Annotated in this window: 70 protein-coding genes and 1 other annotated feature (1 of these 71 only partly in view); of the genes, 65 read left to right on the top strand and 5 right to left on the bottom strand. The window is 31.6% G+C overall.

The window, feature by feature from the left end:
• The 13 genes from CLOST_RS13585 to CLOST_RS07740 all read left to right on the top strand — a co-directional run.
• On the top strand, nucleotides 1-1856 hold the 3' portion of the coding sequence (locus CLOST_RS13585; RefSeq protein WP_013361743.1) for a hypothetical protein. Its footprint begins 244 nt before the window's first position; 1856 of the gene's 2100 nt are visible here — the last part of the coding sequence; its start codon lies beyond the left edge, outside the window; the stop codon is at nucleotides 1854-1856.
• A gap of 11 nt (nucleotides 1857-1867) precedes the next feature.
• Nucleotides 1868-3049, top strand: a complete 1182-nt coding sequence (locus CLOST_RS13580) for a hypothetical protein (protein WP_013361742.1) — start codon at nucleotides 1868-1870, stop codon at nucleotides 3047-3049.
• Between the two features lie 16 nt (nucleotides 3050-3065).
• Nucleotides 3066-3416 (top strand): hypothetical protein, encoded by a 351-nt coding sequence (locus tag CLOST_RS07790; protein WP_013361741.1) that lies wholly within the window; start codon nucleotides 3066-3068, stop codon nucleotides 3414-3416.
• Between the two features lie 13 nt (nucleotides 3417-3429).
• The gene (locus tag CLOST_RS07785) at nucleotides 3430-4473 is read left to right on the top strand and encodes a phage major capsid protein (RefSeq protein WP_013361740.1); all 1044 of its coding nucleotides are present in this window, start codon (nucleotides 3430-3432) and stop codon (nucleotides 4471-4473) included.
• Between the two features lie 32 nt (nucleotides 4474-4505).
• Nucleotides 4506-4793 carry an SAP domain-containing protein gene (locus CLOST_RS07780; protein WP_013361739.1) on the top strand — a complete coding sequence of 96 codons (288 nt, stop codon included), beginning with the start codon at nucleotides 4506-4508 and terminating at the stop codon, nucleotides 4791-4793.
• Nucleotides 4794-5183 carry a hypothetical protein gene (locus CLOST_RS07775; RefSeq protein ID WP_013361738.1) on the top strand — a complete coding sequence of 130 codons (390 nt, stop codon included), beginning with the start codon at nucleotides 4794-4796 and terminating at the stop codon, nucleotides 5181-5183.
• Nucleotides 5184-5187: 4 nt separating this feature from the next.
• Nucleotides 5188-5649 carry a hypothetical protein gene (locus CLOST_RS07770; RefSeq protein ID WP_013361737.1) on the top strand — a complete coding sequence of 154 codons (462 nt, stop codon included), beginning with the start codon at nucleotides 5188-5190 and terminating at the stop codon, nucleotides 5647-5649.
• Nucleotides 5642-6181, top strand: coding sequence for an HK97-gp10 family putative phage morphogenesis protein (locus CLOST_RS07765; protein WP_013361736.1), 540 nt, complete (start codon nucleotides 5642-5644; stop codon nucleotides 6179-6181). The genes CLOST_RS07770 and CLOST_RS07765 overlap by 8 nt, the downstream gene beginning before the upstream one ends.
• The gene (locus CLOST_RS07760) at nucleotides 6181-6699 is read left to right on the top strand and encodes a hypothetical protein (protein ID WP_013361735.1); all 519 of its coding nucleotides are present in this window, start codon (nucleotides 6181-6183) and stop codon (nucleotides 6697-6699) included. Before CLOST_RS07765 ends, CLOST_RS07760 begins: the two co-directional genes overlap by 1 nt.
• A complete protein-coding gene (locus tag CLOST_RS07755) occupies nucleotides 6699-7805 on the top strand; it encodes a hypothetical protein (RefSeq protein ID WP_013361734.1) in 1107 nt (368 codons plus the stop codon). The genes CLOST_RS07760 and CLOST_RS07755 overlap by 1 nt, the downstream gene beginning before the upstream one ends.
• A gap of 12 nt (nucleotides 7806-7817) precedes the next feature.
• Complete coding sequence (locus tag CLOST_RS07750; RefSeq protein ID WP_049779773.1) at nucleotides 7818-8243, top strand: hypothetical protein; 426 nt, start codon at nucleotides 7818-7820, stop codon at nucleotides 8241-8243.
• Nucleotides 8244-8282: 39 nt separating this feature from the next.
• The gene (locus tag CLOST_RS07745; RefSeq protein ID WP_013361732.1) at nucleotides 8283-8759 is read left to right on the top strand and encodes a hypothetical protein; all 477 of its coding nucleotides are present in this window, start codon (nucleotides 8283-8285) and stop codon (nucleotides 8757-8759) included.
• A gap of 190 nt (nucleotides 8760-8949) precedes the next feature.
• Nucleotides 8950-11121, top strand: coding sequence for a phage tail tape measure protein (locus CLOST_RS07740; protein WP_013361731.1), 2172 nt, complete (start codon nucleotides 8950-8952; stop codon nucleotides 11119-11121).
• A 20-nt stretch (nucleotides 11122-11141) separates the two neighbouring features.
• Here CLOST_RS07740 and CLOST_RS07735 read toward each other — a convergent pair whose 3' ends face one another.
• Entirely contained in the window at nucleotides 11142-12041 is a 900-nt protein-coding gene (locus CLOST_RS07735; protein ID WP_013361730.1) for a hypothetical protein, read from the bottom strand.
• A gap of 53 nt (nucleotides 12042-12094) precedes the next feature.
• On the opposite strand from CLOST_RS07735, the gene CLOST_RS07730 reads away from it, so the two are divergent.
• The 15 genes from CLOST_RS07730 to CLOST_RS07665 all read left to right on the top strand — a co-directional run bounded on the left by CLOST_RS07730 (nucleotide 12095) and on the right by CLOST_RS07665 (nucleotide 20928).
• Nucleotides 12095-12748, top strand: coding sequence for a LysM peptidoglycan-binding domain-containing protein (locus CLOST_RS07730; protein WP_013361729.1), 654 nt, complete (start codon nucleotides 12095-12097; stop codon nucleotides 12746-12748).
• A gap of 4 nt (nucleotides 12749-12752) precedes the next feature.
• Nucleotides 12753-13778 (top strand): hypothetical protein, encoded by a 1026-nt coding sequence (locus tag CLOST_RS07725; RefSeq protein WP_013361728.1) that lies wholly within the window; start codon nucleotides 12753-12755, stop codon nucleotides 13776-13778.
• Nucleotides 13778-14209, top strand: a complete 432-nt coding sequence (locus CLOST_RS07720; protein ID WP_013361727.1) for a hypothetical protein — start codon at nucleotides 13778-13780, stop codon at nucleotides 14207-14209. The genes CLOST_RS07725 and CLOST_RS07720 overlap by 1 nt, the downstream gene beginning before the upstream one ends.
• Nucleotides 14206-14565 (top strand): hypothetical protein, encoded by a 360-nt coding sequence (locus CLOST_RS07715; RefSeq protein ID WP_013361726.1) that lies wholly within the window; start codon nucleotides 14206-14208, stop codon nucleotides 14563-14565. Before CLOST_RS07720 ends, CLOST_RS07715 begins: the two co-directional genes overlap by 4 nt.
• A complete protein-coding gene (locus CLOST_RS07710) occupies nucleotides 14566-15648 on the top strand; it encodes a baseplate J/gp47 family protein (protein WP_013361725.1) in 1083 nt (360 codons plus the stop codon).
• A complete protein-coding gene (locus tag CLOST_RS07705; RefSeq protein ID WP_013361724.1) occupies nucleotides 15632-16201 on the top strand; it encodes a putative phage tail protein in 570 nt (189 codons plus the stop codon). Before CLOST_RS07710 ends, CLOST_RS07705 begins: the two co-directional genes overlap by 17 nt.
• 12 nt (nucleotides 16202-16213) lie before the next feature.
• A complete protein-coding gene (locus tag CLOST_RS07700) occupies nucleotides 16214-16972 on the top strand; it encodes a pyocin knob domain-containing protein (RefSeq protein ID WP_013361723.1) in 759 nt (252 codons plus the stop codon).
• A 9-nt stretch (nucleotides 16973-16981) separates the two neighbouring features.
• The gene (locus CLOST_RS07695; RefSeq protein ID WP_013361722.1) at nucleotides 16982-17239 is read left to right on the top strand and encodes a hypothetical protein; all 258 of its coding nucleotides are present in this window, start codon (nucleotides 16982-16984) and stop codon (nucleotides 17237-17239) included.
• A 2-nt stretch (nucleotides 17240-17241) separates the two neighbouring features.
• On the top strand, nucleotides 17242-17415 hold the full coding sequence (locus CLOST_RS13880; RefSeq protein WP_013361721.1) for a hypothetical protein: 174 nt from the start codon (nucleotides 17242-17244) through the stop codon (nucleotides 17413-17415).
• Between the two features lie 101 nt (nucleotides 17416-17516).
• Nucleotides 17517-18200, top strand: coding sequence for a hypothetical protein (locus tag CLOST_RS07690; protein WP_013361720.1), 684 nt, complete (start codon nucleotides 17517-17519; stop codon nucleotides 18198-18200).
• 48 nt (nucleotides 18201-18248) lie between these two features.
• Nucleotides 18249-18596, top strand: a complete 348-nt coding sequence (locus CLOST_RS07685) for a hypothetical protein (RefSeq protein ID WP_013361719.1) — start codon at nucleotides 18249-18251, stop codon at nucleotides 18594-18596.
• Nucleotides 18596-18967: a hypothetical protein gene (locus CLOST_RS07680; RefSeq protein WP_041487152.1), complete on the top strand. Its 372-nt coding sequence runs from the start codon at nucleotides 18596-18598 to the stop codon at nucleotides 18965-18967. The genes CLOST_RS07685 and CLOST_RS07680 overlap by 1 nt, the downstream gene beginning before the upstream one ends.
• A gap of 1 nt (nucleotide 18968) precedes the next feature.
• Nucleotides 18969-20030, top strand: a complete 1062-nt coding sequence (locus CLOST_RS13575; protein ID WP_013361717.1) for a glucosaminidase domain-containing protein — start codon at nucleotides 18969-18971, stop codon at nucleotides 20028-20030.
• A complete protein-coding gene (locus CLOST_RS07670) occupies nucleotides 20027-20239 on the top strand; it encodes a phage holin family protein (protein WP_013361716.1) in 213 nt (70 codons plus the stop codon). The genes CLOST_RS13575 and CLOST_RS07670 overlap by 4 nt, the downstream gene beginning before the upstream one ends.
• A 77-nt stretch (nucleotides 20240-20316) precedes the next feature.
• Entirely contained in the window at nucleotides 20317-20928 is a 612-nt protein-coding gene (locus CLOST_RS07665; RefSeq protein WP_013361715.1) for a hypothetical protein, read from the top strand.
• 112 nt (nucleotides 20929-21040) lie between these two features.
• On the opposite strand, the gene CLOST_RS07660 is transcribed toward CLOST_RS07665, so the two are convergent.
• The gene (locus CLOST_RS07660) at nucleotides 21041-21490 is read right to left on the bottom strand and encodes a helix-turn-helix domain-containing protein (RefSeq protein WP_013361714.1); all 450 of its coding nucleotides are present in this window, start codon (nucleotides 21488-21490) and stop codon (nucleotides 21041-21043) included.
• Between CLOST_RS07660 and CLOST_RS07655 the strand changes: the two genes are divergently transcribed.
• The 15 genes from CLOST_RS07655 (at nucleotide 21478) to CLOST_RS07585 (ending at nucleotide 37693) form a co-directional block, all read left to right on the top strand.
• On the top strand, nucleotides 21478-21939 hold the full coding sequence (locus CLOST_RS07655; RefSeq protein ID WP_041487151.1) for a magnesium chelatase subunit ChlI family protein: 462 nt from the start codon (nucleotides 21478-21480) through the stop codon (nucleotides 21937-21939). The two genes, CLOST_RS07660 and CLOST_RS07655, sit on opposite strands and share 13 nt — an antisense overlap.
• Nucleotides 21940-21989: 50 nt before the next feature.
• Nucleotides 21990-23060: a DNA-processing protein DprA gene (gene dprA / locus CLOST_RS07650; RefSeq protein ID WP_013361712.1), complete on the top strand. Its 1071-nt coding sequence runs from the start codon at nucleotides 21990-21992 to the stop codon at nucleotides 23058-23060.
• Between the two features lie 263 nt (nucleotides 23061-23323).
• Nucleotides 23324-25378: a type I DNA topoisomerase gene (gene topA, locus CLOST_RS07645; RefSeq protein WP_013361711.1), complete on the top strand. Its 2055-nt coding sequence runs from the start codon at nucleotides 23324-23326 to the stop codon at nucleotides 25376-25378.
• Nucleotides 25379-25537: 159 nt separating this feature from the next.
• Nucleotides 25538-26317 (top strand): GTP-sensing pleiotropic transcriptional regulator CodY, encoded by a 780-nt coding sequence (gene codY, locus CLOST_RS07640; protein ID WP_013361710.1) that lies wholly within the window; start codon nucleotides 25538-25540, stop codon nucleotides 26315-26317.
• A gap of 174 nt (nucleotides 26318-26491) precedes the next feature.
• Nucleotides 26492-27748, top strand: a complete 1257-nt coding sequence (locus CLOST_RS07635) for a replication-associated recombination protein A (protein ID WP_013361709.1) — start codon at nucleotides 26492-26494, stop codon at nucleotides 27746-27748.
• Between the two features lie 94 nt (nucleotides 27749-27842).
• On the top strand, nucleotides 27843-28289 hold the full coding sequence (locus tag CLOST_RS07630; protein WP_013361708.1) for an RrF2 family transcriptional regulator: 447 nt from the start codon (nucleotides 27843-27845) through the stop codon (nucleotides 28287-28289).
• Nucleotides 28290-28292: 3 nt separating this feature from the next.
• Nucleotides 28293-29489, top strand: coding sequence for a cysteine desulfurase NifS (gene nifS, locus CLOST_RS07625; protein WP_013361707.1), 1197 nt, complete (start codon nucleotides 28293-28295; stop codon nucleotides 29487-29489).
• Nucleotides 29482-29922, top strand: a complete 441-nt coding sequence (gene nifU / locus CLOST_RS07620) for a Fe-S cluster assembly scaffold protein NifU (protein WP_041487150.1) — start codon at nucleotides 29482-29484, stop codon at nucleotides 29920-29922. Before nifS ends, nifU begins: the two co-directional genes overlap by 8 nt.
• Nucleotides 29923-29975: 53 nt before the next feature.
• Nucleotides 29976-30176: a binding site (T-box leader), on the top strand.
• A 126-nt stretch (nucleotides 30177-30302) separates the two neighbouring features.
• Nucleotides 30303-32951: an alanine--tRNA ligase gene (gene alaS, locus CLOST_RS07615; RefSeq protein ID WP_013361704.1), complete on the top strand. Its 2649-nt coding sequence runs from the start codon at nucleotides 30303-30305 to the stop codon at nucleotides 32949-32951.
• Nucleotides 32952-33061: 110 nt separating this feature from the next.
• The gene (locus CLOST_RS07610; RefSeq protein ID WP_013361703.1) at nucleotides 33062-33322 is read left to right on the top strand and encodes an IreB family regulatory phosphoprotein; all 261 of its coding nucleotides are present in this window, start codon (nucleotides 33062-33064) and stop codon (nucleotides 33320-33322) included.
• 4 nt (nucleotides 33323-33326) lie between these two features.
• Nucleotides 33327-35495: a hypothetical protein gene (locus tag CLOST_RS07605; protein ID WP_013361702.1), complete on the top strand. Its 2169-nt coding sequence runs from the start codon at nucleotides 33327-33329 to the stop codon at nucleotides 35493-35495.
• 11 nt (nucleotides 35496-35506) lie between these two features.
• On the top strand, nucleotides 35507-36457 hold the full coding sequence (locus CLOST_RS07600) for an aldo/keto reductase (RefSeq protein WP_013361701.1): 951 nt from the start codon (nucleotides 35507-35509) through the stop codon (nucleotides 36455-36457).
• 12 nt (nucleotides 36458-36469) lie between these two features.
• On the top strand, nucleotides 36470-36889 hold the full coding sequence (gene ruvX / locus CLOST_RS07595) for a Holliday junction resolvase RuvX (RefSeq protein WP_013361700.1): 420 nt from the start codon (nucleotides 36470-36472) through the stop codon (nucleotides 36887-36889).
• Between the two features lie 15 nt (nucleotides 36890-36904).
• The gene (locus CLOST_RS07590; protein WP_013361699.1) at nucleotides 36905-37165 is read left to right on the top strand and encodes a DUF1292 domain-containing protein; all 261 of its coding nucleotides are present in this window, start codon (nucleotides 36905-36907) and stop codon (nucleotides 37163-37165) included.
• Nucleotides 37166-37258: 93 nt separating this feature from the next.
• Nucleotides 37259-37693, top strand: coding sequence for a Fur family transcriptional regulator (locus CLOST_RS07585; protein ID WP_013361698.1), 435 nt, complete (start codon nucleotides 37259-37261; stop codon nucleotides 37691-37693).
• Between the two features lie 2 nt (nucleotides 37694-37695).
• On the opposite strand, the gene CLOST_RS07580 is transcribed toward CLOST_RS07585, so the two are convergent.
• Nucleotides 37696-38481 carry a metal-dependent hydrolase gene (locus CLOST_RS07580; RefSeq protein ID WP_013361696.1) on the bottom strand — a complete coding sequence of 262 codons (786 nt, stop codon included), beginning with the start codon at nucleotides 38479-38481 and terminating at the stop codon, nucleotides 37696-37698.
• Between the two features lie 147 nt (nucleotides 38482-38628).
• Between CLOST_RS07580 and CLOST_RS07575 the strand changes: the two genes are divergently transcribed.
• The 4 genes from CLOST_RS07575 (at nucleotide 38629) to scpB (ending at nucleotide 42279) form a co-directional block, all read left to right on the top strand.
• Nucleotides 38629-40293, top strand: coding sequence for a ribonuclease J (locus CLOST_RS07575; RefSeq protein ID WP_013361695.1), 1665 nt, complete (start codon nucleotides 38629-38631; stop codon nucleotides 40291-40293).
• A gap of 78 nt (nucleotides 40294-40371) precedes the next feature.
• Nucleotides 40372-40983, top strand: coding sequence for a site-2 protease family protein (locus tag CLOST_RS07570; protein WP_013361694.1), 612 nt, complete (start codon nucleotides 40372-40374; stop codon nucleotides 40981-40983).
• Nucleotides 40984-40997: 14 nt separating this feature from the next.
• Nucleotides 40998-41696, top strand: a complete 699-nt coding sequence (locus tag CLOST_RS07565; RefSeq protein ID WP_013361693.1) for a segregation and condensation protein A — start codon at nucleotides 40998-41000, stop codon at nucleotides 41694-41696.
• On the top strand, nucleotides 41689-42279 hold the full coding sequence (gene scpB / locus CLOST_RS07560) for an SMC-Scp complex subunit ScpB (RefSeq protein ID WP_013361692.1): 591 nt from the start codon (nucleotides 41689-41691) through the stop codon (nucleotides 42277-42279). The genes CLOST_RS07565 and scpB overlap by 8 nt, the downstream gene beginning before the upstream one ends.
• A gap of 7 nt (nucleotides 42280-42286) precedes the next feature.
• Here the strand turns inward: scpB and CLOST_RS07555 are convergent, their stop codons facing one another.
• Nucleotides 42287-42826 (bottom strand): helix-turn-helix domain-containing protein, encoded by a 540-nt coding sequence (locus CLOST_RS07555; protein WP_013361691.1) that lies wholly within the window; start codon nucleotides 42824-42826, stop codon nucleotides 42287-42289.
• Nucleotides 42827-42950: 124 nt separating this feature from the next.
• On the opposite strand from CLOST_RS07555, the gene CLOST_RS07550 reads away from it, so the two are divergent.
• The 17 genes from CLOST_RS07550 to CLOST_RS07470 all read left to right on the top strand — a co-directional run bounded on the left by CLOST_RS07550 (nucleotide 42951) and on the right by CLOST_RS07470 (nucleotide 55341).
• Complete coding sequence (locus CLOST_RS07550; RefSeq protein WP_013361690.1) at nucleotides 42951-43658, top strand: pseudouridine synthase; 708 nt, start codon at nucleotides 42951-42953, stop codon at nucleotides 43656-43658.
• Between the two features lie 4 nt (nucleotides 43659-43662).
• Nucleotides 43663-44082 carry a GNAT family N-acetyltransferase gene (locus tag CLOST_RS07545; RefSeq protein ID WP_013361689.1) on the top strand — a complete coding sequence of 140 codons (420 nt, stop codon included), beginning with the start codon at nucleotides 43663-43665 and terminating at the stop codon, nucleotides 44080-44082.
• A gap of 19 nt (nucleotides 44083-44101) precedes the next feature.
• A complete protein-coding gene (locus CLOST_RS07540) occupies nucleotides 44102-45499 on the top strand; it encodes an oxaloacetate decarboxylase subunit alpha (RefSeq protein WP_013361688.1) in 1398 nt (465 codons plus the stop codon).
• 213 nt (nucleotides 45500-45712) lie between these two features.
• Nucleotides 45713-45901 carry an indolepyruvate ferredoxin oxidoreductase subunit alpha gene (locus CLOST_RS07535; protein WP_013361687.1) on the top strand — a complete coding sequence of 63 codons (189 nt, stop codon included), beginning with the start codon at nucleotides 45713-45715 and terminating at the stop codon, nucleotides 45899-45901.
• A 2-nt stretch (nucleotides 45902-45903) separates the two neighbouring features.
• On the top strand, nucleotides 45904-47052 hold the full coding sequence (locus CLOST_RS07530; protein WP_013361686.1) for a 2-oxoacid:acceptor oxidoreductase subunit alpha: 1149 nt from the start codon (nucleotides 45904-45906) through the stop codon (nucleotides 47050-47052).
• A complete protein-coding gene (locus CLOST_RS07525) occupies nucleotides 47037-47864 on the top strand; it encodes a 2-oxoacid:ferredoxin oxidoreductase subunit beta (protein WP_041487148.1) in 828 nt (275 codons plus the stop codon). The genes CLOST_RS07530 and CLOST_RS07525 overlap by 16 nt, the downstream gene beginning before the upstream one ends.
• Complete coding sequence (locus CLOST_RS07520; protein ID WP_013361684.1) at nucleotides 47864-48394, top strand: 2-oxoacid:acceptor oxidoreductase family protein; 531 nt, start codon at nucleotides 47864-47866, stop codon at nucleotides 48392-48394. The genes CLOST_RS07525 and CLOST_RS07520 overlap by 1 nt, the downstream gene beginning before the upstream one ends.
• A 17-nt stretch (nucleotides 48395-48411) precedes the next feature.
• On the top strand, nucleotides 48412-49281 hold the full coding sequence (locus tag CLOST_RS07515) for a MurR/RpiR family transcriptional regulator (RefSeq protein WP_013361683.1): 870 nt from the start codon (nucleotides 48412-48414) through the stop codon (nucleotides 49279-49281).
• Between the two features lie 179 nt (nucleotides 49282-49460).
• A complete protein-coding gene (locus CLOST_RS07510) occupies nucleotides 49461-50060 on the top strand; it encodes a histidine phosphatase family protein (RefSeq protein WP_013361682.1) in 600 nt (199 codons plus the stop codon).
• 19 nt (nucleotides 50061-50079) lie between these two features.
• Entirely contained in the window at nucleotides 50080-50742 is a 663-nt protein-coding gene (gene cmk, locus CLOST_RS07505; protein WP_013361681.1) for a (d)CMP kinase, read from the top strand.
• Nucleotides 50729-51304 carry a lysophospholipid acyltransferase family protein gene (locus CLOST_RS07500; RefSeq protein ID WP_041487147.1) on the top strand — a complete coding sequence of 192 codons (576 nt, stop codon included), beginning with the start codon at nucleotides 50729-50731 and terminating at the stop codon, nucleotides 51302-51304. The genes cmk and CLOST_RS07500 overlap by 14 nt, the downstream gene beginning before the upstream one ends.
• A gap of 15 nt (nucleotides 51305-51319) precedes the next feature.
• Nucleotides 51320-52156, top strand: coding sequence for a 4-hydroxy-3-methylbut-2-enyl diphosphate reductase (ispH, locus tag CLOST_RS07495; RefSeq protein ID WP_013361679.1), 837 nt, complete (start codon nucleotides 51320-51322; stop codon nucleotides 52154-52156).
• Between the two features lie 104 nt (nucleotides 52157-52260).
• A complete protein-coding gene (locus tag CLOST_RS07490) occupies nucleotides 52261-53337 on the top strand; it encodes a 30S ribosomal protein S1 (RefSeq protein ID WP_013361678.1) in 1077 nt (358 codons plus the stop codon).
• A gap of 3 nt (nucleotides 53338-53340) precedes the next feature.
• Complete coding sequence (locus tag CLOST_RS07485; RefSeq protein WP_013361677.1) at nucleotides 53341-54117, top strand: CheR family methyltransferase; 777 nt, start codon at nucleotides 53341-53343, stop codon at nucleotides 54115-54117.
• A 130-nt stretch (nucleotides 54118-54247) separates the two neighbouring features.
• Entirely contained in the window at nucleotides 54248-54508 is a 261-nt protein-coding gene (locus CLOST_RS07480; RefSeq protein ID WP_013361676.1) for a stage V sporulation protein S, read from the top strand.
• A gap of 117 nt (nucleotides 54509-54625) precedes the next feature.
• Entirely contained in the window at nucleotides 54626-54787 is a 162-nt protein-coding gene (rd, locus tag CLOST_RS07475) for a rubredoxin (protein ID WP_013361675.1), read from the top strand.
• Nucleotides 54788-54879: 92 nt separating this feature from the next.
• Nucleotides 54880-55341: a tetratricopeptide repeat protein gene (locus tag CLOST_RS07470; RefSeq protein WP_013361674.1), complete on the top strand. Its 462-nt coding sequence runs from the start codon at nucleotides 54880-54882 to the stop codon at nucleotides 55339-55341.
• A gap of 118 nt (nucleotides 55342-55459) precedes the next feature.
• On the opposite strand, the gene CLOST_RS07465 is transcribed toward CLOST_RS07470, so the two are convergent.
• Nucleotides 55460-56509 (bottom strand): polysaccharide deacetylase family protein, encoded by a 1050-nt coding sequence (locus CLOST_RS07465; protein ID WP_013361673.1) that lies wholly within the window; start codon nucleotides 56507-56509, stop codon nucleotides 55460-55462.
• A 164-nt stretch (nucleotides 56510-56673) separates the two neighbouring features.
• On the opposite strand from CLOST_RS07465, the gene CLOST_RS07460 reads away from it, so the two are divergent.
• Nucleotides 56674-57501: a sulfurtransferase gene (locus CLOST_RS07460; RefSeq protein WP_013361672.1), complete on the top strand. Its 828-nt coding sequence runs from the start codon at nucleotides 56674-56676 to the stop codon at nucleotides 57499-57501.
• Nucleotides 57502-57550: the final 49 nt, after the last annotated feature.

The following is a 57550-nucleotide window of genomic DNA, read 5'->3' as shown; positions in this document are numbered from 1 at the left end:
AAGAGTTTCTTAAGGATGTAAAGGTTGGGGCTTTTGAAAAAGGTATTTATGCCTTTATAAATAACTATTTCGACCAGCTGCTAGAAAATGGCTCATCCGTTGGAGAAATTGTTTTAGATAAGTTCAAGGAAGATATTTACGCACTGCAGGTAGTAGATATTGACACTATTGAGCTAAAGCAGATGAATAATAGGCTTGATTACTTAATATGTCAAAAACAAGAGATGGAATTAGAACCTGTTGAACTTCCTTATCAAAATCTTATGCTTTATACTCCATTATCTCCTGAAAAAGATAGTCCGTATGGTGTAAGCCTATTAAGAAGTATGCCTTTTGTTACTGGAATACTTCTTACAGTATTTAATTCAACCAAACTTAACTGGGAGAGATTCGGTAATCTAATGTTTTCAGTAACATGTGATTTACCTAAGGATTTAGATGATTCTAAAGTGGTCGAAGAAATGCACTCATTACTTAAAACTGAGTGGAACAAAGTAATGGATTTAAAATCAAAAGGTAAAGCTGCTGATATTGTTGGAGTTGGCAATCTTAAGGTTTCTGTAATAGGGGCAGATGCTCCAGTGCTTGAATCAGAAATTCCAGTAAGACAATTACTTGAGCAGATTATAGCAAAAACAGGATTACCACCATTTTTACTAGGAATCAGCTGGAGTTCTACTGAAAGAATGTCACAGCAACAAGCTGACTTTCTAACATCGGAGATAGAGCATTATAGAACTACCATAACTCCTGTAATAAACAAAGTTATAGATACTTGGCTTACAGTTAAAGGGTTAAATATATCCTATGAGATTAACTGGCAGGATGTAAATCTTCAAGACATGGTAGAAATCGCCAGAGCTGACCTTATGAAAGAGCAGGCTAAGGAGAAGAAAATAAATAACCTTCTGACTCTTAGAGACCAAAACATCATAAATCAAAACGATGTAGCTAATGAACTAGGATATGATAATGCAGTAGGAGAACCTCCTGCTCCAGTAGAAATCGACCCATTAAGCCTTACTTATTCTAAAAAAAAAGAAATAAGGCATTATGAGGGCTGTGAATGTACTACAAAAGATTTATTATCAGACCCTAATCCAGACCCTGAGGCATATCAAATAGAATTAAAATGGTCTAAAGATTTTAGTGATATTTTAGAGGAAACTGAGAAAAAAATAGTAGATATAGTTAAAAATTCAGAAAAAAACTATAAAAAACATAAAGTTTTTGAAGAATTGGAAAAAGTTGAAGCTATTATATCAGTTTCTGGAATAAAGCTAGATGGGGCATATAAAAAGAATTTAAAGAAAGCCTGGAACTATGGATGCAGAAGGGCAAATAAAACAGCTAACGAAGAAATCACTCAAGAAGATAGAGATTTAGAAGAAATTGAGATTCCTAAATCTTCATACCATGCAAATGACTATGAGCATCCGTATATTCAAATGATAAGGTACGAAGGTCTTCAAAGAGTGGAAGAAAGAAAAGAAATAATTAGAGAAAATATTAGAGAGATACTAATTGAAGGAGCTTCTGAGGGTAAAAACCCTATGGATATAGCTAGGCTTATTCACAATGAACTCGGTGGCAAGAGATGGGACTGGGAGAGACTTGCTCGCTCTGAATGTTCAATTGCTTTAGACAAAGCAGATTTTGCTGAGTATTCTACCATGAATATTCCATACGAACAATGGAGTGCTGCTCCAGATGCATGTGCACCTATATGCAAGCCACTTGATAAAAAATGGTACAAGCTAGGAGAAGGACCTGAGGTTGTATATGACACTCATCCTAATTGCAGATGTAGAAAAAAACCTAGATCACTAAGACAATACCTAAAAGAAAATGGATAGGAGGTGGAAATGTGAAGTATAAGGACTTAAAAGACTTAGATAGACCTCTTTTTATGAAATCATTAGTTGAGTTTGATAGTTTAACGGAAATTAATGCTGAAGAATTAAGTCTTATTAATAAATATTCTAAGAAGGAGCTAATCGAAGATGATGTATATGTGTATCCTCTTATCATTTGCGACAATAACATTGATAGAGATAAAGAATACTTTTCGATTCAAGATTTAGAAAAGCTTAAATCTTTATTTCTTGGCAAAACAATGATTGTAGACCACAACTGGAAAGCTGGAGGACAACATTCTAGAATATACAAAACTGAATTAATAGCTACTCAGACAGTATCTACTAATCCAGATGCAGAAGCATATTATCAGCTTAAAGGATGGGCTTATACTCTTAAGAAAAATGATGTGCTAATAGACAACATAGAAGCTGGGATATACAAGGAAGTCTCGGCTGGATTCTCTGTAAGTGATTTTCAATGCTCTATATGTAAGAACTCCTATTTTGATATCGAAAACTGCTCACATATAAAGGGCAGAAATTATACAATACAAGGAAAACAGGTGGAATGTCTGCTGAGAATGAGAGACCCTTCAGATGCTTATGAAGTTTCATTTGTGGCAGTACCTGCTCAACCTGCAGCAGGAGTTACAAAAGGCTTTGATTTATCAAAAGTCGATGAAGAAAAAGAAAAATTAATATCTGAATCTGTTAATAAGTCGAATTCTAAAGAATCGACTATTTTTATTGCTAATTTGCAAAAGAGAGGAGAAAAATCATTGAAATACTTAAAAGGTTTAATTGAAAAAGCTCAAAATGAGAAATCTGAGGAAATAGTAATTAGTGTTGATGAGCTACAAAAAGAAGTCAGTGCTTATGAGGAGGCAGTTACTAAAAATGAGGAACTAAAAAAAGAGGTATCTGATTTATCTACTAAAGCAAAAATGGGAGAACAATATCTTGAAGATCTAAAGAAAGAATGTTCAAGACTTGGGAAAATGGCAGAAGGTGAGTCCTTTAATTATGAAATGATGGAAAAAGTGTTTGATAAGTGTGATATTGAGGAGCTTAAGGCTTTTCAAAAGCAATATAAAGATAAAGTAAATGAGCTTTATCCACCAGAATCACAAATAAAATCAAAAGAAACTAAGAAGAATTCTTTTGTTGATAATTCAGTTTACGAAGGTTAAGAAGGGAGAGTTTTAAATGAGAATAGCTTTTGATGGTTTTATGCAAGAATGTATCACTTTTAAAAGTGCTTTAGCATCAACTGATGAACTAAAGCCTGTAAAGATTAGTGCTTCATCTACTGTGGCACTAAGTGCAGATACTCAACAAATTCATGGCAAGGCAATTAAGGTTGAAAAAGATGGAGCTGTTACAGTTCAGCTAAAAGGATATGTGGAATTCACTTATTCAGGTGCAGACCCTGCGGTTGGTTATGCTAAATTGGCAGCTGATGGAACTGGAAAAGTCAAAGTTGATGCTACAAATGGAAGAGAATTTTTAGTTATGAAAGTAGATACAACTGCTAAAGTAGTTGGATTCTTACTATAAAGGAGGCTATATAATGGGATACGATAATTTAAAACTTGAAAAAGGGATTTACCAAGAAGCTACAGCAGAGGGAAAAACATTTGCTCAGAAACTAGAAGAGCTTGACCCAAGTTCTGAATATGAAGGCGTAAAAGGACTAGAGAACCTAGATGCTTTTCAAAGACAGCTTAAGCGTTTTGATATAAAAGTAAAAGGTGCAAAATCAGATGTAGTTGAAAAGTTCTTCACTACAACTGAATCATCAATTCTTTTCCCAGAGTTTATCTCTAGAACTGTTAGAACAGCTTTGGAAAAAGAAAGTATACTTCCTAAGTTAATCGCTACTACTACTGAGATAGATTCTGATACTTATAAATCTATCTATATGGATACAGATACTAGTCAAAAGCAACTTAGAAGAGTAGCAGAAGGTTCTAAGTTTCCTGTTACTACTTTAAAGACAAAAGAGAAAGAAGTTAATATCTTCAAGTTTGGGGTTGAGCTTGATACTACCTATGAGGCTATTAGAAGAAAGAAAATAGATATATTCGCTATTGCTCTAAGACAAATAGCTTCACAAATAGCAGTAGACCAGCTTGAAGAAGTGGTTAATGTGCTAATAAATGGAGATGGTAATACAAATCCTGCTCCTTCCTTTACTGTAGGAGATTCTACAATTAAAGGAACAGCTGGAACAATTGGATATGCTGAAATGGTAAGATTCTGGGCAACTATGAAAAGACCATATAAGATGAATGCATTAATTGCTGATACTAATGGTATTGTTGACCTTCTGCTTATTCCTGAATTTAAGGACCCTCAAGCTGGATTTGATTTTCAAAAGAATGGTCAGCTTATCACTCCTCTTGGAATCAATATGGATATAGTTGATGAAGTTCCAGCAAGTAAAATTATTGGAATTGATACAAGATACGCTATTGAAAAAGTGCAAGAGATGGGAGTTACAGTTGAATCAGATAAGCTTATAGATAAACAGATTTCTAGATCAGTAATTTCTCAGGTTTCTGGTTTTGCTAAACTTTTCAAAGAAGCAGCTAATGTATTGAATAAGGGGTAGTATTCTACCCCTCTTTTTAGGAGGGATATAAAATGTTGTATATAAATAAAAGCAATTCAGAATGCTATGATTTTGAAAATGGCATTGATTTTCCACCTGGAGAAGTAATTGAATCTGAGGCTACAAGTTTTGTTAAAAGAAAGCTTAAAGAGGGGATTCTTGGTGAAGTTAATGAAGAAGAACTTCAAGATGAGGATGAAATTGATTTAAATAAGCTTACTGTTCCACAACTTAAGGAACTAGCGGCTAAAAGAAAAATAGATATTGATTCTGATGATAAGAAGCAAGAAATCATTGATAAGATTAAGGCAGGTGTTTAAATGAATTTGCCTGATATAGAAATGATTAATAGACTATCAGGCTCATCTTTACCTGAAGCAACAGTTCAGCAATGGATTACTGACCTTATACCAGTTTATATTGACGAAGTGAAAAGCGAATGCTTAGAATCTGATGATTCTCAGATACAGATGAAAGTTAAACTAGGCTTAGCTTATATAACTGCATCTGAAATAGTATCTATTAAATCATCCAGCTCAGAAGGAAAAAGTATCGGTATAGGTCCTATAAAACTTTCTAAGGATGCTTCTACAAGTAATTATTTGAAGTTTGCAGACGATTTAAAATCTAAAGGACTAAAGATATTAGGTAGATGTCGAAAGTCTTATGTTAATCCATTGCTTTTAAGTGTTAACGAGTATGGAGGATAATCTCATGAATGAATGGGTTGAAATGTGGAATGAAGGAATAGAAAAAGAAGGTGTTACTGCTAGGATTGTAAAAAAAACACCTGGCATATTATGCCCTTGCTACAATGAATCAACAGGATATGGAAATCCATTATGGCATGTAGATAATCCATCAGAGCCTGATTGTGATGATGAGTGCTATTTAAGTTCTACTGAAATAGTAACTGATATTAAGTGCTTCATGATACCTAAAGATAGCTTAAAAGCTGATAATGTTGACCAGATTATTCTTGACCTAATTGGTAAAATAGAAAAATATGATTATGTATATTATGGTCCTAATACTTACAATATTAAGGAATTAGGAGAAGATGATTATATTGAATATACAAACATGAAGTTTAGAATCAAAAATGTTCAAAGATATGATATCAGAGAAGAGCCACTTGCTTATATTGCAGTTTTGGAGTTGATTCAAAATGTCTGATTACTCTTATGGATTTGATGATTTTGAAAAAATGATTGATGAAGTAATGGAAATTATGCCTAAGGTAGCTGATGAAATTGTAAAAGAAATAAGCAGTGAAGTCTTGCATGAAGCTATTGATAATGTAAATGGGCCTAAGAATCAAAACATAATGAATAAAAAGAAAAGCAGTAAAAGAATTACAAAACTAGGTAAGAAAAACTTAATGGCTGGATTGCTAGCTATATCAGCAGGACATAGGTATGGACTGGATGCAGGGATTCGTGTAAGAAGAGCATATTCTCAACCTTATCCAGTTTCAGTTAATACTGGACAGCTTAAGAGATCTTTAAAAATAAAGAAAATATCAAATGGCAAATATAAAGTATTTGCTGATATTGAAATTGCAAATTATGCCCATTGGGTTCATGATGGGACATCTAGACTAAGGCCAAGGCCTTTTTTAAAGGATGCAGTTAAATCAGTAATCAACTCAGGGCGATATGTTGAGATAGCAAATGGAGTATTAGAGGAATTTTTAGGAGGGTTGTAATGTTAAATCAAACAAGAGATAAAGTAATTGACGAAATAAAAACATTACTTCCATGGGTAGAAGTTCAAGCAGGTTACATTAACATTAAAAGAGATTTGCCTTTAAAGAAACCACTTGTAACTGTATCTAAGGCACAAATCAATACTAATGAAATAGGCATGGATAATGGTTATTTAGGAATAGAGTTTACTTTAGATAAGGCAATTGAAACAAAAGGTAAAGATACGGATTTGTATTTTGATATTCATATTTGGAATGCTGATTCTGCTAAACTTGGAGGAGAAGATACTATTCAAAGAATTAATGAAGAGCTTACAGCTCTTTTTTTATTTAATCCAAAACAAGTAGAAGGATTTAAGGTTAAAAGCTATGAAGAGGGTTCAACCTCTGTAGACCCATACGAAGAAAAGGAAAAGTTATTTCATTCTAGAAATGTGCTAACTTTGAATTTTTTATGGAAAAAGCAATTTGAATATGAAGTTATTAATGAAATTACATCGGAAGGAGATGTTGATTAATGGGTATTCCTAATACCGAAAGAGTAGGGGTTTTTTCAGAATCCCTAGTTTCAAAAGAAGTTATGGGCTTTCCTGGTACTTGTTTTCCTATGGGAATAGTGGCACAAGTTGACCCAGATGTATGTACAGATTTAGAACCTAAACCATATGCAATTCAGACATATGCTGATGCAGTAGCATCTTTTGGAAAAGAATCTGAAATGGCAAAACTAGTAAGAATAGTTACTCTAATAGGAGTTAATAAATTAGTATGCGTTCCTGTTATATCTGCACTTGAAGGAGCACCTACTAAGGATGAATATTTAGAGTCACTAGACATTTTAAAGACAGAAGAAGCACCTGAGATTATTATATGCGACAGTATAAGTGCTGATGTTCATTTACATGTTAGAAATCATTGTGATGTATGTTCAACTAACAGAAAAGAAAGAAGAGCGCATCTAGGAGCAATGGCAGCTAGTGTTTCAGCTTGGGTTGCTTTAGCGTTACCTCTTAATTCTGGGAGAGTAACACTGTGGGCATCTGTGCCACTATCTGTTGAAGGGACTGCTCATTCTAGCTCAGTATATTTTGCCGCCGCTTGTGCAGCTTATGATGCTTTAGAACTTGACCCTGCTATGCCACTTCATAATATACAAGTTACTCCAGAGTTATTCGGTGGTCTTTATAATCGTTTTGAAGATGCTGATTATGAGGCTTTATATGCTGGAGGCTTAGCTGCAGCTAGAACTATAAACGGTAAAGTATATATTGATAGATGGGTGACTACTTATACTAAGGATGATGGAGTTTCTCCAGCTGTCCCAGACAATAAGTATCAAGAAGGAACTGTTGCTAAGGTTAAAGATTTTGTTGATAGAGGTCTTAGAAATAGGTTATCAACTCTTCATCCAAGAGAAAAAGCTTCAGAGTCAACTGTAGGAGAAATAAAAGCCGATGCTATAGCACAACTAGAAGTATACGAAGGAGCAGAGATTATAGAATCTCCTCAAATAATCAGTGTTGAAAGACAGCCTGATAAAAGAACTCGTGTGCATGTTAATTATGTGTACAAAGTAGTATTGCCACTTAATACTATCTTTCTTCATGGAACTGCACTAATTTAGGAGGTGAATAATTTGAAATTTAATATGGATTTACAGCTTTTCAATAACGGAATTCCTACATCTGATGATATCTATATTCGTATCATTACCGATGGAGCAAGCAAGAAGGTTGCTGTAATACAAAGTTACAGAACGAATAAGAATAAAGAGACTAAGACTCTGGATGCTTTTGGAGAAAAAGACTCAGTAGGAACCTATGGAGCTAAGACTAGTTATGATCTAGAAATAGAAAGAGCTTATGTTACCGATGAAGCTCTGACAGACGGTATATATCTAGATGAGCTAGAAGATTTCGATGTTATTATAGAAAAGCCTGACCGCTCTGATATGTACCTAAAATGTAACTGGCAGACAATAGGGGAATCAGGAAACTTAAAAGATAAGACAGTTGAGAATATGAAGGTAATGGCTAGTAAGTTTAAGAGAGTGAAAAAATAAGGGCCTTAGGGTCCTTATTATTTTTTAGGAGGAATTTCTATGAGAGTATCTGAACTAAGAAAGAATATTAGAAAACATAAAGTTATTACTTATCCTGGACAGAATTTTGAGGTGGCTATTGTAAGACTAACTCAAGGAGAATTAATAGAAGCTAACGCTAAAACAACTAAAAGGTTAGGCGAACAACCAATTTTTAATAGTGATGTTATTGCAATAATGGAACAGTTAGAACAGCTATCTTTAGCACTCAGAAATCCAAACAACCTAGAAGAAAGAATAATTGATAGAAAAGAATTAGAAGAAGAAGACCCTTTTTTAGTTGACCAGCTGTACCAAGAGTTATCAGAAATTCAAATTGATAAAAGTGACACTATAGATGAAATATCTAAAGAGGATTTTGAAGAATTAAAAAAAAAGTTAAAGAAAATGGACTGGAAAGACTTCGATGGAGAATCTCTAAAGACCTTAAATTATCTCCAAATGACCCTAGTATCCAAGGAGGATATGAACAATTAACATGGATTTTAGCAAATATCCATATTGATAATGAAGAATATGAGAAAAGTTTATGTGATAAATGCTTAAGTAATTTTCACAAAACTAAATGTCCTTGTTGTGGAGATGAAATAAAAGATGATAATAAATTAGAAATTAATCAAAATTTTGATGAAAATAGATTCAATGAGCTGGCAGGTGGTGAAAAATAATGGCTGAAGCTAAAGAAGTAGGTATTATTCTTGGTGCTAAAGATGAATACCAAGATTCATTAAGCAAGTTTAGAAATAGCGTTTCAAGAACAAAATCTGAAACTGAAAAAGCAGGGAATAGTATCTCTTCACAATTTTCTAAAATAACTAATGCAGCAGATAAATTAAATAATAAATTAGGCGCTGTTGATAAGGCTATTGGAAGAACATTTAAGATAGGAGCTACTGGAGTAACAGCTTATGCAGGAATAGTTACAAAGGATTTATTTCAGTTAAATGCTGGATTATCTAAAATAAACACATTATATGACCAAACTGCTCAGAGTCAAAAGGTAATGACTAAAGATATTATTGAAACTTGGAAGCTTATTCCACAGAATTTCACTCAGATAACTCAAAGTATGTATGATTCAATATCTGCTTCTCTTGACCCTAAGAATGCTGCTAGTGCCGCTAGAAAATTTGCGATGGGAGCAGTTGCAGGAGCTACTGATAATATGTCTGCTGTTGTTAAAGCAGTTATGGGAACTAAAAATGCTTATGGAATGGACGATAGCACTTTAACAGAAATAATGGATGTTCAATTTGCAACTATAAAAGCTGGTATTGTTGAATATGAAGAATTGGCGGCTGCACTTGGTACTGGTATTATGCCTGCTGCGCAAGCTTCAGGTATTGATTACAAAGCAGTATATGCTGGATTAGCACAACTTACTAAGAATAACATGCCTGCAAATGTCTCAGCGACTTCAATGATTCAGTTATTTAACAAGCTTACTGACTCTGATGGAATAAAATCATTTAAGAAATTTGGAGTAGACATTCAAGATACTAGTGGTCATACAAGAGACTTGCTTGATATAACTAAAGATTTATTTAATGAGTTTGAAAAAAGGGGAATGACATCAGAAGCTAGAAAAGGATTCTTGAAAGATTTGCTAGGCTCTGATGAAGCAGCTCGTGCTATTCTTCCACTAGTTCAAAATGTAAAAGATTTTGAAAAGACATATGATGCTGTTGTTAATAAGTCTAAAGGAATGGCTAAAGAAGCGTATATTGACCAAATGGATAATGTTGTTAATCAATTTAAAGTTATATTAAAAGGTATTACAGGAGTAGGTTTGGATTATGCTCTTCAATTTTCTCCATTTATGGATGCCATTACAGCTCCATTTAAGAAAAAAATGCTATTAGAAATGGATATAGCTGAGCTAACTGAGGGAATTAATTCAGAAAGCAATCCTAAAATTAGAAAACAAATGATGGTTGAAAGAGAATTAATGCTAGACGAATTAGAAAATATAGACCTAACACCTATTGAAGAATGGAAAAACGCTTTAGATGAATCTGTAAATAATCTTAAAGCTTTAAATCCTGAACTTGCAGCTATGGCAGAGACTATTGGAGGATTCTTTTTATCATTCATGGGAGAAGAGGGAGCCGAAAAAAGAGAAAATGTTGCTACTGGAATAAAAGTTGCAGGAGGAGCTTACCTAAGTATAAAAGCACTATCAATCATGAAACATATTGGAGATTTATTTAATTGGTTAGGTGGGTTGGGTAATAACAACAAGACTTTACCTGGAATAGGCAATTCAATTTCAAGTATGATTGTAAATGCTGGGGTAGTAAATGTTAACGGAGCAGGAGTATCACCAGCAAATTCTTCATTACCATCATCTACAACTAAGGGTGGTCCCATGGGATTCATTATGAATACAATTGGCAGCGCTATATCATTAGGTATAATTTATGCTATCAGCAAAAATGCTATAGATAAGAATAAAGAATATTTGGCAATGACTCCAGAAGAAAGAACCAATCAAAATATAGCATTGATGAGAAGAACGAAAGAGGATTTAAAACCAAGAGGGCATGAGAAATATCCATATTCTCCTGCTAAAAATAAAATGACAATTCAACCTAAAGAAATAAATGGAACATTGATAGCAGCTATGAAAGATACTATGGATAAAATGAAAGCTTCTGAGATGAATATAAACACTACTGTACCAGTTGAAGTAAAGAGTAATCCTAATGTTACTGTAAAAGTATTATTAGACGGAGCAAATATTCCAGGAAGAGTAATAACTACTACTAGCAACAATTTTAGTTCTACTAGAAAAGAAATAGAAAGAACAGAAAGAAGAATGGGAGGCCCTACAAAATAAAAGATAGGGCATATTTTGCCCTATCTAGGTGTTATTGTTATTGTGAAATTAGTTGAATAAGATTCGAAATTAGCATTTAGTGAATCATTGACATAATTGGACTTAAACTTATTTTTACCATTTTGGCACTTATCTATTTGTTCAGTTGCCCAGAGGTTAAAATCGTTATTATTAAATAAAATATTCGTTATTGTACCATAATCTAATGAATTTTGAGGAAATGTTCCTGAAATTAATATCCTTGATATATCTGCTCCAGTTATAACAATATACGAGTTATCTTTATAGAGATTTGTGATTTTATCATTATCAATAGTAGTAGATTCTACCGAGTAACCAAATGTTTTAGATAACTCTTCTGCTAATATGTATGCTTTAGGAATATTAAAGGTTTTTATATCAGCTTGAGAGTTAATATTATCATCAGAAACTGGTATTTTTTCACTAGCAATAAAATATTTAGTATAATCATATATTTCAGATGTAAATGAGCTAGTTGTATTTTCAAAATAAATATTTCCTTCAAATTGTAATCTAGCTGAATTATCCTTTATAAAAATTGATGGGTCTATTTGACCTTCTAATAATGCTTTTTTGTTATTTATAGAAGCCTTGAATTTATGGACTATTTCTTTTTCTCCATTATTTTTAACATATAAAATATTTCCAGTAACATTAGAATCATCTGGAAGATTAGTAAATAGTGTAAAGCTAAATTCACCATTGCTTTTTATTGCTGAAGAAATTGTTATCTCTGGATTATTAACCTCATTTAGTAATTTTTCTTTTTCTTTTTCTGCATCAACTATTTGTTTTGCTTCTATGATTAGAGTTTTTCTTTGCTCATTTTGATACATTCCTACAAGAGCAAGCAACAAAAATATAAATATTATAAATAAAATTTTGCGATTTTTTTCCATATGATATTACCCCCTGTCTTTTTATTTGATTATAACGGAAAGTAGGTGAAACTGTGAAGCAAATATTGAGGCAAGACGATTCGGACAGGCTTTTATCAGCTATGCAATTTAGAGATTATGTCTGGCCAAACAATCCAACGACATTTGAAACATCTTTTATTAAAAAGACTGTTCAAAATCATTATCCTTTTACTAACTTTGTTGAGATAGAAGAACTAGGAATAATAAGAGAAATGAAAGGTGAAGGAGAATTTGTAGGCGAAGGAGCTTATGAAGAGTTTTCAAAAATGGCTGTTAAGTGTTTTTATGGTACTGAAGCTGGACTTTTAAAGCATCCTACTTTAGCACCTACTATGGTAAAAATGACAGAATTAAAGCTAATGCAAGAACCTACACCAAACTATGTTAAATACTCATTTACTTTTCAGGAGAATAAACCACCTGTAGCTAATGCAGTTAGTATTCCTACGGTAGTGCAAAACAATACTGTAAATGATGCTGTTAAATTGCTAGAAAGTACTAAAGAAAATGCTGATACTCCAATTACTAATATAGATTACAAGATTAAACAAGGTGATACTCTTACTAGAATTGCTAAACAGTATGGTACAACTATTGATGAAATACTTAAATTGAATAAAGGCATTAAGAATCCTAATTTGATTATAGCTGGAAAGAATTTGAATATTCCTGTGAAAGCGAAGTGATTTTATGAGTGAGTTACAAGCATATATAAAAAACAGGAAGAAAAATAAAGCTTGGACGGTTAAGAGGATAAAAGAGTATAGCTATGAAATAAGTATGGATATACCCGCTGATGAGTTTAGACTTTCTCTTTCAAATATTAAAAATGAGCAAGGAGAAGGAGGATATTCAGAGGTTTATGATGATAATGACATAGTTATTTTGAAAGAAAAGGTTGAATCAACTGGAGAATTTAGAGAGCTTATTACTGGGATATCTGATGAGGTGATTGAGTTTTGGGATGAAAGAAGTTATGGAGTTGATATTATCGGAAGAGATTTATCTATGCTGCTACTTGAGAATGATGCAGAACCAAGGACATATGAAAATATTACCCTTACTTCACTAACTCAAAACATTGCTGGACGATATGGGTTTACTGTAATTATAAATCCTGCTTTTGATAAGCCTATTAAAAAAATAACTGTAGAGCCTGGAACAACGGAGTGGGATTTGTTATCCGAAGAAGCTAAAAAACTAGGGATGTGGCTTTGGTGTACTGCTAGTGGTGAAATAGTTGCTGATGTTTTAAACTACAAAGAAGAACCCTATATTACTTTTTCTAATGATTTTATTCCAGGTGCAATTTTTATGCTAGGATTTAAGAAAACTAAAAAAGGTGCTGACATTAAAAGTGAATGCTGGGTTAGAGGACAAGGTAAAAAGTCTTTTATTTCTAAATTCGTTGAAGCTACACTTCAAAAGTATGGATATGTAAGAAGAAAAGTAATAGAAGATGCAGATGCAAAGGATCCTGCGAATGCAGAAAAAATAGGAGAGAGAAATGTGAAAGATAGCTTGAAAGGTTCTTTTGAGCTTGAGATTAAAGTCTCTGGAAAAACGAATATAGAGGTAAACAAGACTGCAAAGGTTAGTGATAAGAATACACGAACTTATGGAGTCTATTTTATTGTAGGATACAGACATGTTAAAAATGAGAATGAGGGAAATGTTAAGTATGTAAGACTTAGACCTCTATGGGAGGGATTATAGTGGCAAGAGGAATGACAAAGAAGGGACTTAATAGTAATAGTATTAATATAGGGACTATTACAACATCATCAAATAAAGTAAGTGCTGAGGGTTCTGGGGAATACAGAGGGATGCTTAAAACTGCTACTTTTGGTATTATGTCTAAACCTAAAGTAGGGCAGAATCTTATTATAACTAAACCTTATTCTGACCCTAACATGGCTTTAGCTTCCGATGTGGTTTTAGATGAAGAGATTAAGGTAAAGGATAAGGTTAGTGGAGCATTAAAGCCTGTATCTGATGTAACACTCGAAGAAGGAGAAACGCTCCTTTATAGTGAAGGTGGTGCAACTATTAAGCTATGTAATGACGGAAGAATTATTTTAAACAGAAAGCTAGTAATTAAACCTGATGGAACTACAGAAATACTTAGTGGAGATGATGCTTTATGATGAAGGATTATCAGATTGATGATATGAATTTAGTGCAGCAATATAATGATATTAAAGTAGTTCAAGGTCTAGATGCCAAGAAGCAAAGTATATTACTTAGACTCTCTATTAGAAGGGGGTCTTTTTTATATGATGAAAAGCTAGGTTCTAGGCTTTATTTAACTTACAAAGAAAAGAAGAGCAAGCAGCTCGACATGGCAAAGTTTTATGTTTATGAAGCTTTAGAAGATGAAGAAGATATTGAAATTGTTGATGTAGTGCCTGAGTGGCTAGATTATACAAAGAAAAGAATGAAAGTTACTGTTTATTTTAAATGGTTAGGGCTTGAAGCTAATGTTATTAAGGAGGTGGTATAGTTGTCTTTTTATAAAAAAACACAAGATGGACTAACTCAGGAACTACTCGCTGAATTTGCTCTGGCCATAGGTGCTGATAAAATTTCTTCTGCATCTGAGATAGCAGTAAAAGCTAAGATTTATGCATCTAAATTTGAGGGGATTTATTACAACCAAGAGTACATTCTTAACCAGGCATTTCCTCAGACTGCTGATGAAGAAAATCTTCCTAAGCATGGCTATATTTGGAATACTGATAGAAAAATGCCTACCCCTGCTGTAGGTCCTGTGATACTCGGAAGAACAACAGCATACGCAAGTAATATTGTTATTCCAAAAGATACAATTATTTCTACTGATCCTAATGCATTTGGTAAACTAGTTATTTCAAAAACTCAGCAAGAAGTTACTTTAATTGCTGGACAGTTAGAAGTTAGTGTAAATGTAAAAACTGATATTACAGGATATGAAGCTAATTTACCTGCAGGTAGTCTTACTGTTATTAATAATCCTCCGACTGGTCTAGAATTTGTAAGGCAAGAGGTTGATTTATCAGATGGAACAGATATTGAGGATTTAGAAGTATACAGGCAAAGGGTTTTATTAAGAAGAAGAAAGCCTCCAAGAGGTGGTACCTTTACAGATTATGAATTATGGGCTCTTGATGTACCTGGAGTAACAGTTGCTAAGGCTTTTCCAGTTCCAAGAGGAAATAATACTGTAGATGTTTTAATTGCTACAGCTTCAGGGATACCATCTGATGGGCTAGTAGCTACCGTTTTGAATTATATTTTAAGTAAAAGGCCAATGCTTGCAGATGTTCATGTGCTTAAACCTACTCCTAAATCTATTAATGTTACTGTAAGTATAAAACCTAAAGCAGGATATAGTTTTGCTACATTACAGCCATTAGCTATATCAGCTATAGAGCAGTATATATCAACTTTAGAAATAGGAACTGAGGTACTCGTATCTGGGATTATTGATAAAGTTAAGGATATAAACGGAGTCTATGATGTTAGTGTTTCGATTCCTTCATCTAATGTGGATCTGTTATCTACTGAAATGGCAGAAGTAGGTGTTATAAATGTCAACGAACTATAAAGATATAATCAAAAGTGAGCTTCCTGATGGCATGTATTTTGACTCTGAGGGCAATGAAGTAGACATAACAGCTATGGGAATACAATTTGACAAAGTACAAGCAGATGTAAACAAGCTTGAAAAAGAAATTATAGTTGTTACTGCTGAAGATGAGGGACTGAAAAGAGAAGAAGAAGCATTTGACATAGGTTTTTCCGATGGAAAAAAAGTTGATTTAAGAAGGTCAGCAATCATAGGAAGATATCGTTCGGATGATTTGTCTTCTGTTCCTCTTATTAAATCAATTGCTGAAGCTTTTACAAATGGTGAGGTAGAAGTAACTGAACACTTTGAAGATACTTATCTTACTATAAAGTTTGTAGGAACAATGGGAGTGCCAGAAGGTCTAGAGGATTTAAAAGTAATCTTAAGAGAAGCAGTATTAGCTCATGTCGGAATAGAATATGAGTTTATTTTTATGACTTGGGACCAGTTTGATAGCTATAACAAAACTTGGGATATGTGGGATGCTCTGAACCTAATGTGGGATGAGTTTGAAGCATATAAAGAATAGAGAGGTGATATAATGCCAAGTTTATTAAAAACAGCTTTTTTACAACTTAATAAGTGGGCAGGGAATGAGTATCCCAAGAGAGAGGATTTTGTCTCTGACAATGAAAAAATAGATGCATTTGCCGATGACATTAGTTCACAAATATCTCAGAAAGTATCTACAACTGATTTAAATCAGCTAGTTTCAGCTGAATCTATACTAACGAAAATAAAAACAGTAGACGGAGCGGGTAGTGGATTAGATGCTGATTTAATAGATGGGAAACATGCTGCAGATTTTGTAAATGCCATTGCTATAGGCTCTAACTCTGACCCAAATACAACACTAGAATCATATATTTTATCAAATCATGCAAATAGCCCAAGTAGCTCATATTATTGGCATATTCAAACACTTTTTTATAGCACAAAAGCAGTAAACAGTAATAGAGTTCAGATAGCAACATCTTACAATTCGGATAACAATATGTATATAAGAAGATATTTCAATAATGCTTGGAGTGATTGGACAAGGTTAATGAAAGATGGTGACAGTATGATAAAAAGTATTCAAAGGGGAAGTAATGTACTAAATTCAACAACTATAACTCAAGCGATATCAGCTATTAATATTAATAAGTCAACTATAAATTTAATGCTAAAAGCTGGTCTGAGCCAAGATGCTTCAAGAATTACCATATCAGCAGAATTTGCTAGTTCAAGTAGTATAAGTATAACCTCTAATTATACAGGATCATATTATGCGATTTGGGAAGTAATCGAATTTGTTTAGGAGGGGATAATGATGAAAAATTATGCTACAATTGACGATTCAAACATATGTATAGGGGTTTCTCAGCTTAATGCAGAAGTAAATGATTCTAATTTAATTGAAATAGAAAAGTGCGATGAATATTATCTTCACAGAAAATATGAAAATGGTATATGGAGCAAAGAAACATATTTACCTAAAAAAACTTCATTTGATTATCTTGATTTAGAGCAATACATGTTAGATGTAGAATTTAGGTTAACTATGATTGAATTAGGAGGAATGTAAAAATGCCCACGTATATTTTAGCTAAAAGAGTAATAACAAATGCCAACTACAAAACTCAAACTGAGAAAGATGAAATGCAGTTCAAATTTGATGCGTTTCTACTCAACAATAGAGTAACTCAAGATGAGTACAATGAGCTGACTCAGATATTATTAGATAAGCAATTTGTACAATAATTTAATAGTGTGTATTAATACACACTCATACACATTAAAGTGACAAAGTACTATTTTTTTATTATAATCCCCTTAATGAAATAAAAAAGGGGGGAATGAAATTGAATAATTTAGATAAAATCATAAAAGCTGATAGAATTAAAGAAGCAGTAGAAATGGGGTTAAGCCTTTTTGATCCAGTTGCTTTAGGAGTTAAGGCAGTGAACATTGGAGTTAAAAAAGGATTAGATTATTATAATGTTTTAAAGATACACAATTTTTTCAAAGGATTTGGAGATGGCGCTATCGATGAAGAAGAAATTAAAGAAAAAATAAAAAAGATAGATATTAATATTCTTTTTAATATTTTAGACAAGCAAAGTAAAAGTGATAATTTAATAATTAATACTCTATGTGGTGGAATAATATATACAGCACATTTTAAAGAAAAGAGAGAAATATCTTATAAAGAACTCAATGCTCTTGATTTACTTCTTTCATTTAGCATAAGAGATTTGAAGAATTTTTTTAGATTGGTTTATTTAAATAATACAATCGGACAAACAGAAATAATAGGAATAAATCCTAAAGATTTTGAAGGTCATAAAATCTATAATTCTTCAGTTACAATGCAAAAAATGAAGCTTTATGGATATTTAGAATATGGAGTTTTTACAGAAAATGGTATTGACGCTACAGAAAGCTGTAATGACTTGATAAAACAAATTAGACATCTTAAAGTTTTGCTTATTTCTTATGAAGAATTAGCTGAAGAGAAAGATATAATAGAAAAATTATTACAATAAATAATAGAGCCTTCGGGCTCTTTTTTCTTGCGAAAATTGGAGGTGCTCATGCAAATAGAACTTAGCATAATTTTTAGTACAGTGGTAGCTTTGCTTGGAGTTTATGCAACTTATCTTAAAATAACTACTGAGAATAAAAGACTGCAAGAAATTAGAGAAAAAGAAATGATGGCTGAAAAAGAAAAACAGACTGAAAGACATATTGAACTCAGGAAATCAATTGAATATATAGGTGTAGATGTTCAGTCTATGACGAAAAAAATGGACTCAATGGATACGAAGTTTGATTCTTTGGATAGAAGGGTGACTATTGTAGAAGAATCTTCAAAGTCGGCTCATAAAAGGATTGATGGAGTTGAAAAAAAGTGTGAATTAAGAAATGAAAGGAGGCAATGATGTCACCAAGAAAATCTATATCAGAACTTGAAGCAGAACTTAAGGCTGCTAAAGAAAAAGAAGAATATAAGAAAAGAGAACGAAGATATGTTGAAGCAAGTAAGCTAACTCTCTTTATTATAGTAGGCATCGTGATAGGTGCCTTTTTTATTGCTTCTTACTTGGCAATAATAACTGGAGATACCTCTTCAGCTACAAATAACCTCGAAATTCTCACAAATTGGGCACAAATAGTCCTCGTGGCTATAATTGCTAAGTCAGGCTTTGAAAATCTCTCTAAAGGCAAAATAAGAAGTCAAATTATTAAGAACAAAATTGAAAATAAAGAAGAGTTGATTGAGGGTTCAGAAGATTTCAGAAATGGGGTTTAATATGCAAGATTTCATAGATAAAGTATTGCCTGGAGCTATAAAAGGATATTTAGAACATAATATTTTACCATCTCTGACAATTGCACAAGCAATTTTAGAAAGTAATTCAGGCAAATCTCAGCTGGCCATAAAAGGAAATAATTTATTTGGGATTAAGGCAGATTCTAGATGGACTGGTAAAAAGATAAATTTTCCCACTAAGGAATTTATTAAAGGAAAAGAGATAACAGTTAATGCTTACTTTAGAGCATATGACTCATTTGCTGAGTCGGTTGAGGACCATACAAAGTTTTTACTTACTAAGCGTTATGAAAAAGTAAGAAGCTCAAAGAATTATGAAGAAGCAGCTAACGAGATATGGAAAGCTGGATATGCTACTGACCCAAAATATCCAAATAAGTTAATCAGCATCATAGAACAATATAAGCTTTATGAATATGACAAAGAAGAAGGTGAGGTTTTGATAAACAGAAATAAGATTCTTGAAGCAGCTCTCATGCTTCAAAGTAAAGGTGTTAAATATAGGTTAGGAGCAAAGGCTGTTCCGCCATCTATACCTAAGGAGTTAGATTGCTCAGGCTTTGTAAGATACTGCTACTTATATGCAGGAGCTAATGTAAAAGATGGAACTTATTATCAATTCAATAATAGCAATTCAATAAAACATGCAGATTTAAGAGTAGGTGATTTAGGTTTTATGCAGACACCCGATTCACCAGGCACAAACCATGTCGGCATTTATGCAGGAGATGGAAAGTGGATTCATTGCAATTTTAGTAGGAATGGAATTACTTTAGAAAAAACTAATATATTTCCTTATGCTCGCAGATTCAAGGGAATTAGTTTTACTAATGTTAAGATTGAGGAGGATGAAGACATGGCCAGAAAGCCTGTATCACAAAAAGAACTAGATTATGGCATAGCTGCAATAAATAATTTAGCAAAGCTTAATATCATAAATAGCCCAGAGCGTCACATAAAGGACCTTAAAGAATATCCTTGGGACTGGAAAATGTGGGTTGTGCAGAATAATATCGCAGAGAAATGTGGAGGTGCTAAATGAAGATAGATTGGAAAAGGAAGTTATCTAGCAGGAAGTTTTGGGCAGCTCTTATAGGTTTTATAACGGCTATACTTGTAGCTATTAATTTTACTGAAGCTGAAATAGCTCAAATTACAGCTATAGTTTCAGCATTTGCTACTCTGATTATATATATTCTCACTGAGGGATATGTGGACGGAAAAAGAGAAGAGAATAATATAGAAATTTAAGATTATGCTCTACCTTTATTGGTAGGGCTTTTTTTATTTGCTTTTGATATAATTGTTAATAAAAAGGAGGAATAGAGTTGAACGGTATATCGTTTTTTTATGGGGTAGTATCAGGAATCTTAATTTTTGGTTTTACATTAGCATTTAATGATTATAATTTATTTGGAATTGGATTATCAGATGCGTGGATAGCTTTCTTAGGTGCAATAGTGGGAGGGATTATTACAATAACAGGAGTTTATTTTACACTTAAACAGAACAGAGAATTAATGGAAGAATCCCATAATAAACAAATGAAGTTAATGTTAACACAAATAAGGACTCAATTTTGGATGGAGAAATTTTCAGATGCAATTGTTTTTGCTGAAGATATTAATAATAAAATAAATTTATTTATAAAAAAATATAATACTTATGATTTAGCTTCTAGAAATATTGATATAAATTTTTTTAACGAAAAAATAAATGATATTGATAAACACTCAAAAACATTTTATCCAAAACTGATTTCTGATGAAAATCTTAGCAAATCACTTATAGAACTAAAAGATTATCTTAGAGAATTAGATACATATATAAAAGTAAATTATAATGAGAAAAGTGAGAGTAAAATTGATGGAAAAGAAATTGAATATAATAACAACACATATTCAATTTATTTAGAAAATCTCAAAAAATATGTGGAATAATTAAAAATAAAATAAAATTCTGATAAAAGTAAAAAAATAGTATTAAAATACCTTTCCTACTTAATTATATATTCGGAAAGGTATTTTGTTTTAAAATATTTCTAATTTTTATCTACATTATAATAGATATATATTTTTCGACAGATTCTTGTATTCTTTTTGTTCTTGGGAATCCACCATTAAGATATCTAGCAATACTATCCCTGCCAACTCTTAATTCTTTAGCGCATTCTTCATAACTATGCCCATGGTATTTAATAGCTTTATATAGTTTTTCAGCAAAAGTATTCTCAGGTAGCCCATCGAAACCACCAACAAAAGAAATTGTTTCATTAGTAGCGTAAGCTACTTTTTTTATGGTATCAATACGAGGAGACCTTTTTATTTCTGCTTTTGTGATTGCACCCTCGGATAAATTACATAATTTAGCAAAATCTTTAACATCAAGATTGAGTTTCTTCCTTATAATATATATATTGTTATTAGTAGTTATTATTTCATGGCCATTATATGGGGTGATAACTGCACGGATGCCCTTGTGGAAATTTTTTGAATCAATCAAAGGCTTGCAGCTGCAACGATAATAAGATAAAAACATATCTATCTAGAGCCTCAACTCCTATTTTGGATAGAATGGATATTTTTGTCGAAACTTCTCCTATTCCTTATGAAGATTTGGTAGTGGAAATTGATGAGGAGGACTCAGCTACAATTAAGAAAAGGGTAGAAAAAGCAGTTGAAATTCAAAAAAATAGATTTAAATCCTTGAAAATTAATTACAATAGTCAGATGAATTCTAGGCAAATAACAAAATATTGCATACTCTCAAAGGAAGCAAAAAACTTGCTTGAGGCAGCTTTTAAACAAAGTAATTTGACAGCAAGAAGCTATCATAGGATTTTAAAAGTATCTCGTACAATTGCAGATTTGGATTCAAGTGAATTAATTAATATAAATCATATAGCAGAAGCTCTGAATTTCCGGAAAACATTTCATAAGTATTGGGATTAGAATGATTTTAAAATACGAAATTTTCAAAATTTTCACTGAAAGGATTGACTATGAGCCGAAAAAAGTTATTTTTATCATTATTTAAGAAACTCTCGATTGAAAGACTTGTTTATATAGATTCTACTATTGAAGAAGATAATAAGATTCCGAGTATTCAAGAAATGAACAATTCTATTAATTCATCTATAGTTGATAATGAGTTATATTCCTCTAAATATGATTATTTTATTCAAATAGAAAACTATATTGAAAAGCATAATCTAAATTATTTGACATATTTTGATGATAAATATCCTCAAAAGCTAAGAGAGATAGCACAAGCCCCAAGACTCTTATATTACAAGGGAAATTTAGATAATGTCGGGAATCTATCAATAGCTATAGTAGGAACGAGAAAACCATCAAATTATGGAATATGGGCGGCAAATAAATTCTCAAAAGAACTGGCTTTTAATGGATTTTGTGTAATTAGCGGAATGGCCTCTGGCATTGATAAATATGCTCACCAAGGAGCCTTGGAAAGTGATGGAAAAACTATATGCGTACTAGGCTCATCGATAACAAAGCCATACCCTAAAACCAATGCTAAGTTGATGCAAAGTGTGATTGATTCAGGAGGATTGGTGATAAGTGAGTATTCTGATTTAAGCCCTATTATTCCTGCTAATTTTGCTTTCAGAAATAGAATTGTAAGTGGGTTGTCAGATGGAATATTGATAATTGAAGCTGGAATGAAAAGTGGAACACTCATTACTGCGGATTTTGGATTGGAGCAGGGTAAAAATATTTTTGCAGTACCAGGAAGCATTGACTCTCTTTCTAGTATTGGTACAAACAACCTAATAAAGCAAGGCGCACAATTAGTAACCTGTGTAAATGATGTTTTAGAAGCTTATGGAATGGATTATGGAAATGCGGTGACAGGCAGTAAAGATATGAGCTCTCTTTCTGAGATAGAAAGAACTATATATGGTTGTATTCAAAGTAAGGGAATATGTACTGCTGATATGATATCAATTCATACTTCATTAAATATTAAAGATGTAACAGGAATTCTCAATATCTTGGATATAAAGTCATTCATTAATTATGATGGGCATATAGCAAGTATAAAAACATAATGTGTATTGAAATAATTCATTATTTAATATATAATCCATAAAGCATTCAAAATTCAGAATATTATCTTTTAAAAAAAATATAATATTATAGCTCTAATGCTTATTACAGCTAATTAAGGTTAAGGTTAGTATATGAATCAAATTTGTTTTTATTTGACAAAATTGAATTTTAAATATATAAATAGATTCGTATCGTTTTTTAAAGCAAATTGTTTTATTCATATTATATATAAGCAATCAGATAAAATATTTGAGGTGAAATAATGGGAAAAAATTTGGTTATCGTAGAATCACCTGCGAAAGCTAAGACAATTGGAAAATTTCTAGGCAAAAACTATACGGTTAAGGCTTCTGTAGGACATATTCGAGATTTGCCAAAAAGCAAATTGGGTGTTGATGTAGAAAATGATTTTGAACCACAGTACATCACAATAAGGGGAAAAGGAAGCGTAGTAAATGAATTAAAAAAACAAGCAAAAAAATCTGATAAGGTATATCTAGCAACTGACCCCGATAGAGAGGGAGAGGCTATTTCATGGCATCTTGCTTATCTATTAGGACTAAATGAAGAAGAACCTATAAGAATTGAATTCAATGAAATAACAAAAGATGCAATAAAAAAAGCTATCAAGCATCCTAGGAAAATAGACAGACCTCTTGTAGATGCTCAGCAAGCTAGAAGAGTAGTAGATAGATTAGTGGGTTACAAAATCAGCCCGATTTTATGGGCTAAAATAAGAAAGGGCTTAAGTGCTGGTAGAGTTCAGTCTGTTACAACAAAGCTGATTTGTGATAGAGAAAATGAAATTAATGCGTTTGAACCTGAAGAGTATTGGTCTATTGATGCAATTACTCAAATCGACAAGAAAAATAAAGTAGACTTTAAGTTTTATGGTGATGAAAAAGGTAAAATAGAATTGCATAGTAAAGATGAAGTAGACTTAATTTTAAAATCAATAAAAAACAAAGATCTAGTGGTAAAAGCTGTAGAAAAAAAAGAAAGAAAAAGAAGCGCGCCAAAGCCTTTTACTACAAGCTCACTCCAGCAGGAAGCATCAGGCAAACTGTCGTTTACTACAAAAAAGACAATGATAGTAGCTCAGCAACTTTATGAAGGGGTAGATATAAAAGGCAAGGGAAGCCTTGGGCTTATAACATATATTAGAACTGATTCCTTTAGAATATCGGATGAAGCTCAAGAAAATGCAAAAAACTATATTAATGATAAATATGGAAAAGACTATTTTAAGAAGTATCAGAATAATTCTAAATCAAAAAAGAAAATTCAAGATGCTCATGAATGTATTAGACCTTCTTATGTAGATTTAGCACCAGAAGATATAGAAGACTCGCTTTCTAAGGAACAGTTTAAACTATATAAATTAATCTGGGAACGATTTATCGCAACAATGATGGCAGATGCAATATATGATTCCCAGAATATAAGTGCATCAATCGACAAATATATTTTTAAAACAAATGGTTCAAAGCTGAAATTCGATGGTTTTATGAAAGTATATAGTTTTAGCTCACAAGAGGAGACTATTTTACCAGACATGAAAGAAGCAAGTGTTTTTCCTGTAAAAAAGATAGATCCAAAACAACATTTTACTCAGCCGCCTGCAAGATATAGTGAGGCTAGCCTTGTAAAAACTTTAGAGGAGCTAGGAATAGGAAGACCTAGTACTTACGCACCAACGATTTCAACTATACTGCAAAGAGATTATGTAGAAAAAAAAAGCAATAGCTTGATTCCTACGGAGCTAGGATTTATAGTAACAGAAATAATGAGTGAGAATTTCAAAGAAATCGTTGATTATACATTTACAGCTGATATGGAAAACAATTTAGATAAGATAGAAGATGGAGAAATTGAATGGCAAAATATAGTTAAAGATTTTTATTCTCCTCTAGAAGAATCTATAGAAAAAGCTGTTGAAAATATAGAAAAGGTTATTTTGGAAGAAAAAACTGATGAAATTTGTGATATATGTGGATCTGAAATGGTAATTAAATTTGGAAGATTTGGCAAATTTATAGCATGCAAAAACTATCCTGAATGCAAGGGAACTAAGCCTATACTTGAGAGAATCGGAATCAAATGTCCAGAATGTAGTGATGGAGATGTAATAATTAGAAAAACAAAAAAAGGAAGAATTTTTTATGGATGTTCTTCTTTCCCAAAGTGCAGATTTGTTTCATGGGATAGACCAAATGGAGAAAAGTGTCCTAAATGTGATTCTTTCTTGGTTTTATCTAAAACTAAAACCACTGAAAAAATAAAATGTTCAAACAAAGAGTGCGATTATGAAAAATAGGTAAAAAAGCTTGAATATTTTTATAAGTTGTGATATTATTTTTTGTGGTATTGAAATACTTTAGAAAATTTAAAAAATTCAAAAAATAATACTAAATTCTCTAAAAACAATAAATTTATAAATATAATAAATGTGTAGAAACAAAAAGGAGAGAATAAGATGTCAAGCTTATTATTAGAAAAAACAAGAAAAATCAATAAGATTCTTCAAAACTCAGGTTCAAACCCAGTATCATTTACGGAGCTTAGCAAAACATTAAAAGACGTTTTAAATGCCAATGTATATATTGTAAGTTCTAAAGGAAAGGCTCTTGGTGTTGAACTCACTCATATGTCAGACAGTTCAACTATTATTGATGAAAAAACAGGAGAAGAAAGACTACCAGATAGTTATATTGAATCAGTTAATCGCATATTTGAAACTATATCAAATTTAACTCAAGAAAAGCTTTTAGAGGTTTTTAAAGATGACGTAAAAAGCTATGAGAAATATGCAACAATTGTACCTATAATGGGAAGTGGACAAAGACTAGGAACTCTTATTTTATCAAGATATGAAAGTAAGTTTTCTGATGAGGATTTGATACTTGCTGAATATAGTGCAACTGTTGTTGGCCTAGAAATTCTAAGAGCTAGAAGCGAAGAATTAGAAGATGAAATGAGAAGCAAAGCCGTAGTTCAAATGGCTATAAATACATTATCATACTCAGAGCTTGAAGCTGTTGAGCACATCTTTAATGAACTTAATGGCGATGAAGGACTTCTAGTTGCTAGTAAAATAGCTGATAGAGTTGGGATTACTCGTTCTGTTATAGTAAATGCACTTAGAAAGTTTGAAAGTGCTGGGGTAATTGAATCACGTTCTCTTGGAATGAAGGGTACTCACATTAAAATCCTAAATGACAAACTGCTAGATGAACTTAAAAAGAATAAGCACTAGTAATTACAACCCGGCTATTTGTCCGGGTTTTTTTATGTATAAAATTGTATAAGGATTAGCAAATTATATTTGATTGATTAATCGTTTAGTTTATTATTCAAATACTTAATTTTATCCATAATCATATTAAAGGAGTTATAATAATTTATATTATTATTACAAGGAGTTATTTTTATGAAAAAACCACTGGCAGATATCGTAAGACCTAAAAAAATTGATGAAATAGTTGGACAAGAACATTTGACAGGGACTGACGGAGTACTCTATCGGGCTATAGAGAATAATATCATACCAAATATGATATTTTATGGCCCGCCTGGAGTCGGAAAAACAAGTGTAGCAAATATTATTGCAAATTCTTGCAATAAATCTATACACATGTTAAATGCAACCTATACTAAAACAGAAGAAGTAAAAGAAATATTAAAGGATTCTAAGCTTCAAACTCTTGACAGTAAAGAGATTATATATATAGATGAAATACAAAATTTTAATAAAAAACAGCAACAAATTCTTTTAGATTATATTGAAAAAGGGGACATTGTTCTTATAGCTAGCACCACTGAAAATCCATATCACTATGTATATAAAGCGCTACTCAGTAGATGCTTTGTGCTTGAGTTTAAAGCCTTAGAGCATAAAGATATAAAAAAAGGGGTGCAAGTTCTTATTGCATCTTTAAAAAATGACACTTACAAAATTAAGATAGATGATATTGCATTAGATAATATTGCTCATTATGCAGATGGGGATATGAGAAAAGCAGTCAATTTAATAGAACTTATTTTACAGTTATATGAAGATGAAAATGAAATCAATATTAGTATTGAACTTTTGAAGAAGTTAAATATATCAAAGCAGCTTATGTATGATATAAGTGGAGATAGTCACTACGATATTTTAAGCGCATTCCAAAAATCAATAAGGGGTAGCGATACAGATGCCTCACTTCACTATTTAGCTAGGCTTATTAAATCAGGTGACTTGAAATCTATTTGCAGAAGATTGCTTGTGATTGCTTCAGAGGATATTGGGCTAGCTTATCCTAATGCTATAACTATAATAAAAAGCTGCGTTGATAGTGCTCTTCATTTAGGATTTCCAGAAGCTAGGATACCTCTTGCCCAAGCAGTTATATTATTAGCAACATCACCTAAATCCAATTCAGTTATTAAAGCAATTGATAGCGCTATGGATGATTTAGAAAAGTTTTCAGTTGGGGATATACCTATTCATTTAAAGGATGCACATTATTTAGGAGCGCAGAATTTGGATAGAGGAATAGATTATAAGTATCCGCACAATTTTGAGAATAATTATGTGGTGCAACAATATCTACCTGACGCAATAAAAACTAGGGTATATTACCAATCGCAAAAAAATAAATTCGAAACGAGCATTAAAAATTATTGGAAAGATATTAAAAAATAATTGATTGTCTTTTGATTGACAAAGAAAAGACACTAAGCTATAATAAAATTAATTCATAGTAAATGACTAGGAATTGTGAAAAGAGGTTATAAACGTGAAACTATCAACGAAAGGAAGATATGGACTTAAAGCCATTTTTGAATTAGCGCTAAAGGAAGAGGAAAATCTTCCACTTTCATTAAAGTATATTGCAGACAAGAATGGACTTTCAGAGCAGTACTTAGAACAAATCTTTGCTATATTAAAAAAATCAGGTTTAGTAAAAAGTGTAAGAGGAGCTCAAGGTGGTTATTATCTTAGCAAGCCGTCCTCACAAATCACAGTAGGTCAAGTACTTAGAGCTTTAGAAGGACCTATGGCTCCATCTGATTGTGTTTTAGAAGAAGATGCTGATTGCGAGAACTCTGACTTTTGTGTTACCAAAGTAGTTTGGCAAAGAATTAAAGATAGTGTAGATAGTGTTATAGATTCTGTAACGTTAAAAGATATGGTTTTAGATCATAAACTAAAAAGTAGCAAAAATAATTTTAAGGAGATGTGATTTATGGAGCAAAAAAGAGTTTATCTTGACAATGCAGCGACTACTCCGGTAAAAAAAGAAGTTCTAGATGCTATGATACCTTACTTTACAAATAATTATGGAAACCCATCTAGTATACATTTCTTTGGCAGAGAGGTTAGAAAACCTGTAGATGAAGCTAGAGAAAAAGTAGCAAAGTTATTAGGGGCTGCAAGTAATGAAATATATTTTACTGCAGGTGGATCGGAATCGGATAACTGGGCAATAAAAGGTGCAGCTTTTAAATTGATGAATAAAGGTAAGCATATAATAACAACTAAAATTGAGCACCATGCTGTGCTTCACACTTGTGAATACTTAGAAAAAGAGCATGGATTTCAAATAACTTATTTAGATGTAAACAAGGATGGCTTAGTAGATTTAGATAATTTTAAAAGTAATCTTAGAGATGATACAATTTTAGTTAGCATAATGTTTGCCAACAATGAAATTGGAACAATTCAGCCTATAAGAGAAATCGGCCAAATTTGTAAAGATAAAGGGATTGTTTTCCATACAGATGCAGTACAGGCAGTTGGGAATATAAAAATTGATGTAAAAGAACTTAATATAGATATGCTATCACTTTCAGCTCATAAAATTTATGGGCCTAAAGGAATAGGTGCTCTTTATATTAAAAATGGAGTTAAGCTAGATAACTTAATCCATGGTGGAGCGCAGGAGCGTAAAAAAAGAGCTGGAACAGAAAACGTACCTGGAATTATAGGTCTTGGAAAAGCTTGTGAAATCGCAAATGATAATTTGGAGAGTCATATTTCTAAGCTTACTAATTTAAGAGAAAGACTTATGAATGGAATTTTAAATGAAATACCTCATACTATTGTAACAGGAAGTAGAGAAAGTAGACTACCTGGAACTGCAAGTTTTTGTTTTAAGTTTATAGAAGGTGAGGCTTTGCTTCTGAGCTTAGATTTAGTTGGTATAGCAGGCTCGAGTGGTTCAGCTTGTACATCTGGTTCACTTGACCCTTCTCATGTGCTTATGGCACTTGGACTTACTCATGAGATAGCTCATGGATCTTTACGACTTAGCTTATCAGATTTTACAACGGAAGAGGAAGTTGATTACGTAATTGAGAAGCTTCCGCCGATTATCGATAGACTTAGAAAAATGTCACCATTATATGAAGATTTTTTGAAGGGAGAATCAGTTAATGTATAGCGATAAAGTTATGGACCATTTTACAAATCCTAGAAATGTTGGAGAAATTGAAGGTGCAGATGGTGTTGGAGAAGTTGGAAATGCCAAATGTGGAGATATAATGAAAATATATCTTAAAGTAGAAGATAATGTGATTCAGGATGTAAAATTTAAAACTTATGGATGTGGCTCAGCCATAGCAAGCTCTAGCATGGCTACAGAAATGATTAAAGGCAAGACTGTTCAAGAAGCTTTAAATTTAACAAACAAAGCAGTTGCAGAAGCTTTGGATGGTCTTCCTCCAGTAAAAATGCACTGCTCAGTTTTAGCAGAGCAAGCAATAAAGAAAGCTCTTCAAGACTATGCGCTAAAGAATAATTTAACTATTGAAGGATTAACTGATGTTGAGTTTGATGATGATCACGATCATCATGATGATATAGAAGAAGATTAATATTGATTTTTGTAGTCTAAGACTATATAATTGTATCAATATAATTTTAATACCAAACGGCTATGATAAGAATAGTAAAGTAGCTTAATTGCCTTACAGAGAGGGGATATATGCTGAAAGTCCCTAGGTTATTATTACTTGAAGCTGCCTTTGAGCCTGACTGTCTAATAAATAGTCACGTTAACTACGTTACAGTTAGATTAAGTGGCCAATTGGCAATTAGGGTGGTACCGCGATTTAACCTCGTCCCTGTGATATAATAGTTATCATAGGAACGAGGTTTTTAATTGTAGTAAATGTAAGTGAACACCTATATTAAGTCATTATAAAATTTGAAATTTAGAAATTAAGTTTATTATATTTGTTGAGGAGGTTATACAGTGAAGAATTTAGGAGTAAATGAGATTAGAGAAAAGTATTTAAGTTTTTTTCGTTCGAAAGATCATTATTCTAGAAGTAGCTTTTCTTTAGTACCAGAAAATGATAAAAGTCTTTTGCTTATAAATGCAGGCATGGCTCCAATGAAAAATTATTTTATGGGGCTAGAGACTCCGCCTAATAAGAGAATGGCTACCTGCCAAAAGTGTGTTAGAACAGGAGATATCGAAAATGTTGGAAAAACTGCTAGACATGCTACTTTTTTTGAAATGCTTGGAAATTTTTCTTTTGGAGATTATTTCAAAAAAGAAGCTATTGCATGGGCGTGGGAGTTTGTTACAAAAGATTTAGAGCTAAATCCAGATGATTTATGGGTTACAGTGTATTTAGAAGATGATGAGGCCTTTGATATATGGGAAAAGGATATAAATGTTCCTAAAGAAAGAATTGTTCGACTTGGAAAAGAAGATAATTTTTGGGAGATAGGAACAGGAACAGGTCCTTGTGGTCCGTGCTCAGAAATATATATAGATAGAGGAAAAGAATTTGGATGTTCTGACCCTGATTGTAAACCAGGATGTGACTGCGATAGATTCTTAGAATTTTGGAATTTAGTTTTTACTCAGTTTAATAAAGATGAAGATGGAAACTATAACCCACTTCCAAATCCAAATATTGATACTGGTATGGGATTAGAAAGAATGGCATGCATCATGCAGGGTGTAGATAGTATTTTTGATATAGACACTATGAAAAGCATCAGAGACAATGTATGCGAGTTATCAGGCAAAGAATATGGAAAATCAACTGAAACAGATGTTTCCATTAGATTGATTACTGACCATTCTAGAGCAGTGACTTTCTTGATTTCAGATGGAGTTCTTCCTTCGAATGAAGGTAGAGGCTATGTGTTAAGAAGGTTAATAAGAAGAGCTGCAAGACATGGAAGATTATTAGGAATAAAAAATAACTTTCTAGTTAAGCTTATGGAAACTGTAATAGAAAATTATGGCGAGGCATATCCAGATTTAGTGGAGAAAAAAGAGTATATCAAAAAAATATTAACCGTTGAAGAAGAAAAATTTTCAGAAACCTTGGATCAAGGGATGGTTATTTTAAAAGAGTATATGGATAAAATTAAGTCAGAATCTAAAGATGTTTTAAGTGGTGAAGACGCATTTAGATTATACGACACTTATGGCTTCCCTATAGAATTGACATTGGAAATCGTTGAGGAGTATGGACTAAAGGTTGATGAGGATGGATTCAAAGCTGAAATGCAAAAGCAAAAAGAAAGAGCTCGCTCTGCAAGGACAGATAAAGGTGTAGAGGGATGGAAGGAAACTGCTGACACACTTACTTTTTCTATCGAAAAAAATGAATTTATTGGATATAATGAGCTTGAAGCATCGGCTCAAATTAAAGATATCATATTTGATAACCAGAAAATAGATATCTTATCAGAGGGGCAAGCAGGAGAACTGGTTTTTGAAAAAACTCCATTTTATGCAGAATCAGGTGGACAAGTAGCTGATAAAGGGATTGTAAAAAGTGAAAATTTTGTGGCTGAAGTCAAGGATGTCCAAAAATCTCATAATGGACTATTTATCCATAGAGTAGAAGTTGTATCAGGAGAAGCTAAACTTTCGGATAAATGTGAATTAGTAGTCGATGAAAAGCTAAGAAAGTCTACTCAAAGAAACCATACTTGTACTCATCTTTTGCATAAAGCTTTAAGACAAGTACTAGGTGCTCACATACATCAAGCAGGCTCTTTGGTTTCTGATACTAGATTAAGATTCGATTTTACTCATTTTGAACCTATTACTTCTGAGCAGTTAAGTCAAATTGAAAATATGGTGAATGAAGCTATATTTAAAGCTTATCCAGTTAAAGTAGAAGTAATGAATATAGAAGAAGCAAAAAAATCTGGTGCTATGGCTTTATTTGATGAGAAGTATGAAGATAATGTAAGAGTTGTTTCTGTAGGAGAATTTTCTACTGAGCTTTGCGGAGGAACGCATGTAAGCAATTCTTCTGATATCGGTATGTTTAAAATTCTTTCTGAATCTGGAATTGCTTCTGGAGTAAGAAGAATTGAAGCAATTACTGGAAGTAATGTATATCAATATTTATTGGAAAAAGAAGCTGTTCTTGATGAGATAAAATCTTTAGTAAAATCAAATGAAGACAACCTAGTAATTAAATTATCTCAAACTATTGAAGATTATAAGACAGCTCAAAAAGAACTTTCAAAGCTAAAATCAGAAATTGCAAAGAATCAGATTAATGAAATTTTAGAGGGAGCTAAAGATATTGATGGTATTAAATATGTATATAGCTCATTTGAAGATTTAGATGATGAAACACTTAGAAATGTAGCAGAAAATGTAATTGATAAAATAGAAAATTCTGTTGTACTACTAAGCAGCTATTTTGAAAATAAAATTTCGTTTGTTTGTATGGTATCAAAAGGTGCACTTCAAAAAGGTGTTCATGCTGGAAAATTCATAAAAGAAGTGTCTTCACTAACAGGCGGCGGTGGAGGTGGAAAACCTAATATGGCTCAAGCTGGTGGTAAAGATATCTCAAAATTAGGCGAGGCTATGAAGCAATCTGAGACGATATTAAAAACTTTCATAAATTCTTAATTAAATGGATTTTAGAGTATAAAGGAGCCTTTCTGGCTCCTTTATACTTGATTTAATTTGTTTTATATAATATCATAACTAACATAGATAGTTGTAAAGGAGGAGAAATAATGAACGATAATATGGATTTTACTATGAAGTTTGAGCATAAAAAAGACGAAGAGAAAATGGACGAAAAGGAAGTAGTTAATTTTGTATATGAAGCATTGAAAGAAAAAGGCTACAATCCCGTAAATCAGCTTGTAGGATATATGCTTTCTGGAGATCCAACTTATATAACTAGTCATAAAAATGCCAGAACGATAATAAGAAAGTATGAAAGAGACGAATTACTAGAAACTATAATTAGGGAATATCTAGAGGGAAAATAATTTTATGAAAAATAAAAAGATAATTAGTATTATATTGTTAGTTTTTTTAATTCAAGTATTTGCTCAAAGCTTAGTTTATGCTGAAAACAAAGCACATAAAAATGAAAAGCTAATTATTATAACAGCAAACAGGCTTGATTTAGAAGATTTCAAATCAATTGACTCTGTTGGAGAATCTAACCAAGGCTATATCGGATTGATGAATATCAGAGGTGCAAAGGGTACAAATGATGCAAGTTCTTATGCAAGCATAGGATGGGGAAGAAAATCTTATGTATTGAATAGGGACTTGACTTTTTTTGATTATTCAGATGTAGCAAAATCGAACCATTATAAGTTTACGACAAAAAAAGAGCCGAGCAAAATTTCAAATTTGAATATAAACACCTTAATTCAGACCAATTCTGAATCTGATTATGGAGCTATACCAGGAAACCTAGGTGAAATTGCAAACAAAAATAATTTAAAAATATCAGTTATTGGTAATTCAGACAAAGAAGAACCTCTTCTTTTTTCTGGTTCTATAGCCATGGATACTTTTGGAAGAATAAATTCTGGAAACATAGATGATATTAATATAGTAGATTATGAAGCGCCATATAGCATTAGAACTGACTATGATAAAATGTTAAATTTATTTAGAGAGCAATATAAGTCATCAGATATTGTAGTTATAGAGCTAGGTGATAGCTATAGACTAGATGAATATAAAAAAATGATGACAGATTCTGCCTATGAAGAATATAAAGGTACGCTCATTAATAGACTAGATTCCTTTATATCAAATGTAGAAAATGAGCTTTCTAAAAATGATTCGCTCATGGTTGTAAGTCCTTTTCCAAGCTTAGAAAATTACAAAGAAGGATATAGACTATCTCCGGTTTATATTTTGAATGAGAATGAAGAAGGTTTAGGAGTATTAACCTCGGCATCTACAAGAAGAGATGGAGTTATATCAAATATAGATATCTCAGCATATATAAATAATAGATTCGAATTAATTAATCCTGAGATTTCTGGAAAGACCATAGTTGAAAAGCAATATGAAAACCCGTGGACTTTTTTAGAAGCAGAGAATCAAAAAATAGTTTCTCTTTCAAGTGTAAGAATTCCAGTACTTTACACTTACGCAGTTTTTGAAATGTGTGTATGGATTTTGACTTTGATAATTGGATTATTTTATGCTAAAGTTCCTAAGATAGTTATAAGAGCAGTGAAATTTATTCTTAGAATTACTTTATTAATCCCACTAGTGATTTTAATAATCCCTATTTTTAATTTTGCTGATGTAATTTATTCTCTTATCATAGGCTTACTATTTCTAACAGTTGGCTATGCTATAATTTCAAAATTAATAAAAAATGATTTAAATACTATAGCTATTTTAAGTGGACTTACAACCATAATTCTCTTACTTGATATGGCTGTATTTAATCAATTTCTAATAAAAAACTCTTTGCTTGGATATGATCCAATTATAGGAGCTAGGTTTTATGGGATAGGTAATGAATATATGGGAGTTTTAGTTGGAGCTTCACTTATAACAATTAGTATAGTCTTTGAAAAATTTGGATTTAAAAATATCATTTTAGTACCTTTTGCATTAGCAGTTGTATTTATAATGGGAAATCCAATGATGGGAGCAAACGTAGGAGGAACAATTACTATATCTGCAGCATTTTTATTTTTAATATTAAAATCCAATGGCGTTAAAATTGATATAAAAAAAATTATAGGAATTTTTGTGGCAATAGTTTTAATTGTATCTTTTATGGCATGGATGGATTTTAACAACGAAAATAGAAGCCATTTAGCGAACACCATACTCAATATAATAAATACTGGACCATCAGCAATACTGCAAATAATCATACGTAAAATATCTATGAATATACAGCTTATTTCAGCTTCAATGTGGAGTAGGGTACTTATTCTAGCGATAATACTTATGGTTATGCTATTTTATAAGCCATTTGGAGTGCTAAAAAAGCTATGTCAAAAGCATCCATATATAGCTAATGGATGGATAGCTATATTGGTGGGAAGTGTAGTTGGATTTATGGTTAATGATTCTGGTGTTGTAGCTGCAGCGACAAGCATAAGCTATGTTGTTGTGCCTATGCTAGTGCTCTTATTAAATAACAGTGATGATATTAATTTCTTGAAAAAATAGAAGGTAAATTTATGGAGTATAATATTTTAGGAAAAAGTGGAATTAAGGTTTCTAAAATGTGTTTTGGAACCCTTACATTAGGTCCTCTTCAGAAAAATTATTCTGTGAGGGAAGGAGCAAATCTTTTATCTTATGCATATGATAAAGGAATAAATTTTTTAGATACTGCAGAGCTTTATGAAAACTATGCTCAAATTAAAGAATCCCTAATAAATAGACCTAGAGATTCTGTAAGCATATTTACAAAATCCTATGCCTATGATTCTAAAACTGCAGAATATAGTCTAGCTAAAGCTCTAAAAGAACTAAACACTGACTATATTGATGGATTTTTACTTCACGAACAAGAAAGTGAGCATACCTTAAGAGGGCATATGGAGGCTACAGAATTTTTTATTAGGGCTAAAGAAAAGGGATACATCAGATCATTTGGGGTATCCACTCATAGCGTTAATTGCGTACTTGCTTCTCTAAAATATGATTTTATCGATGTAATTCATCCACTTTTTAATAAAAGTGGAATTGGAATATTGGATGGAAGCGCTTCAGAGATGCTTTCAGCAATCAAAATTGCAAGGAATAAAGGTGTGGGAATTTACTCGATGAAGCCATTAGGTGGAGGCAATCTTATTAAAAATTACGATGAGGCTTTAGATTATGTTTTATCAGTTGATGAGATCGATTCTATAGCCATTGGAATGCAATCTACATTTGAGATTGATGCGAATTTTATGAGATTCAGTAACGAAATCATTCCAGAAAAGCTCAAAGAAAATCTAAGAGCTCAAAATAGACAGCTAATAATTTCCGATTGGTGTATTGGATGCAGGGAATGTGAAAAGGTATGTAAGCAAAATGCTATTAGTGTTATAAATGGAAAGGCTGTAGTAGATAAAGAAAGATGCGTTTTATGTTCTTACTGTGCTCCTAGATGTAAGGAATTTTGCATAAAAATAATCTAGAAGGGGTAGTTGATGAGAAGAATTTTAGGTCTTGATATAGGAGATAAAAGAATTGGAATTGCTGTTAGTGATTTGCTTGGGATGATGGCACAGCCACTATATACTTTAACTAGAAAATCTACTAAAGAAGCAATAAATGAGATAGCTGAAATCATACAAAAAGAAGATATAAAGCAAGTGGTTGTAGGATTACCTAAGAATATGGATTCAAGTGAAGGTATACAAGCTAAAAGAACTAGAGATTTTTCACAGTTGCTTTTAGAAAAAACTAATAGTAATATAGAAATAATATATTGTGACGAAAGATTGACTAGTAAAATGGCTAGGCAAAGCTTAAGTCATATGAAGCTAGCTAAAGCAAAAGAAAAAAAGTTGATTGATACAGCAGCAGCTGTACATATATTACAGGGCTATTTAGATAGCAAAAAATAATTTTGGAGGTTTATTATGAATAATGAAATTAACAATGATATTATCACGCTGATTGATGAAGAGGGAAATGAAGTTGAATTTGAGCTTGTAATGAGCATAGAAGCGAATGAGCATGATTACGCTATACTTGCGCCAGTTGAGGAAACTGAAGAAGATGAAGCTTATATATTTCGTATAGAATACGATGATGAGGACGAAATGTCATTAATTCCAATTGAAGATGATGAAGAGTACGAGATGGTAGTGGAAGTTTATGAAACACTGATTAATGAATAAATAGTAGCTTGTTGACTTTTATTAACAAACTGTTATAATATTAATTGATAGATGTTATTATTTGATAGCTAATTTATAATAGTGGGTGATCATATGGATACTTATGTAGAGCAATTGAAAATGAAACTAAAAGAAGAGGGCTTTAAGTTAACCCCTCAGAGAAGATGTATTGTAGAAACTATGGTATCATCAAAAGGGAAGCATTTGAGCAGTGAAGAAATCTACGATGAAGTAAAAAATGAATGCCCAGAGATAGGTTTAGCTACAGTATATAGAACTCTTCAAATGTTGGATAAAATTGGCTTCACAAATAAATTAAATTTAGATGATGGATGCGTTAGATATGAACTTAATTTAGATAAAGACTCACATAACCATCACCATTTGATTTGCAAGTCATGTGGAAAAGTTATTGAGGTTGAAGAGGATTTATTAGATCATCTAGAGGAAAAAATTGAGCGAAGCTATAAATTTAAAATCAATGATCACGATGTAAAATTCTATGGCATTTGTGTTGATTGCCAGTAGATTTAGCTTATATTAAATATGCTGCTCCCCAGTAATATTTGTTGGGGAGTTTTATATTTGATTGATACAAAGGTTAAATAGAAAGCAAGCAGTACCATAAGCACGATTACAATATTTTCTATTATATTAACAGAGTGTTGCCCTTTAAAAGGATTTAGCTTGAATCTGTGTTTTGATATAGGCCAGAATAACGGGATTCCTTGAGGAGTAAGAATATCTCCTAGAAATAGATGACTTAGATAGCTTAATGTAGCTATCATGTTAAGATTTTTGATTATAAAGCCCAAATTATTGGTAATAAAGTATAATATGAAAGCTGAAAAAATCGAATGTGAAAAGGTTCTATGTGAAAACCAAGGAATAAGTATAAAAAACAATAATAGCTTAACAATAGCTATATTTTTAAAAAGATTGTATGATAATATACAAATTAGTATTAAGAAAATGCTTATAATAAGTTTACGAATTATAGAGGTTTTAATTTTCTTTTTAATTGATATGAATAAAACTAGGCATAAAAAAAATAATATAGAATAATCAAATTTTTTTAAATATCCAAGGTAAAAAAGCATTGATAATGGAATCAGCATCATCATTGCTTCAATAAAGGACTCTATTTTTTTGTTTGAAAGCTTTTTTGAAATTACAGAGTTAAAATGATCTAAATCAGGAAGAAGAGAAAAAAATAAGCTTATAGCTCCTCCTAAAATAGTAAACTCAGTGTTACTTAAAATAGTGTAGTTGTAATATGTCAATAACCCTATGGATGCATGGGCTTTGCCCTTCAATATAATCACTTCCTTTGATTCGGATAAGATTTTTTAAGTCTATCAGTTTCGAATATAGTTGTCAATTTAAAAAGATTTTATTATTAGGTATTATAGATATGCCCTAATTAAAATAACGCCCGGAAAAAAATGAAAAGGAGAGATTAAATGGCAAGAAAAACATCAAAATTAAAAATAATTCCTTTGGGAGGACTTCAAGAAATAGGAAAGAATATGACAGTCATTGAGTATAAAGATGAAATCATAATCATAGATTGTGGACTTAGTTTTCCTGAAGATGAAATGTTAGGGATAGATATTGTTATTCCAGACATAACTTACTTGATTAAAAACAGAGAAAAAATTAAAGGATTGGTATTGACCCATGGACATGAAGATCACATTGGCGCGATACCTTATGTTCTAAAAAAATTAGATATTCCTATATATGGGCCTAATTTAGCAATCGGATTATTAGAAATCAAGCTCAAAGAGCATAGACTAAGTAATAACTCACTAAATGTAGTTAATCCTGGCTCAAAAATTAAATTAGGTAACTTTGAAGTAGAATTTGTAAGAGTTACTCATAGTATACCAGATGCATGTGCTTTAGCTATCACAACTGGCGTAGGCACGATTTTCCATACTGGTGATTTTAAAGTGGATTATACTCCAATCGATGGACAAGTAATGGATCTTCATCGTATAGCAGAAATAGGAAGCAAGGGCGTACTGCTAATGATGGGAGAAAGTACAAATGTTGAAAGACCAGGGTATACTTTATCAGAAAGCAATGTAGGACATACTTTAGATGAAATTTTCTCTGAGGCTACTTCTAGAATATTAATTGCAACATTTGCATCTAATGTTCATAGACTTCAGCAAATTATAAACGCAGCATACAAAAATGGTAGAAAAGTAACTACCTCAGGAAGGTCTATGGTCAATGTTGTTAATGTAGCTAGGAATTTAGGTTATTTAAATATTCCGGAAAACACTTTTATAGAATTAAAAGATATTAACAAATATCAAGACCATGAGCTTGTTATTATGACAACAGGATCTCAAGGAGAGCCTTTGTCGGCACTTACTAGGATGGCTTCTCAAGAACACAGGCAGATAGAAATTAAAAAAGGCGATTTAGTAATTTTTTCTGCTCATCCTATTCCAGGAAATGAAAAGCTAGTTTCTAGGGTTATAAATCAGCTTTTTGAAAGAGGAGCTAATGTAATCTATGAGAGCATATCAGATATCCATGTGTCTGGACATGCTTGCCAAGAAGAGCTTAAGTTAATGCACAGATTGGTTAAACCTAAATTTTTTATACCGGTGCATGGAGAATATAGACATCTAAAACAGCATATGGAGCTTGCAAAAAAACTTGGTATGCCAGAAGAAAATGTTTTTATGCTTAGCAATGGCTGTGTATTTGAGATTGATAAGGACCAAGGGAAAATTGTAAGCAAGATTCCTTCTGGAAATATTCTTGTAGACGGATTAGGCGTAGGAGATGTAGGAAACATAGTTCTTAGAGACAGAAAACATTTATCAGAAGATGGTTTGATGGTTGTGGTTGTAAGTATGTCAAAAGATACAGGTAAAGTTATTTCGGGACCAGATATTATTTCTCGTGGATTTGTTTATGTTAGAGAATCTGAAGATTTAATGGATGGAGCTAGAGAAGTAATAAAAAAATCTCTTGAAACTTGTGAAAATAAAAATATGAGAGAATGGTCTTATCTTAAAAATACAATTAAAGATGAGCTTAGAAACTATCTTTACGAAAAAACTAAAAGAAATCCTATGATATTACCGATTATAATGGAAGCATAATTTAAATACCCCGATATTATATCGGGGTATTTACTATAAAATATTTAAAATGTGATTATGACGACAAGGTGGAGAAATATGATAATAGATATGCTCACAATGTTACCAGGGATATTAATTGCACTTACTTTTCACGAATTTGCACATGGGCTAGCTGCCTATGCTATGGGTGATGATACTGCTAAAAATGCAGGTAGACTTTCTCTTGACCCTATGAAGCATATAGATCCCATTGGTTTTATTATGCTCTTTATTATGAGATTTGGTTGGGCTAAACCAGTGCCTATAAATGAAAATAATTTTAGACATGAAAGATTGGGTTTATTTTTTGTTTCAATAGCAGGAATTACTATGAACCTAATATTAGCACTTATATTTCAGATGGTTTTATTTTTTACTGCTGATATAGTACAGTTATCTGCATATGTGGATGTTATGAGAGGCATAGTTTGGATAAATATTATGCTTGCTGCATTTAATCTACTTCCGATACCTCCTCTGGATGGTTCAAAAATAATATATACTTTTTTACCAAGGAATTTAAGGTTCACATTTTATAAATATGAAAGCTATGGCAGTATAATTTTAATAATATTATTATTGACTGGAGGGATAAGCTTACTACTTAATCCAGTAATTAGTGCCTTGATTTCATTCCTCAATTCTATTATCCTGTTATTTAGAGGATAAAGGAGAGAAAAATAATGTCATATGAAATTTGCGTAGACTGTTATGAAGGTCCTATGGATTTGCTTTTAGATTTAGTGTCAAAAAAGAAGATAGATATTTATGATATTTCAATATCTCAAATAACAAAGCAATATATGGATACTATATCTGAGCTTAATGAAATGAATATGGATATAGCAAGTGATTTTATTTACATGGCTTCAAGATTGCTTGAAATAAAATCCAAGTATATGCTTTATGTAGGATTAGAAGAAGATATGGAAGATCCTAGAGTTGATTTATATGAATCAATAAAAGAATATGCAAAATTTAAAAATGCAGCATTAGAGCTCAATGAATCGCTAATGAAGGCACCCTCACGTTATTTTAGACCTAGTATAGAGATATACTATGAAGACGTTATTGATTTATCAAAAATATCAATTGATGATATTATTAAATCTTTCCCAAAATTTAAGCCTCAAGAAAAAGAGATTAAAAGAGATTTTACAAGAAGAATTATATCAATTGAAGACAAAATTAATGAAATAAAATCTATATTAAGCGAAAAAACATCTTTTTATTTTGATGAGATAGCTGGAGAAATTATAAAAGAAGAAAAAATAGCTTCAATGCTAGGAATACTGGAACTAGCAAAAGCTAAAGAAGCTTATCTTACCCAAAGTGATCATTTGGAAAGGATTCATATAGAAAGGTGGAAGGATATTGGATAAGCAATTTAATGTAGAGTCAGACGGACAAATCTATTTAAATCATCCAAAGTCTGATAAAATCAATAAAATTATATCTGTATGTGAATCGTTGATGTTTGCATATGGGGATTTGATATCCTTTAAGGATATACAAGCTATTTTCAAGAGTAAGAGTATAGATGTGTCTTTAAAGGAAATTAGGTATAGCTTAGAGCTTTTAAAAGAAAGATATAAGGAATCAGATAGTGGTTTAGAGCTAGTGATTATTGATGAAAAAATGCAACTTGCCACAAAATCAGATAACTATGATTACATTTCACTTTATTTACATCCTATTAAGAAAAAATCCTTAACACAAGCTTCTTTAGAAACTCTTTCTATCATAGCGTACAAACAACCAATCACAAAGCCAGAAATAGAAAGCATCAGGGGAGTAAAATGTGATAAAGCAATAGCTACATTATTAGAAGCAAATCTAATTGAAGAAGCTGGAAGACTTGATAAGATAGGAAAACCAATAATCTATAAGACCACTGAGATGTTCTTAAAGCAGTTTTCTATAGAATCTCTCAAAGACTTGCCAGTTCTTAAAGAAGATATGTAAATTATAATTAAAATGAAGGTGGAGTTGAAACCCAAATAATCTCAGCATTTGTTGTAGAATTATTTATTATATAGTGTTCTTTGTCAGGAGTAAAGTAGAAGCTTTCTCCTTTTTTTACTTTATACTTTTTATTTCCTACAACTAAAATTATTGAGCCTTTTAATACATATCCAAATTCTTCCCCAGGATGAGGTCTATCTAGTTCACTTATCCCCTCTGGTTCAATTTCGATTAGGATTGGTTCCATGGAGTTTTTCTGAGAATTTGGAATTAGCCAGTGAATTTTAGACTTGTTATGTTCATAATATGCATCGTAAATATCTTCTTTTCCAAAAACAATTTTGTTGTTTGAGCTTTCATTGAAGAAATCTTTTAAATCTGTTCCTAGAGCTTCTAGTATATCTACAAGTGTTGCTATAGATGGAGAGGTTAAATCCCTTTCCAATTTAGATATAAATCCTTTAGTTAAATCGCACCTGAGTGCTAATTCTTCCTGCGTAAGGTTGTTTAATATTCTTAATCGTTTAATTTTTTCTCCTATTACCATATAGTACATCTCCTTAAAGATATTGCATAGACAATTAGTTAAAATAGTAATTCAATTATTTTTTTATAGTTACATTTATGATATATACTTATTATAACAGTAAAATAGTAAAGAAGGGAACCTTATGAGGATAAACAAATTTATAGCTAGCTGCGGAATTGCTTCTAGAAGAAAAGCAGAAGAAATGATACAAGAAGGAAGAGTTAGAATTAATGACAGTGTAGTGAGCGATTTATCAACTAAAGTAAGTGAAATAGATATTGTAAAAATAGATGGAAAGATTATAAGTAAAGTTGAAGAAAAATATTATTATATGCTAAATAAACCCATAGGCTATGTTTCGACGGCAAAGGATCAGTTTGGAAGACCTTCAGTAGTGGATTTTTTTGATAAAAAACAAAGAATTTATCCGGTTGGAAGACTGGATTACGACAGTAGAGGCTTGCTACTTATGACAAATGATGGAGATTTAACCTATGCGTTAACTCATCCCAAGTATCATATTGAAAAAATATATGAAGTCATTGTAAGCTCAACTTTATCTAATAGTGAAATTGAAAAATTTAAATCTGGAATTGATATAGGAGGATATGTAACAGCTAAAAGCAGGATAACATTTATTGGTAATACTTCTTATGAAGTGATTATAAAAGAAGGCAAGAATAGGCAGATAAGAAAAATGTTTTCAGCACTTGGAAAAGATGTCTTAGATTTAAAAAGAGTCTCTATAGGTAAATTGAAATTAATGGATTTAAAAGAAGGAACATACAGAAAGCTAATAAATGAAGAAGTTGAATACTTAAAAAAAATATGTGAATTAAAAGGAGAATAATAAAATGATTCTATTCAAAAATTATGGTAAAGAGAAAAATGAAATTATATCTGCTTTATTGTCTGAGATACCATCTGAGTATGTAAATAACAATGTAATGATAGCTCAAGATGGAGATGAAATTATTGGGTCATGTTTTTATGAAATTGAAGGTCAATTTTGCAAGTTGAATTATGTACATATGATGACTGACGAAGAACTGATTAAAGATGGGTTAATTAGAACTCTCATCAACGCTATGGACATTCTAGAGGTAACTAAAATTATTGTGAAAATTGCAAGAGATGAATCATTTTATGCAAAAATAGGTTTTAATCCTTTATTTTTCAGTGATTTTATGATAGATTTAAAGGGAGAAGAATCAAATTATTTAATTTTGGACACAAAAGATTTCTTTGCAAATACATGTTGTAGTTCCAAATAAATTTTTTTAGGAGGAAAAAATGAAGAAGATTCGATTTACCGAAACAATACTAAGAGATGCTCATCAATCTCTTATTGCAACTAGACTTAGTACAAAAGAAATGCTCCCTGTTTTACAGCAGCTTGATAGAGCAGGTTATCATTCACTTGAGATGTGGGGTGGAGCAACTTTTGACTCTTGCTTGAGATATCTTGGAGAAGATCCATGGGAGAGACTAAGAACTATAAGAAAAGCTGTAAAGAAAACGAATCTTCAAATGCTCTTAAGAGGTCAAAATTTATTAGGGTACAAGCATTATTCTGATGATATAGTAGATTTATTCGTAAGAAAATCAATTGAAAATGGTATAGATATTATTAGAGTTTTTGATGCTCTAAACGACGTAAGAAATATAGAGACTGTAATTAAATCTGGAAAAAAAGAAAATGGTCATATCCAATGTGCTATATCGTATACTACAAGTCCAGTTCACAATGAAGACTATTATGTATCGGTTGCTAAGCAAATGAGAGATATGGGAGCTGATAGTATATGTATAAAAGATATGGCTGGAATTCTTCTTCCTCAAGATGCATATAACTTAGTAAAAGCAATAAAAGAAAACGTTGATTTGGATTTAGAAATCCATAGCCATTATACTAGTGGAGTAGCATCTATGATGTATTTAAAAGCCATAGAAGCTGGTGCGGACATTATTGACACGGCAATATCACCTTTTGCTATGGGAACGTCTCAGCCTGCTACAGAGTCTATGGCAGCAACCTTAATTAATTCTGGCTATGAAACTAATCTAGATTTAAAAGCTTTAACTGAGATATCAGATTATTTTAAAGAAATAAAAGAAAAGTACATTAAAAATGGTATGCTAAATTATAAAGTTACATCTGTAGACCCAAATGCGCTTATATATCAGGTTCCCGGAGGCATGCTTTCAAATCTTCTTTCTCAGCTAAAATTGCAGCAGATGGAAGATAAATATGAAGAAGTACTAAAGGAAGTACCTAGAGTAAGAGAAGATTTAGGATATCCACCTCTTGTTACTCCTATGAGCCAGATGGTAGGGACTCAAGCTGTTATGAATGTAATTATGGGTGAAAGATACAAAATGGTTCCCAAAGAGATAAAAGATTATGTAAAAGGACAATATGGAAAGTCTCCTGCTCAGATTACCCCTGAGGTTATAAGCAAAATTATAGGAAATGATAAACCCATAACTTGTAGACCTGCAGATTTAATTGAGCCTCAATTTGAAAAGTTTAAAGACGAGATTAAAGAATTTGCAACATCAACAGAGGATATTTTGTCGTATGCGCTTTTTCCAGAAGTTGCAAAAAAATTTTTAGAAGATAAGTGGTCAAAAAAATATAAGATAGAAACTACGCTATACAATTCAAAAGATTGCACACATCCTGTATAAAATGAAATATATGATGCGTTATAAGTCAAAATAAACCTTTTCTTTTGCAAAAACACCTAAATTTTTAGGTGTTTTTGCAATTTATACTGCAAATGAAATTAAAATGTATAGACATGAAATAAAACTTGCAAAATTTCAATAATTTTGCTAAACTTAAGCAGTAGAATCTTTTAGAATATACAGTATAAATCAATATTTGAGGAGATGTGACCATTGGATAAGAAATTGGTAATAAAGCCAGAATGGTGCAAGGGCTGTGGAATTTGTGTTGCTTTTTGCCCTAAGAAAGTTTTAGGATTAGAAAATGGAAAAATAGCTATATTAGATGGCGATTCATGTATAAAATGCGGACAGTGTGAACTAAGATGTCCAGATTATGCTATCTATTTGAAAGAGGTGTAATTATGAAAAAAAACATAAAATTATTGCAGGGTAATGAAGCCTGTGTTCACGGTGCGATATATGCAGGAATGAATTTTTTCGCTGGTTATCCTATAACTCCATCTACAGAAATTGCAGAAGTTTCATCAGAGCTACTTCCTAAAAATAAAGGTAAGTTTATTCAAATGGAAGATGAGATAGCAGGAATGGCTACTACAATAGGAGCTGCAGTTGCAGGAGCTAAAGCAATGACTGCAACGAGTGGTCCAGGATTTTCTCTTAAGCAAGAAAATATTGGATATGCATGTATCACGGAAATTCCTTGTGTCATAGTTAACGTTCAAAGACATGGTCCAAGTACAGGACTTCCTACATCTCCAGGGCAAGGTGACTATATGCAAGCTAAATGGGGAACACATGGAGATCATCCTGTAATTGCTCTTTCTCCTACTACTGTAAGAGAAGTATTTGAATTAACTGTAAAGGCATTCAACTTTTCAGAAAAATATAGAACACCTGTTATATTATTAATGGATGAAGTAGTAGGTCACTTAAGAGAGAAAATAGAAATTCCTGAAGCTGGAGAATTAGAAATAATACCTAGAAAACTACCAACGGTAGCTCCTAGTGAATATAAAGCATATGAGTTTACAGAAGATTTGGTTCCACCTATGGCAAATTTTGGGACTGGATATAGATATAATATCACTGGTTTAGTGCATGATGAGACTGGGTTTCCGACAAACAGTACTAAAGAAGCAGCTAAATTACTTGATAGATTAATGGCTAAAATCAATAATAATTTAGATGATATTTTGATTTATGAAGAAGGATATGCTCAAGAAGCAGAAACTTTGTTTATTGCATTTGGCGGAATTGTAAGATCAGTTAAAGAAGCTGTTACAACACTTAGAGAGCAAGGTCACAATGTAGGTTATTTTGCACCAAAAACTGTATGGCCATTCCCAGAACAAAGACTGCAAGAAATATCAAAAAATAAGAAAAATATTTTTGTTGCAGAAATGAATTTAGGCCAAATGATAGAACCGGTAAAGCTAGCTGTAGAGGATAAGAATATTGTTAAAGGTATTAATAAAGCTAATGGAGAAATCATATCTCCTGAAGAAATTATAGAATCATTTATGGAGGTTGTGAAATGTCCAGTGAAATAATCAGTCAAACTATGAGAACCGATAGACTTCCACATATTTGGTGTCCAGGTTGCGGACATGGTATTTTAATGAGAGCTATTGCTGTTGCAATTGAAGATTTAAAACTAGATAAAGACAAAGTGTGTATAGTATCTGGTATTGGATGTTCGTCTAGAGCAAGTGGATATATGGATTTTAATACTTTACATACAACTCATGGAAGAGCTTTGGCTTTTGCTACAGGAGTTAAGTTTGCAAATCCAGACCTTCATGTTATAGTTGTTACAGGTGACGGAGATGCATCTGCAATAGGTGGAAATCATTTAATTCATGCCTGCAGAAGAAATATCGATATAACTACTATTGTATTTAATAACAACATTTATGGAATGACCGGCGGACAGTTTTCTCCTACTACACCAAAAGGAGATAGAGGAACTACAGCACCTTTTGGAAATATTGACAAAGCATTTGATATATGTTCGTTAGCAAAGGGAGCAGGAGCGACTTACGTTGCAAGATCAACTGCTTATCATGCCAATAAAATGATTGAGTATATTAAAACTGGGATTAACCATAAAGGATTCTCTCTTATAGAAGGAATAAGCTCATGTCCAACCTACTACGGAAGAAAAAATAAAAAAGGTGGAGCGGTTGATTTATTAAATCATTTAAAAGATACCTTTGTAGATATAAAAGTAAAGGATAAATTATCTCCTGAAAAATTAGAAAATAAAATGTTTATGGGAGAGTTTCATAATTCTGTGGAACCAGAATATACTGCAGAATATGATAAAATCATAGAGCTGTTTTCTACAGGAGGAGAAGAATAATGAAAAAAGAATTGAGATTAAGCGGTTCAGGAGGCCAAGGATTAATTCTAGCAGGAATTATATTAGCTGAAGCAGCCATAAATCAAGGGCTAAATGCAATTCAAAGCCAGTCTTATGGACCAGAAGCTAGAGGGGGAGCTAGTAAAGCAGAAGTAATAATTGGAGATGAAGAAATATTCTTCCCAAAAGTTAGAAAACCAAATATATTACTTGCTCTTTCACAGAAGGCTTTTGATCAGTATATTCATGATTTAGATTCAAAGTCAATAATAGTTGTTGACGAAAGTATACAAACTAATGATAAAATAGAAGTAGATATGATTTATAAATTGCCTATTCTAAAAACTGCAAGTGAAAAGATAGGAAAATCCATGGTTGCAAATATTGTTGCTCTGGGTGTGTTAACTCAGCTGATACCTGAGCTTGAGAAGCAATCTGTATTAGATGCTATACTTCAAAGAGTTCCTCAAGGGACTGAAAGCCTTAATACAACTGCATTTGAAGAAGGGATTCAGCTAATAAAATTATAATTAAAGGGGATTTGCATATGGGTAGTGAATCGGAAAAAAAAGATTTAATATCATTAATCCAAGGAAAATTTTCTAAACTTAGCAAAGGTCAAAAAATAATTGCTCAATTTATATTAGTGAATTATGATAAAGCAGCGTTTATGACTGCGGCTAAATTGGGAGAAACCGTAGGGGTGAGTGAGTCTACAGTAGTAAGATTTGCCAATGCTCTTGGATATAGTGGCTATCCATTATTACAAAAATCCCTGCAAGAATTGATTAAAACAAAGCTTACAACTGTTCAAAGAGTTGAAATGTCAAAGGAATATTCAAGTGATTTTGCGATATTAAAAAAGGTGTTAAAAGCTGATATAGAAAATATAAAGGGAACCCTTGATGAAATCAATCCATCTTCATTTGAAAGTGTTATAAATCAATTGCTGAGCGCAAAGAAAATTTATATAGTAGGTCTTAGAAGCTCAGCTGCTATCGGAGAATACTTAAGCTTTTATCTAAACCTCATTTTGGATAACGTTGTTTTAGTTAACTATGGAATAAGTGATGTTTTTGAACAGATATTAAAGGTTGGCAAGGATGATTTAGTTATTGGAATAAGCCTCCCTAGATATTCAAAGCGAACCTTTGAACTATTGCAATATGCAAAAGAGCAAGGCGCAGAAATAGTATCAATTACTGATAGCCACTTGTCTCCAATTGCGACATTATCTGATGAAACTCTTATAACAAGAAGTAATATGGCTTCCTTCGTAGATTCCTTAGTTGCGCCATTAAGTGTTGCAAATGCTTTAATTGTAGCTGTAGGGATGAGGAAAAAAGAAGAAATTACTAGATATTTTGATAAGCTTGAAGAAATTTGGAAAGAATACAAAATTTATGATGAAAAATAAGTACAATGAGTAAAAGTGATTAAATAAATTTACATTAATCATTGTAATGGTGTACAATAAGTATTAAAAGAGAAATATAATATATTTCTCTTTTTTGTTGCTGAGATTTATTTTTAGTAAAGTGCCTCAAATTTTAAGCTACTATATTTTATTATTTTTATGATATGAGGGATAATAATATGAATACATACTATATCGTTAGACATGGAAAAACTGTTTGGAATACTGAAAAAAGAACACAAGGCCAAAAAAATTCGGAGCTTACGGAACAAGGGGTTGAGCATGCAAGACAATTTTCAAGAGAAATTTCTCATATGCATATTGATGAAGTATATTCATCGGATTTAAAAAGAGCTTATGAAACAGCTAAAATAATTAAACCTTCATCAGAAATTCATTTAGAAAAAGGATTTAGAGAAATTAACTTTGGATTATGGGAAGGCTTAACTATAGAAGAGATTCAAAAAAATTATTCGGAGTTATATTCAAGCTGGCAAACCTCACCAGAGGAAGTTGCTTTTATTGAAGGAGAAAAAATTATAGAGGCTTTTGAGCGTGTGAAACAAGCTTTTTGGGAAATTGATTCAAAACATGAGAATAAGCATATACTAATAGTTGCGCATGCTATGGTAATTAAATTGCTCTTAGTTGGTTTTTTGGATGCACCTATAAATAAAATATTTAATATAGTTCAAGGCAATTTGGCTATGAACGTAGTGAAAACTAAAAATAAAAAAGCTACAATAGTTACAATGAATGATACATCGTATTTAGATTAATTGATAAAGAGGTATTTGTATGATAATAGCTATAGATGGACCTGCAGGGGCAGGGAAAAGTACAATTGCAAAGAAAGTAGCAGATAGTTTAGGATATATTTATATTGATACAGGTGCTATGTATAGAGCTTTCACATATGAGCTTTTGACTTCTTCAATATCACTAAGCGATATAGAAGAAATTACTAAAGTGCTTGAAAAGACTGATATAGAATTCAAAAATAACGAGATATTTCTGAATAATTTAAATGTAACTAATGAAATCAGGAGCAAAAATGTAACAGCTAATGTATCAGTAGTTTCTGCGATCCCTCAAGTAAGGGAAAAGCTAGTTTATCTTCAAAGAAAAATTGCTAGTGAAAGCAATAGTATTTTAGATGGCAGGGATATAGGGACTGTTGTATTTCCTGATGCAGAGCTAAAAATATTCTTAACTGCTAGTGTAAAAATAAGAGCACTCAGACGATATAATGAATTAATAGCCAAGGATAAAAATATAGATATAAATGAAATCGAGATTGAAATTGAAAAAAGAGATAAGTTAGATTCAAGTAGAGAAACATCGCCACTTATAAAAGCCACTGATGCTATTGAAATTGATACTAGCAACTTAAGTATAGATGAGGTTGTAAATACTATATTAAAACTTGCAGAGGAGATTTGTGAGAATGAATCTTTATAAGTTATTAACATCTATTATTAAACCTATTTTTAATATATTGTACAAAGTTGAGATTAAAGGAAATAAAAATTTACCAAGCCAAGGAGCATATATAGTAGCATCAAATCACATACACAATTTTGATCCTGTATTACTTGCATGCTTTTTAAAAGAAAGAGAAATTCACTATCTTGGAAAAAAAGAACTATTCAAATACAATTTTTTTGCAAAGATATTTGATAGAGTCGGAGTCATACCAATAGATAGAAATAAAAATGATATAAATGCTATAAAAAAGGTGTTGAAGCTATTAAAAACAGGAGGAGTTCTAGGTATTTTCCCACAAGGAACTAGAGTGAAATCAGAAGAACAAGATTCTGCGAAAGCTGGACTTGGAATGTTTTCTTTGAAAACAAATACTCCAATAATACCTGTTAGAATAGATGGTGATTATAAGTTATTTAGCAAATTAACTATTAATATATTTGATATTTACGAGATACCTGACCAGTATAAGGATGTTCCTAATCAAGAAAATTATATGAACATTTCAAATGAAATTATGAAAATTATTAAATCATAATTAAAGGAGTAAACAATGAAAGTTTTATTAGCAGAGAATGCCGGATATTGCTTTGGAGTTAAAAGAGCAGTAGAGCTTGCAATAAAAACCGCTCAAGATAATGATAATAAAGTATATACACTTGGCCCATTAATACATAATAATTCTGCAGTAGATATGCTTAAAGAAAAAAATGTATTTTCCGTTGATGATATAAATAATGTAGAGGGAAACAATATTATAATAAGATCTCACGGTGTAGGAAAAGATATATACGATTATTGTAGCGAAAAAAAAATTAATCTTAATGATGCCACATGTCCTTTTGTTAAAAAAATACAAAAAATTGCTTACGAAATGTATAATAAAGGGTATAATATCATTATCATAGGAGATAAATCACATCCGGAGGTTCAAGGCATAAATGGTTGGTGCGATAATAAAGCAATTATAGGTAAGAATTTAGAAGAATTTTATCTAATTGATTTTAATAAGATTGAAAAATATGCAGTTGTAGTCCAAACAACCATGCCTCAAGATACATTTTTTGCTGTAAAAGAATATTTAATTTCATTAGGACTTACACTTGAGTTTTATAATACTATTTGTTTTGCTACTAAAGAGCGCCAGCAAGCAGTTTTAGATTTATCTAAAAAAGTTGATGCTATGCTTATCGTAGGAGGAAAACACAGTTCTAATACAAAGAAATTAGCAGAAATAGCAAAAAAAAATTGTGATACATTTTTAATTGAAACAGCAAAAGATATTGACCTAGAGAAAATTAAAACTTATGATATTATAGGAGTAGGAGCAGGTGCTTCTACACCGGACTTTATAATTAATGAAGTTATGGATCTTATTAACGAGCTATAGCTTTATAATTAATAAGTTAATCAATAAAGGCTTCAAGTAAGAAGGAGGACAAGTTCTTTTTTCTTAATTATGTTCACAAAATAAATTTTAAGGAGTTGGATTTAATGAGTAGCGAAATGGAAAAGCTATTATTGGAAGAAGAAAAGAATTATCAGGAAGTATACAAAGGAAGTATAGTAAAAGGCAGAGTAATGATTGAGAAAGATGATTCTTTCTATATAGATTTAAATTATAAAACTGACGGTATCCTTCCAAAGGATCAAGTGATAGATAGTGAAACAATAAAAGTTGGAGATGAAATAGAAGTTCAAGTGGTTAAAATTGATAAAAATACTGGAGATATTCTTTTATCTAAGAAAAGAGTTGACGAGTTTAAAGTATGGGATGAAGTTAAGGTTGGAGATGTACTTCAAGTTAAGGCAGTTGAGTTCAATGCAAAAGGTTTGATTTGCGTATACAAAACAGCTCTTAGAGGATTCATGCCACTTAGTCATATTGAGCTAAAGTTCATTGGAGAAGATGTATTAAAAAGCTACTTAGGAAAAACTTTTGAAGTAGAAATTATAGATATTGACCCTAAGAAGAGAAGATTAATTTTCTCTAGAAAAAATATTCTTTTAAAACAACAAGAAGCTCTTAAAACTGAGGTTGTTGAAAAAATAAAAGAAGGCGAAGTTTTTGAAGGAGTAATTAAGGATATTAAAGATTATGGAATTTTTGTGGATATCGGTGGATTTACTGGCTTAGTTCACATTAGCGAAATTTCATGGGATAGAAGCGAAAAAATTAAAGAACAATATAAAATAGGTGAAAAAATTAATGTTCAAGTTATTAGCTTTGACCAAGCTTCAGAGAGATTATCACTTAGTATAAAATCACTTGCTAGCCATCCATGGGATGAGTTTATTTCTAATAATAAGGTTGGAGATATTGTAACTGGAGAAGTTAAAAATATTAAAGAATATGGTGCATTTATTAATCTACATCCTACAGTAGATGGTTTTGTTCATATTTCAAATTTATCTTCTGACTTTATAAAAAATCCTAACGAAATTTTAAAGGTAGGCCAAAAAGTTGAAGTTAAAATCATTAGTATAGAACAAGAAAACAAGAAAATAGAACTTAGCTTAATATTAGAAGATAAAGAAGTGGCAGAAGAAGAAACTACTGAAAAGGAGTAACTTATGTCTCAATACGAGTCTTTTAAAGAAAAGATTTTAAAAAAAACAGGAATAAACTTAAGTCTTTATAAAGAAAAGCAAATGAAAAGAAGAATTGAATCTCTAGCTAGTAGAAATGGCTATTCTGATTTAAATTTGTATTTCAATGCTATAGATAAAGATATTGAGTTATTTAAAGAGTTCATAAATTATATGACAATTAACGTATCTGAATTTTATCGAAATCCTGAGCAGTGGAAGATTGTTGAAAGTGAAATTTTTCCTGCGCTTATAAAGAAAAAAGGAAATATTAAAATTTGGAGTGCTGCTTGTTCTACAGGTGAGGAACCATATACAATTACAATGATACTCAGCCAGCATTTGCCTTTATCTAAAATTAGTATTGTTGCAACTGATATTGATAAGGAAGCTATGGCAAAAGCTCAAACGGGTATTTATTCTGAAAACAGCTTAAAAAATGTTCCATCAGCTATAGTTAGTAAGTATTTTTCTAAAGTAACTGATAAAACTTACAGTATAAGTGACGAAATCAAGAAATGTGTATCTTTTAAGCAACACAATCTATTAAAAGATAAATTTGTTGAAGGCTGTGACCTTATTGTGTGTAGAAATGTTCTTATTTACTTTACTGAAGAGGCTAAGGCTGAGATTTATTCTAATTTTAGTAAGTCTTTAAATACAGAGGGAATTTTATTTGTGGGTAGTACTGAGCAGATTATTTCGCCTCAAAAATATAATTTAAAACCTATAAAAACATTTTTCTATACAAAATCCATATAGTCTAAACTATATGGATTTTTTTATTTCAAAAAAGTTGTAGGATTAATTATTTTGGGTATAGATTAATCATAGATACGGCTAACGTTTCTAATAGAGTATATAATATAGTTTGTAGCAAAGGAGGACTAATATGGAAGTTCTAAAGGTTTCTTCAAAATCAAATCCTAATTCTGTAGCAGGAGCATTGGCTGGAGTACTAAGAGAAAAAGGCTCTGCAGAAATACAAGCGATTGGTGCAGGAGCATTAAATCAAGCTGTAAAGGCAATAGCTATAGCAAGAGGGTTTGTTGCCCCTAGTGGTATGGATTTAGTTTGTATACCAGCATTTACGGATGTATCTATTGATGGTGAAGAAAGAACAGCAATCAAATTAATTGTAGAGCCAAGATAATATAAAATTGTATTATCAGAAATAAATGTATATAATTAAATTAATAAATTGTTTATTCATGATTATCGTGGGTAAATAAGTATTGGATTTATAATTTACTTTGAAGGAGGATGTTTTATGACAAAATATGTATGTACAGTGTGTGGTTATGTGTATGACCCTGAGGTAGGAGATCCAGATAATAATATCAATCCTGGTACATCTTTCCAAGATATTCCTGAAGATTGGGTATGCCCACTTTGTGGAGTAGGAAAAGATCAATTCGAGGAAGAAGCATAAGATTTAATACTTAATCTTAGATTTAATAAAAGAGAGAAAGCCTTCTCTCTTTTATTTTGTAAAAAATATTAGTTTAAAGGGTTGTGGTAGATATGATGACAATAATTTATATTTTTTCAGGTATTTTACTTGTTAGGGTAATATACAGAGCTTTTTTTACTGAATTAAAGACAGCAACTGACTATCATCAAAGGGCAATGAATTATGAAATATATTTTCAAAATAGATCAAAAGCTATTAAATTAATGGAGCAAGCTATAGAAAAACCAGAATTTACTCGAACAGAAAAAGGGAGTTTCGATTTAAAGATTGGAATTCTGTATTATAAGATGAAAAAATTAAACAAAGCTAAAGAGCATTTTGATAAGATTTTAGATTTTGTAAGAAAAGACAATTTTAAATATATGAAGGATATATCTGCCATTGTACTTACATACTATGAGTTAGGAGAAAAAGATACTGCAAGAAAAATATATCACTGGCTACGTGCAAAAGAAAAATTCGATCCAGATTTTGATAAATTAGATTATCTAGATTTATACATATGGAAATAGGAGTGGAAATATATCTATTAGTAAAATAAACCATAAAATAAAGTACTTGAAGACTTTTAATGCTCTGGAGGCTTGTAGTACTGAAAGTAAACATGAAAAAACCGCATCTGCGGTTTTTTTAATAAGTTATAATTTTTTTATCTTGGAATTTTGATGATTGAATAAGTTCTTGCTTACTTTCTGGGATAGATATAGTGGCTGGGTTTCCATCACTTATATATCTAAATTTTGTTCCCTGCTCATATGCTTTTAGCCAATCATAAAGACCAACTCCATCAACATTTGTTTCACTTGCACGTACCCTGCGGATTTTTGAAAAATCAAAGTCCTTGTGATATGGAGAAAAATATGGATCCCATCCAACAAGTAAAACTGCTATATTGTCATATGATATATTATCAAATAAACCTTTATAGGTTAGCGCATAATTTTCATCAGAAGGCTTTGCTCCATAAGGTAATGCTAATGTTTGAATATTTAATTCAGGATAAGTGCTCTCATGGGTAGACTTTAGCAATGCAATTTCTTTTTGAATGTCTTCAGGAGAGGCTTTTTTTAGGTCTAAGTGAGTTAAAGTATGGTTACCTATTGAATAACCATTTTGAGCAAGGAACTTTAGTTTGTCTACCTCTTGGCTTTTGCTTCCAAAAGCAAGCTGGTTAAGGAAGAATGTTGCAGTAGTATTAAAGTCTGGAAAATCTGCTTTAAAGCTTTCTAGTATTCCTATTGCGCAAGTAGGGTCAATTTCACCATTATCTAAATATCTGAAATTGTTTTCATTTCCATCATCAAAGGTTATAACAACTGGAGTATGACCTTTTTCTGTAGCTATATTTCCTAGAGCGTAGTCCTCTAAAGATATAGCTCTAAAACCGTTATTATATAGAGTTTCTAAATCGCGACGAAAATTTTCAGGTGTTCTTGTCCAAGTTGCTTCCGCTTCACCAATGTTGTGATACATAAGTACCATTACTTCTTGACTTTCATCAACTTTCAATGCCTTAAGCTCATCAGATTCAAGAATTTCAAATTCCACTTTTTCATCAACAGCATCTTCACTTGAAGTTACAGGCAAGGTTGTTGAGGCTGAATCAGAAATAGTTTTACTAGAAGAGCAGCCGGTAACGATAAAAGCGGAAAGCAAAATATAAATAAATAATTTTTTCATTATTATTGATTCTCCTTTATTTTGAAATAGTAAGTTATGATATAACCATTATATGATAAAATAAAAGAAATTACATATAAATAACGAGAATTTAAATATTTGCGCATGAATTAGCTAAAAAAGGATAATATAAATTATATAGTTTAAATTAAGAGGAGGGTGTCATGAAAAATTTTATTGAAGCATATGAAGTTAAATCTAATTTAGACGAATACGTAATTATAGACTGTAGATTTGATTTAGTTGAAACAGACTATGGAGTTAAGGCATATAAAAACTCACACATAAAAAATGCATTCTTTTTCGATTTAGAAGGTGATATGTCAGCAAAGAAGTCTGTTCATGGAGGAAGACACCCATTGCCAGATATGGCCATGTTTATAAATAAGTTAGAGGCGATTGGGATTTCAAATGATACAAAGATATTAGTTTACGATGACGATATTTCAGTTGCTGCAAGATTATGGTGGATGTTAAAATATATTGGAATTACGAATGTAAAAATATTAAATGGTGGGATTAATGCAGCGGCTCAGGCAGGTATTGAGATGGAAACTGGTGAACTAAATAAAAGTGATTATCTGAAGGGTAAAATCGATGCTAAAATAAATAACGATCTATTAATAGAGATGGATGAACTAAAAACCATAATTTCTAAAGGTAAGAACTATATTTTAATCGATTCAAGATCAACAGAAAGGTATAAAGGGCTAATTGAACCTTATGATAAAATTCCAGGAAGAATTCCAACTTCAATCAATATCTTCTTTAAGGATGTAATGAATGAAAATAAAATAAAAGAAATTGAAGATTTAAAAAAAGTATATAATAATATTGAATCTGATAAAATGGTAATTGCTTACTGTGGTTCAGGGGTGACAGCACCGATAAATATAGTAGCTATGGATGAGCTAGGATTGTATTCTAGACTTTACTTAGGCAGTTATAGTGATTATGTATCATATAAAGACAATGTAATCGAAAAAGATTAAATACGTGGAGGAGATAAAATGACGACTATTGGATTAAGTTTGAATTTGA

It is taken from the genome of Acetoanaerobium sticklandii, assembly GCF_000196455.1.
Classification (GTDB): Bacteria; Bacillota; Clostridia; order Peptostreptococcales; family Filifactoraceae; genus Acetoanaerobium; species Acetoanaerobium sticklandii.
The sequence above is the reverse complement of the archived record's forward strand: the minus strand, read 5'-3'. Positions and strand labels throughout refer to the sequence as shown.

Coding starts and splice junctions, on each gene's coding strand:
- codY (WP_013361710.1), top strand. CDS start 25,538: ATGTCAAGCTTATTATTAGAAAAAACAAGAAAAATCAATAAGATTCTT.
- CLOST_RS07500 (WP_041487147.1), top strand. CDS start 50,729: ATGAATCTTTATAAGTTATTAACATCTATTATTAAACCTATTTTTAAT.
- CLOST_RS13880 (WP_013361721.1), top strand. CDS start 17,242: ATGCCCACGTATATTTTAGCTAAAAGAGTAATAACAAATGCCAACTAC.
- CLOST_RS07755 (WP_013361734.1), top strand. CDS start 6,699: ATGGGTATTCCTAATACCGAAAGAGTAGGGGTTTTTTCAGAATCCCTA.
- CLOST_RS07515 (WP_013361683.1), top strand. CDS start 48,412: ATGGGTAGTGAATCGGAAAAAAAAGATTTAATATCATTAATCCAAGGA.
- CLOST_RS07715 (WP_013361726.1), top strand. CDS start 14,206: ATGATGAAGGATTATCAGATTGATGATATGAATTTAGTGCAGCAATAT.
- CLOST_RS07480 (WP_013361676.1), top strand. CDS start 54,248: ATGGAAGTTCTAAAGGTTTCTTCAAAATCAAATCCTAATTCTGTAGCA.
- CLOST_RS07735 (WP_013361730.1), bottom strand. CDS start 12,041: ATGGAAAAAAATCGCAAAATTTTATTTATAATATTTATATTTTTGTTG.
- CLOST_RS07705 (WP_013361724.1), top strand. CDS start 15,632: ATGTCAACGAACTATAAAGATATAATCAAAAGTGAGCTTCCTGATGGC.
- CLOST_RS07555 (WP_013361691.1), bottom strand. CDS start 42,826: ATGGTAATAGGAGAAAAAATTAAACGATTAAGAATATTAAACAACCTT.
- CLOST_RS07685 (WP_013361719.1), top strand. CDS start 18,249: ATGCAAATAGAACTTAGCATAATTTTTAGTACAGTGGTAGCTTTGCTT.
- CLOST_RS07600 (WP_013361701.1), top strand. CDS start 35,507: ATGGAGTATAATATTTTAGGAAAAAGTGGAATTAAGGTTTCTAAAATG.
- CLOST_RS07485 (WP_013361677.1), top strand. CDS start 53,341: ATGTCTCAATACGAGTCTTTTAAAGAAAAGATTTTAAAAAAAACAGGA.
- CLOST_RS07550 (WP_013361690.1), top strand. CDS start 42,951: ATGAGGATAAACAAATTTATAGCTAGCTGCGGAATTGCTTCTAGAAGA.
- CLOST_RS07695 (WP_013361722.1), top strand. CDS start 16,982: ATGATGAAAAATTATGCTACAATTGACGATTCAAACATATGTATAGGG.
- CLOST_RS07545 (WP_013361689.1), top strand. CDS start 43,663: ATGATTCTATTCAAAAATTATGGTAAAGAGAAAAATGAAATTATATCT.
- CLOST_RS07540 (WP_013361688.1), top strand. CDS start 44,102: ATGAAGAAGATTCGATTTACCGAAACAATACTAAGAGATGCTCATCAA.
- CLOST_RS07635 (WP_013361709.1), top strand. CDS start 26,492: ATGAAAAAACCACTGGCAGATATCGTAAGACCTAAAAAAATTGATGAA.
- CLOST_RS07790 (WP_013361741.1), top strand. CDS start 3,066: ATGAGAATAGCTTTTGATGGTTTTATGCAAGAATGTATCACTTTTAAA.
- CLOST_RS07510 (WP_013361682.1), top strand. CDS start 49,461: ATGAATACATACTATATCGTTAGACATGGAAAAACTGTTTGGAATACT.
- CLOST_RS07525 (WP_041487148.1), top strand. CDS start 47,037: ATGTCCAGTGAAATAATCAGTCAAACTATGAGAACCGATAGACTTCCA.
- CLOST_RS07575 (WP_013361695.1), top strand. CDS start 38,629: ATGGCAAGAAAAACATCAAAATTAAAAATAATTCCTTTGGGAGGACTT.
- CLOST_RS07490 (WP_013361678.1), top strand. CDS start 52,261: ATGAGTAGCGAAATGGAAAAGCTATTATTGGAAGAAGAAAAGAATTAT.
- CLOST_RS07670 (WP_013361716.1), top strand. CDS start 20,027: ATGAAGATAGATTGGAAAAGGAAGTTATCTAGCAGGAAGTTTTGGGCA.
- CLOST_RS07585 (WP_013361698.1), top strand. CDS start 37,259: ATGGATACTTATGTAGAGCAATTGAAAATGAAACTAAAAGAAGAGGGC.
- CLOST_RS07605 (WP_013361702.1), top strand. CDS start 33,327: ATGAAAAATAAAAAGATAATTAGTATTATATTGTTAGTTTTTTTAATT.
- topA (WP_013361711.1), top strand. CDS start 23,324: ATGGGAAAAAATTTGGTTATCGTAGAATCACCTGCGAAAGCTAAGACA.
- CLOST_RS07785 (WP_013361740.1), top strand. CDS start 3,430: ATGGGATACGATAATTTAAAACTTGAAAAAGGGATTTACCAAGAAGCT.
- CLOST_RS07470 (WP_013361674.1), top strand. CDS start 54,880: ATGATGACAATAATTTATATTTTTTCAGGTATTTTACTTGTTAGGGTA.
- CLOST_RS07725 (WP_013361728.1), top strand. CDS start 12,753: ATGAGTGAGTTACAAGCATATATAAAAAACAGGAAGAAAAATAAAGCT.
- CLOST_RS07565 (WP_013361693.1), top strand. CDS start 40,998: ATGTCATATGAAATTTGCGTAGACTGTTATGAAGGTCCTATGGATTTG.
- CLOST_RS07460 (WP_013361672.1), top strand. CDS start 56,674: ATGAAAAATTTTATTGAAGCATATGAAGTTAAATCTAATTTAGACGAA.
- CLOST_RS07765 (WP_013361736.1), top strand. CDS start 5,642: ATGTCTGATTACTCTTATGGATTTGATGATTTTGAAAAAATGATTGAT.
- CLOST_RS07740 (WP_013361731.1), top strand. CDS start 8,950: ATGGCTGAAGCTAAAGAAGTAGGTATTATTCTTGGTGCTAAAGATGAA.
- CLOST_RS07760 (WP_013361735.1), top strand. CDS start 6,181: ATGTTAAATCAAACAAGAGATAAAGTAATTGACGAAATAAAAACATTA.
- cmk (WP_013361681.1), top strand. CDS start 50,080: ATGATAATAGCTATAGATGGACCTGCAGGGGCAGGGAAAAGTACAATT.
- CLOST_RS07775 (WP_013361738.1), top strand. CDS start 4,794: ATGAATTTGCCTGATATAGAAATGATTAATAGACTATCAGGCTCATCT.
- nifU (WP_041487150.1), top strand. CDS start 29,482: ATGTATAGCGATAAAGTTATGGACCATTTTACAAATCCTAGAAATGTT.
- CLOST_RS07745 (WP_013361732.1), top strand. CDS start 8,283: ATGAGAGTATCTGAACTAAGAAAGAATATTAGAAAACATAAAGTTATT.
- ruvX (WP_013361700.1), top strand. CDS start 36,470: ATGAGAAGAATTTTAGGTCTTGATATAGGAGATAAAAGAATTGGAATT.
- nifS (WP_013361707.1), top strand. CDS start 28,293: ATGGAGCAAAAAAGAGTTTATCTTGACAATGCAGCGACTACTCCGGTA.
- CLOST_RS07780 (WP_013361739.1), top strand. CDS start 4,506: ATGTTGTATATAAATAAAAGCAATTCAGAATGCTATGATTTTGAAAAT.
- CLOST_RS07590 (WP_013361699.1), top strand. CDS start 36,905: ATGAATAATGAAATTAACAATGATATTATCACGCTGATTGATGAAGAG.
- rd (WP_013361675.1), top strand. CDS start 54,626: ATGACAAAATATGTATGTACAGTGTGTGGTTATGTGTATGACCCTGAG.
- CLOST_RS13575 (WP_013361717.1), top strand. CDS start 18,969: ATGCAAGATTTCATAGATAAAGTATTGCCTGGAGCTATAAAAGGATAT.
- CLOST_RS07770 (WP_013361737.1), top strand. CDS start 5,188: ATGAATGAATGGGTTGAAATGTGGAATGAAGGAATAGAAAAAGAAGGT.
- CLOST_RS07700 (WP_013361723.1), top strand. CDS start 16,214: ATGCCAAGTTTATTAAAAACAGCTTTTTTACAACTTAATAAGTGGGCA.
- dprA (WP_013361712.1), top strand. CDS start 21,990: ATGAGCCGAAAAAAGTTATTTTTATCATTATTTAAGAAACTCTCGATT.
- CLOST_RS07465 (WP_013361673.1), bottom strand. CDS start 56,509: ATGAAAAAATTATTTATTTATATTTTGCTTTCCGCTTTTATCGTTACC.
- CLOST_RS07530 (WP_013361686.1), top strand. CDS start 45,904: ATGAAAAAAAACATAAAATTATTGCAGGGTAATGAAGCCTGTGTTCAC.
- CLOST_RS07520 (WP_013361684.1), top strand. CDS start 47,864: ATGAAAAAAGAATTGAGATTAAGCGGTTCAGGAGGCCAAGGATTAATT.
- CLOST_RS07680 (WP_041487152.1), top strand. CDS start 18,596: ATGTCACCAAGAAAATCTATATCAGAACTTGAAGCAGAACTTAAGGCT.
- ispH (WP_013361679.1), top strand. CDS start 51,320: ATGAAAGTTTTATTAGCAGAGAATGCCGGATATTGCTTTGGAGTTAAA.
- CLOST_RS07610 (WP_013361703.1), top strand. CDS start 33,062: ATGAACGATAATATGGATTTTACTATGAAGTTTGAGCATAAAAAAGAC.
- CLOST_RS07570 (WP_013361694.1), top strand. CDS start 40,372: ATGATAATAGATATGCTCACAATGTTACCAGGGATATTAATTGCACTT.